This is a genomic window from Flavobacterium sp. TR2 (assembly GCF_025252405.1).
Classification (GTDB): Bacteria; Bacteroidota; Bacteroidia; order Flavobacteriales; family Flavobacteriaceae; genus Flavobacterium.
The window spans coordinates 748,802-806,472 of sequence record NZ_CP104307.1 but is presented as its reverse complement, the minus strand read 5'-3'; the positions used below and the strand labels follow the sequence as shown (position 1 = coordinate 806,472).

Below are 57,671 nucleotides of genomic sequence, written 5' to 3'. Positions count from 1 at the left end.
GGTTGGAACTAGCTCTCAAGTGCAATTGATAAGCACGCCAGCCAATTTACCGATAGGTAAATATACGGTTAACTATCATAGGAGCAATCCTTCGGCTACAAATTTAACAACAACAATGGTTGTGACAACGGCCGGATCTGGAAGCTTTACGGCAAGTGGATTTACCAACACAGGAAATAGCAATATTGTACTTAATTCCTTAACATCTGTTGATTGTACGTCTTCAATAGGGCTATCAACGCAAATTGTAATAGCAGCTCAGCCAACAATAACTTTGGGAACCGTTAATGCAGTATGCGAAAGTGCTAGTGCACAAACAGCTAATTTGAGTTATAGCGGAACGACAAGTTCGCCGACAACTTACAGTATAACTTGGAATGCATCTCCGGCCAATAGTTTTTTGCCAGTTTCAAATGCTGCTTTACCTGCAACTCCAATTAGTATTGCAGTTCCTGCGGGAACGGCTGCAGGAACATATACAGGCTTATTAACCGTTACCAACGCGGTTGGGTGTGTATCTGCTCCAACTAATTTTACCGTAACGGTCAATCCTTTGCCGACCATAACATTAGGCGCGACTACCGCAGTGTGTACAAGCTCAAGTGCGCAGACCACACCTCTGCCTTATAGTGCAGTTACAAACTCTCCAACAACTTACAGTATAACTTGGAATGCTAGTCCAACAAATAGTTTTTTACCGGTTTCAAATGTAACCTTGGCCGCGAGTCCGATTACTATTTCGATACCTGCCAATACAGCAGCGGGAACTTACACAGGAACATTAACAGTTAAAAATGCGGCTGGATGCACATCAGCAGCGAATAATTTTACTGTTGTGGTAAGTGGGCCTCCTACAATTACGCTTGGTACAGCATCATCAGTCTGTTTAAGCGCTTCAGCTCAAACTTCAAGTTTGAGTTATAGTGCGACAACGAACTCCCCAACAACTTACAGTATTACATGGAATGCCAGTCCGACAAATACTTTCTTGCCAGTTTCAAATGCTACGCTAACATCTAGTCCGATCAGCATCGCAGTTCCTGCGGGAACAGCCGCGGGCACGTATACGGGCACATTAACGGTAAAAAATGCAAACGGCTGTGTGTCTGCGCCAAGCAATTTTACCGTAACCGTCAATCCATTGCCAACCATAACATTGGGAACTGCGGGACCAGTTTGTTTTAGCCCCTCAGCTCAAACGGCCAGTTTAAGCTATAGCGCTCCAACAAATTTGCCTACAAGTTACAGCATTGTTTGGAATGCAAGTCCGACCAATAATTTTGCAGCGGTTACAGATGCGGTTTTAGGAGCAAGCCCGATTAGCATTGCGGTTCCTGCGGGCACGGCTGCGGGCACGTATACGGGAACTTTAACGGTGAAAAACGGAAACGGCTGCGTTTCTGCTCCGAGCAATTTTACCATAACGGTCAATCCATTGCCATCGATAACGTTGGGAACTGCGAGTGCGGTTTGTTTGAGCGCCTCAGCTCAAACCGCAAGTTTAAGCTATAGCGCTCCAACAAATCTGCCAACTTCTTACAGCATTGTTTGGAATGCAAGTCCGACCAATAATTTTGCAGCGGTTACAGATGCGGCTTTAGGAGCAAGCCCAATCAGCATTGCGGTTCCTGCGGGAACGGCCGCGGGCACGTATACGGGAACTTTAACGGTGAAAAACGGAAACGGCTGCGTTTCTGTTCCGAGCAATTTTACTATAACAGTCAATCCATTGCCATCGATAACATTGGGAACTGCGGGAGCGGTTTGTTTTAGCGCTTCGGCTCAAACCGCAAGTTTAAGCTATAGCGCTCCAACTAATTTGCCTACAAGTTACAGCATTGTTTGGAATGCAAGTCCGACCAATAATTTTGCAGCGGTTACAGATGCGGCTTTAGGAGCAAGCCCGATCAGCATTGCGGTTCCTGCGGGCACGGCCACGGGCACGTATACGGGAACTTTAACAGTGAAAAACGGAAATGGCTGCGTGTCTGCTCCGAACAATTTTACTATAACAGTCAATCCATTGCCATCGATAACATTGGGAACTGCGGGTGCGGTTTGTTTTAGCGCTTCGGCGCAGACGGCAAGCTTAAGCTATAGCGCTCCAACAAATTTACCTACAAGTTACAGCATAGTTTGGAATGCAAGTCCGACCAATAATTTTGCAGCGGTCACAGATGCGGCTTTAGGAGCAAGTCCGATTAGCATTGCGGTTCCTGCGGGCACGGCTGTTGGAACCTATACAGGAACTTTAACAGTTAAAAATGCAGTTGGATGCGTGTCTACAGCAAACAATTTTACCGTAACAGTCAATCCATTGCCATCGATAACATTGGGAACTGCGGGTGCGGTTTGTTTTAGCGCTTCGGCTCAAACCGCAAGTTTAAGCTATAGCGCTCCAACTAATTTGCCTACAAGTTACAGCATTGTTTGGAATTCAAGTCCGACCAATAATTTTGCAGCGGTTACAGATGCGGCTTTAGGAGCAAGTCCGATCAGCATTGCGGTTCCTGCGGGCACGGCCGCGGGCACGTATACGGGCACATTAACGGTGAAAAATGCAAACGGCTGCGTTTCTGCGCCAAGCAATTTTGCCATAACGGTCAATCCGTTGCCATCGATAGCATTGGGAACTGCGGGTGCGGTTTGTTTTAGCGCTTCGGCTCAAACGGCCAGCTTAAGCTATAGCGCTCCAACAAATCTGCCAACTTCCTACAGTATAATTTGGAATTCAAGTCCGACCAATAATTTTGCAGCGGTTACAGATGCGGCTTTAGGAGCAAGTCCGATTAGCATTGCGGTTCCTGCGGGAACGGCTGCGGGCACGTATACGGGAACCTTAACGGTGAAAAACGGAAACGGCTGCGTGTCCGCTCCGAGCAATTTTACCATAACGGTTAATGAAGTTCCCACCATCACAACATCAGGAAATCTGACTTCAATTTGTCAAAGTTCATCATTACAAATGGCTTCTTTGCCTTATACTGCAACGACAGGTTCTCCAATAAGGTATTCAATAGATTGGGCAACACTAAATGATCAAGGCATCACTGATTTTTCTTTTGATTCTGGAGCAGGAAATATCAACAACATTTTTATTCCAGCGAATACTGCAGCTGGAACTTATAGCGGAGTAATGACAATTTTTACTGCAGCTGGATGTTTGGCAACTCAAACAATTTCATTAACCATTAATAGTGTTCCGACTATAAGCACAGCGGGAGTTTTTACCCCAGTTTGTCCAAGTCCATCTGCACAAAATACTACTTTAAGCTATAATTCGACTACTGGTTCGCCAATTAGCTATGCTATTGATTGGGTTGCTTTGACAGATCAAGGAACCACACCATTTCCTTTTAGTTCCGGGTCTGGAGATATTATAAATGTGAATGTTCCTGCAAACACCGCTTCGGGAACTTACAACGGTATAATGACTATTACAACTTCAGGCGGATGCCAAGCCAGCCAGAGCGTTTCTTTAACAGTAAATCCAATAGTAGCAGCACCGACAGCTTCTGTTACTCAATTGCCAACTTGTGTAAATAATACAGGCGTGATTACGGTTACTTCGCCTGCGTCTGGAACTGGATATACGTACAGTATAGACGGCATAGATTTTAGCAATACTTCAGGAGTGTTTGCAGGTTTGTCTTCTGGGGTGTACAATGTTCAAGTGAAAAGCATTTCGTCAGGCTGTGAATCAGATTCGACACCAGTCACAATAAATGCTTTTGTTACGAAAGCATGGAATGGAAGCGCTGATGCCAATTGGGGAAATCCTGCAAATTGGACACCGCCAGGCGTTCCTATTGCTACTGATTGCATAGATATTCCCGATACGGCAGTTGATCCAATTATTTCGGGAACTAATGCTAATTTTTTTGTCAGCAGATTAACCATTGAAAATAATGGTTCTCTAATCGTAGAAGGAACGAATACAATTACCGTTACCAATGAAGTAAATGTATTGGGTAATGGTACTTTTATATTTGAAAACAATTCGAGTTTAGTGCAAATTTCAGATGTAGCGAATACAGGAAATATTATTTACAATAGAAATACGACACCGGTAAGACGTTACGATGTTACCTACTGGTCTTCGCCAGTAACTCGTGATCCTGCGTTTACCTTACATGATTTATCTCCCAATACATTATTTGATAAATTTCATAAATACAATCCATCAACGGGTTGGGTTTTAATTAATAATGGAGCAGGAGAAATGGTAAAAGGGAATGGATACAGTATTCGCGCTCCGCAATTTTATGATTTAAATAATCCCTTGATTTATGGGGGACAATTTAAAGGGACGCCAAATAATGGTTTGATTACGGGACCGCCTATGGTTGCTGAAAAATTAGTTCTTTTGGGAAATCCATATCCTTCAGCAGTTTATGCAGATCAGTTTATTCATGATAATGCAGATCGACTTTATGGGACATTGTATTTTTGGACACATAATACTCCTCCTTCCAAAATTCCGGGCACTAATACCTTTGCTTATACGAGCAGTGATTTTGCTTATTATAATTTATCTGGAGAGATCGAAGTAGGACAAATGGATGGAACAGGAGCAACATCCCCAGGAAATCAGGCGGCACCGTTAGGCTATATTGCCGCTGGACAGGGCTTTTTTGCAAAAGCGATAACAGGACAAAGCGTTGTTTTTACAAATTCGATGCGTGTTGCGAACCGCAACAGTCAGTTTTACAAATCGGCAGCCGCTTCTACCGATATAGAAAAACATCGCTTATGGCTGAACTTAACGAATACAGAAGGAGCCTTCAAACAATTGCTTATCGGCTATGTAACAGGCGCCACTAATTCATGGGACAATAGTTACGATGCAATAACGTTGAATGCAAACCCTTATGTTGATTTTTATAGCATTAATGAAGGCAAAAAATTGGTCATTCAAGGGAGAGCGGTGCCTTTTGTTGTGTCCGATACGATTCCGTTAGGTTATAAATCTACAATTCCAGAAGGGCGCTTTACCATTGCGATAGATCATACTGATGGAAGTTTAAGCACTCAGGATATTTACTTGCAGGACAAAGTGACCCATACGATTCATAATCTTAAAACTGGGGGGTATACATTTACATCGGCGCCGGGAACTTTTCTAAATCGTTTTGTATTGCGTTATACTAGTCAGGATGGAGGCAAACCGTTGGGTAATCAAGATTTTGAGAATCAGGATCAGCAGATCGTTGTTTCTGTTAAGGATAAAAACATCAAACTGCAATCTATTTCGGAGCAGGACAATCTTAAAGAAGCCACGATTTATGATATGGAAGGCAAACAGCTATATCTTAAAAAACAAATCGGAAGTAAGGAATGGCTCATCACAAACTTTCAATCGGGGCCACAAATCTTATTGGTCAAAATGACTTTGGACAGCGGAAAAACAGTCACAAAGAAGATCATATTTAGATAAAATAAAAAAGCGGTTGGATTTCTAAAAATCCAACCGCTTTTTTATTAAAGGGAACGCTGCAGGTACTGATGCGTATCTTTAAGAGCCTTTTCATTTTTATAGTCAATCCACTTCTGGCCTTGGATTTTTCGCATCATAATATCAAAATGGCGCATAATAAAAACATTATATGCCGCTTTAGACAAGTTGACAATGTTTTTTGGAAAAGAGCGTAGGCTCATCGAAAATCCAGGCGTTAGATATTTCATATAGTGCCAATATCCTTCGGGCATATAAAGCATTTCGCCATGTTTTAGATTAGTGATGTAACCTTCAACATTTTTGAGCGCAGGAAATTTTTCATAATCGGGATTGTCAAAATCGATGTCTTCTCTTGAAATTAACGCGTGAGGCACTTTATACATAAATTTTGATTGATTGGGAGGAAAAATCATGCATTGTTTTTCGCCATGAAAATGAAAATGGAGAATGTTTGAGTAATCAATGTCATAATGCATAAAAACTCTCGAATTTTCACCTCCAAAGAACAGCATCGGCATTTGTTTTACCAATTTTAAGCCAATATCGGGCCATAAGAAGTCATTTTTTAAGGAAGGAACCTCTTTCATTAGATTGTAAAGAAAAATGCGGTAGTTGGTAGGCTTTTCTTCTAATAAGTCGATATAATCACTCATTTTCATTGTGGTGTGCGCCTCGTTAAAACCGTCTTCATGATTTACAGGTCTGTCGTCGTACAAAGGAACGATAGAATCTCCTGCTATTTCTTTTATATAAGATAATTTCCATTTGTTGTAAGCTGGCCAGTCTTCGGTCAATTCTTCGATAACAACAGGAATTTGTTTTTTTACATATTGGGAAACAAAATCGTCTTTTGAGATTTTTTTTACCCTTTCAATTTGCTTTAACTTCATTTTTCAAATAAAAAAAATTGCTTATAACTCTCTGCTATAAGCAATTTAAAAATATTTCTTGAGATTTGAGATCTCTTTTGACTAAAATTTTTGATTCGATCGATGCCCAAAAGAGGCATTAAAAAGATATGTCTTTAAATTTTGCTGCAGCATTTTTTTAAATTAATCGGCTGCATATTTGTTGTTCCAATACAGCATCATCATCAAAGTAACAATTACAGAAGAAGCAATTCCTTCAAATAAAAGACAAATGCAATAAGTTGGCACAGATGGATTTCCTCCGAACATAAATGTTTCAGATAAAGTTCTTACGTAAGCATCTCCACCTCGGGCGTAGCTATACACCAAGAGCCCCAAAATGCTTAGCGCCACACCAACCACAGAAGTCGTCATTGCAGATATTGCATTAGAAACAAAATTGGTTTCTCCCTCATGAAGATTCATCTGCATTGTCCTGTTAACACCGTAGAATATAAAGAAAACGTTGAGTGTTCTCAAATAAAACAAATCTGCTAAACCTAGTACATTCATTAATAAAAAATAAATGCCAATTCCGAGGAATATCAAAAACCCGTTGGTAATTTCTTTAGGTAATTTCATAGTGGTTATTTTTTAGAAGTTAATAGTAAATATTTGAAAAACAGTGTTCTATCAAATTTACTAAAAAAATAACTACGATGATTTAAAAACAGTAAAAACTATGCAGTCTGGTTTTTTGATGAAGAATGTATAAAAGCCAAAGAATCGGTCTGATCTTGATGAAGCTGCGCTTTTAAAGCATCTACCGAACTAAATTTTTGTTCTTCACGTATGTAATGAAGCAAAGAAACTTCAATATTCTGATCGTAAATGTCTTTGCTGAAATCAAACAGATGCACTTCGATGGTTTGCTTATCGCCATTAACAGTTGGGTTAAAACCAATATTCATCATGCCAAAAACGGTTTCGCCATTTATAGTGGCTTTGACAACATAGACGCCAATTTTTGGTATTAGTTTATAATCTTCTTCAATATGAATATTAGCAGTAGGAAAACCAATAGTTCGCCCGAGCTGTTTTCCTTTTACAATAGTTCCGTTCAAGAAATAGCTGTAGCCTAAATATTCATTGGCCAAATCCATCTGGCCTTCGTTTAAAGCTTTCCTGATTTTGGTTGAACTTACCGAAACATCTTGGATTTCTTCGGCAGAAATTTGTTCAACTTCAAACCCATACTCAATTCCAAAAGCGATTAAATCGTCAATATTTGCAGTTCTATTGCGGCCAAAACGATGGTCATGGCCAATAATGATTTTTTGAATCTGAAATTTTTCTACTAAAATGGTTCGAACAAATTCTTCCGCAGTCAGTCTCGAAAAACTTTCGTTAAAAGGATGGACAACAAGGTTTTCTATACCTGTCGCTTCCAAAAGTTTTATCTTTTCATCAATGGTATTGAGTAGCCTAATTTCAGATTTCTCTTGAAGAACCATTCGCGGATGCGGGAAAAAGGTAAGAACCAGACTTTCATACTTTCCGTTTTCAGTTTGCTGCGTAATTCGCTCGAGAATTTTTTTATGACCAATATGCACGCCGTCAAAGGTGCCAAGAGTTAAAATTGTTTTCTTGGTTGACTGAAAATCGTTTATAGAATGAAAGAGCTTCAAAACAAATTATTTAAGATGCTGCAAATTTATACTATTCTCTTTTAAATTTAATACTATGCCAAATCGATTTTTAACAGATACTATATCTTTTTGTAAAAATGAGTCGACTCGTCGATTAAAAAACAATAATTGTCGTATAGATAATATGATTTCAAATTAATTGAAGTAATTTTGATATTATATTTTAAGAGTATGAAAAAACAGCTACTTTATATATTTTTAATTTTTTGTTCTGCAAATATCAATGCACAAGATGCTCTATGGCAGAAAGTAACTTCTTCATCGCTTATGCGAAAAGCGGATGGCGCAAGTTCCAATAAATTATACTATAAATTAAATGCAAATCTCCTAAGCTCTAAATTGGCTTCGGTTACAAATAAAACAGCAAAAATTGCAGCATCAGAAATCACCATTCCAAATGCTGACGGAGTTTTGGAGCGTTTTTCAGTTTGGGAATCTTCTAATTTTGATCCAGAATTACAGGCAAAATACCCAGAAATCAGATCTTATGAAGGGCGTGGAATAGATGATAAAAATGCTAAAATACATTTTAGCGTTGCTCCAATCGGAATTCAGACGATGGTTTTTAGAGCAGCAAAACCAACAGAATATATAGAGCAAAATCCTGATAATAAATTGGAGTATGTTTTGTTCAAAGCGCAAGACAATGCAGAGTCAAGAAAGTTCTTAGATTGCAAGACAACTGGTCTTGTTTCTGAAAATAAAAATGCGGCTACAGCAAAAATAGCGTCTAATGCCAAACAATTTAAAACACTTCGATTGGCATTATCCTGCACGGGAGAATATGCCGCTTATTTTGGCGGAACAAAGGCAGGAGCTTTAGCCGGAATGAATGCAACTTTAACTCGAGTAAATGGTATTTTTAATAGAGATCTTGCTGTAAAGTTAATCCTAATAGCCAATAATCAGGCTGTTATTTATACAGATGCTGCTACAGATCCTTATTCTGCTGCATCAGTTGGCGCTGCAGACGGAGGACCTTGGGCAAAAGAAGTGCAGACCACCTTAACCAATGTTATAGGTGAGGCCAATTATGACATAGGCCATTTGTTTGGCGCTTCTGGCGGAGGAGGAAACGCAGGCTGTATTGGCTGCATATGCGAAAGTCCAACATCTAGTGATCCAATTGGAAAAGGCAGTGCATTTACATCTCCAGCTGATGCAAAACCAGAAGGAGATAATTTTGATATCGATTTTGTTGCACACGAAATGGGGCATCAGCTTGGTGGCACACATACTTTTTCTTTTCAAAATGAAGGTTATGGAACGTGTTATGAGCCTGGAAGCGGTTCGACCATTATGGGTTATGCAGGCGTGACAAAAGGTTATAACATTCAAGATCATTCAGATGACTACTTTTCTTATGCAAGCATAAATCAGATCCAGAGCAATCTAGCAGGAAAAACCTGTCCGGTGACATCTCCTATAGCTGATAATAATCCGCCTGTGATAAATGCAGGTTCAGATTATACAATACCAATTAGCACGCCATTTGTTTTGACAGGAACTGGTTCTGATCCTGAAGGCAATTCTATAACCTACACTTGGGAACAATATGATAGTGCAACAACAGCTTTTGCGGGCAATAGTTTCGCATCTGCAGCAAAACCAGATGGGCCCATGTTTAGGTCCTTCTCGCCAACAGCTTCGCCCGTTCGTTATATGCCAGCTTTGAGTTCGGTATTAAATAATCAATTGACGACAACTTGGGAGTCTGTTTCTTCTATTGCAAAGACTATGAATTTTACGCTTACAGGAAGAGACAATGCAGCTGAAGGAAAGGCGCAGACCAACACAGATGCAATGATTGTGACAGTAACCGCAGCAGCAGGGCCATTTGCCGTAACGTCGCAAACAGAAGATAATCTTGGTTGGGCAAAAGGATCTGTACAAACGATTAATTGGAATGTAAATAACACAAACACGCTTCCAGGATCATCAAACGTAAATATAAAATTGTCGCTTGACGGAGGAACAACATTTCCTATTGTTTTAGCTGCTAATACTCCAAACGACGGTTCAGAATCTATAGTAGTTCCGTCAGAAATTGAAGTTTCTACAAATTGTAGACTTTTAATAGAGCCAGTTGGCAATATTTATTATGCTTTAAATTCTAAACCATTTGCTTTAGGATATACGGTTTCAACATCTTGTGCGTCTTATAGCTTTGGCGGAGGATACTCTACTGGCGATAATGTAAATGTTAATAAAACGGTTTCAGTGCCTGCTTCTACTGGATCAGTTTCAGATGTCAATGTTTCGGTAAATGTAACTCACGCAAGATTTTCAGACTTGACTATGCAAATTATAAGTCCAAAAGGAACAACAGTGACTTTGTTTAACAAAAACTGCGGCAGTACAAATTCAACTTTTGCTTTGCAGTTTGATGACAGCGGAACTGCTTTAAATTGCAGCACAACGACTAGCCAAATTGTTATTCCTTCAACAGCTCTAAGTGCTTTTAATGGAGAAAATCCTGAGGGAGCATGGACCTTTAGGGTTCTTGATGATACTGTGGGAGCTTTGGGGACAATAAATGCTGCGTCGGTAAATATTTGCGCTAAAACGTACACATTAGGAAATAAAGATTTTGAGAATGTTGCTTTTGTCGCGTACCCAAACCCAAACAAAGGGACTTTTACCGTACAGTTTGATAGAGATTCGATAAGCGAGATTAAAGTCTACGTGAATGATATTAATGGTAAATATGTTTACGATAGAGCTTTTCAAGGTTCAGGATATTTTATTCAAGATATCCAATTGCCAGATGTGCCTTCAGGTCTGTATTTTGTAACAGTTACTGATGGCAATAGAAAAGAGGTGACAAAAATATTGGTGAATTAGTTTTGATACGCAAAGCTTAATGTGCCATTGCGATACAAATTATGCTAATCTTAGCACCAGGTATTTTTAGCAGAGCTCTCGAACACGCTTCGAGTGTTGCGCCTGTTGTAAGCACATCGTCAACAATTAAAAAATGTTTGTTGTGTTCAGATTCGCTGAATTCAACGTCAAAAATGTTTTCGATATTTTCAGATCTTCCCAAAAGGTTTTTCTTGGACTGAGTTTTGGTATATAATTTTCGGATTAATACATTTTCTATAAAAGGAATTTCAAAACCCGACGCGATTTCTTTTCCAAAAGCAGTAACCTGATTATAACCCCGTTCCTTAAATTTTCTTTTGTGCAGCGGAACAGGAATTACAGCATCAAAAGGAATTTTCAATTGAAGCCCTTTTAGATCTTCTGCATACCAGCTTCCAAGTACGGTTCCGATTTCCTGATGGCCTTTGTATTTTAAATTGTGGATGAGTTCCTGAACGATTCCTTTTTTATTAAAATACAGCAATGCGGCCGCAAACTGTATGTCAATCTTACCGTAGAATTTTTTTACCGCTTCGTTTTTTGGATCGACATGATATTGAGTCAAAGGCAATTCGTGTCGGCAGAGGGTGCAGAAAACGGTTTCATTTTGAAGCAAAAGTTTATGGCATCCGCAGCAAACTTTAGGAAAAAACAAATTTATCAGGTAATTAATCACAAAAAGAGAGATTTTATTTACAAAAGTAACAAAATCAGCCCTTCAATCTTTATAATTTTTCTTTTTTATAAAGCTAGTTTTTATATTTTTGCATCACTATGGCAAAACAAGAAGATATATTTAAGAATGTGGTTTCGCACGCAAAAGAGTACGGATTTATTTTTCCGTCAAGCGAAGTTTACGATGGTTTAAGTGCTGTATATGATTACGCACAAAACGGTGTCGAATTAAAAAAGAATATCCGTGAATATTGGTGGAAATCAATGGTTCAGATGAATGAAAATATTGTCGGCCTTGATGCTGCAATATTGATGCATCCAACAACTTGGAAAGCTTCTGGTCACGTTGATGCTTTCAATGATCCATTAATTGATAATAAAGATTCTAAAAAGAGATATAGAGCAGACGTTTTGGTTGAAGATTTTGCTGAAAAAATTCACCAGAAAGCTCAAAAAGAAATCGAAAAAGCAAAAGCTCGTTTCGGCGATGCATTCAACGAACAAGAGTTTGTTACTACAAATGCTCGTGTAGTTGAATATTTGGCTAAAGAAAAAGAGATCAGAGAGCGTTTAGGGCGTTCTTTGGGAGCTGGAGATTTGGCTGATGTTAAAGCTTTGATCGAAGAACTTGAAATTGCTGATCCTGAAACTGGTTCTAAAAACTGGACTGAAGTAAAACAATTTAACTTGATGTTCGGAACAAAATTAGGTGCATCTGCAGAAAATGCGATGGATTTATATTTGCGTCCAGAAACGGCTCAAGGTATTTTTGTCAACTTCTTGAATGTTCAGAAATCGGGACGTATGAAAGTTCCTTTTGGAATTGCGCAGACAGGTAAAGCGTTTAGAAATGAAATTGTTGCAAGACAATTTATTTTCCGTATGCGTGAGTTCGAACAAATGGAAATGCAATTCTTTGTGCGTCCAGGAGAAGAAATGAAATCATACGAGTACTGGAAAGAAACTCGTCTGAAATGGCACTTATCTTTAGGATTAGGAAAAGAAAATTACCGTTTTCATGATCACGAAAAATTAGCGCACTACGCAAACGCAGCGGCTGATATCGAATTTAACTTCCCATTCGGATTTAAAGAATTGGAAGGAATTCACTCTCGTACAGATTTTGACTTAAAAGCGCACGAAGAATATTCTGGAAGAAAATTGCAATATTTTGATCCTGAATTAAACGAAAACTATGTTCCTTATGTAGTAGAGACTTCTGTTGGTTTAGATCGTATGTTCTTGGCCGTTTTCGCAACTTCATTAAAAGAAGAAACATTAGAAGATGGTTCGACAAGAACAGTTTTAAAATTGCCAGCAGTTTTAGCGCCAACTAAAGCAGCGGTTCTTCCGTTGGTTAAAAAAGATGGTCTGCCAGAAGTTTCAAGAAAAATCATTGAAGATTTGAAATGGGATTTCAATGTGGCTTATGATGAGAAAGATGCTGTAGGACGCCGTTACAGAAGACAAGATGCTTTAGGGACGCCGTTCTGTATTACAGTAGATCACCAGACGCTTGAAGACGATACGGTAACTATTCGTCATAGAGATACAATGAAACAAGACCGTGTAAAAATTGCCGAATTAAGAGGTATTATCGAAAACGAAGTTTCGATGAAAAACTGGTTAATGAAAATGTAATCTTTACAGTCTACTATACAAATCCCAAATTCTCCCGAAGCTTCGCGAGAGTTTGGGATTTTTATTTTTCCAAACAAGTATTTTATCGGCTTTTTTTGCATTTCGTCCTTATGTATCAACATTTTAGGTTAATGTGTTAACAATGAGGCGTCTAAAATATTTAAATATGTAATTTTAAATTTGTATTACCGCAAAAAGCAATTTTTTTCTTTACATAGCAGTTAAAAGTATTTTTTTGATTATGATTGCGATGTGAGAAAACCAACAAGACCCGAAATTGAAAAAGTATTCGTATATTATAATTGATGATGATGCTGAGAGTATTTTGAAAACCAAAACAGCCGCTTCAGGTTTTTCAGAATTATCTTTTGCGGCGTCGGCATCAAATTTTCAGGACGGTTTAAACTTGGTTTTAGAACATAAACCGGCTTTGATTTTTCTCGAAATCGAACCCAGGGATTTGTCCAGTCATTTGTCTCTGACTTTTATTAGTGAATTGCATCGCTATTTTCAGGACATTCCAAAAATTATTATTACCACAGATAAAAAGGACAGCGCTTTTGATGCCATTCAATACGGTGTGTTTGATTATCTTTTGAAACCCGTTGCGCATATTGACCTCTTAAAAACAGTTTTGAAGCTTAAAAAGGCCAATTTAGAGTCAAAATCATCCGATTTGACCGAAGAGCAGCCTTCTATTGTAATCGATAATGCCAACAGCGTAACGATTCCTCAAAATATCCAAAAACCATTGACCATCTGCATAAAATCGTATGGAGATTATCGTTATTTGAATGCGGAGGATATTTGTTATTTTCAAGCCGATAATAACTCAACCGATATTTATTTGAATACGGGCGAAATGATTACGGCGTTTAAAACTTTAAAGCATTTTGAAAGCGTTTTGACGTATCCTTTTATTCGCATTCATAATAGTTATGTGATCAATCGAAACTATATTTCGCGAATTCATAGCGGAAACTCAATCTGTTACATAAAAAACTCCACAAAAAAGATTCCTTTTTCTAAAACCTACCGAGCAAATGTAGAGCAGATTATTGCCGATTTTGCAGCGGGTAATTATCTAGAAGTCTAAAAACTAGATAATTACACTGATTTGCTACCCATTGACTATCAATTGGGTATGATTGACCACAAACTCAATTTTTTGTATAAATTTTTTTTCATCCTGGTGTTAGTTTTACACTCTCGATTCGCAAGTAAACGGCGGGTCATCTCCAAAAATTAAAACAAATTAAAACCCTCAGGTCATGAAAAAAACAGCTTTAACAATCGGATTATTTTCTTTAGTAGTAGTAGCAACTTCTTTTGCATCAACAGAAGTTCCAGCATATTTAGCAACAAACGATACTATTAAAACATTACCTATCGATGGAGGAGTAAAATCAGATATGGGAAGAAAACATGATTATACAAATCTTGGCGGATTTAGCTCTGATACTCAATTCTCTACTTTAAATCGAAAAATTGATTAAATTTAGAAAAAACAAAATATAAGAGAGGCTATCAATTATTGGTAGCCTTTTTTTGTATTTATACTTTTGCTATTTTTGGTGAAAATCAGAAATCTATTGAAAAAATATAGCCAAATAGTATTGCTTCTATTCTTAATCTTATTTGGTTGTACCAAGAAAGACAACTTATATAAAAATTCAAATTCTTCTAAAGACAGTTTGTCTATTTATCTATCGCAGGCAAACGACATTAATAGGCCTTATGCCTTAAAGCAACAGGATGCAAAAAAGGCATTGTCAATTATTTTAACTGAAAAAGACGACTCATTAAACAAAGTAAATTTATTTAAGGTTGCAAACAGGTATTTTAATATGAATGATTTAGAATCGTATGGGCGCATCTCTAAATTAGTCATCACAAGATCAATCAACAGCAATGATTCAATAAATTTAGCAAAGGCTTATACCTATCTGGGAGATTATTATAGCAGAAAGTCAATTTCAGACAGTGCTTTCTTAGTTTATTTTAAGGCAGAAAAAATGTATAAGCAGATTAATGATAAAAATAATTTGGCTAAAACGTATTTAAGTAAAGCTGATCTTCAATTTAAAGAAAGTGATTTGTTTGAAAGCGAGATTACCATTTTTAAAGCTTTAAAAATACTTAAAGATCAGAAAAATGTAAGCGACCTGCTATATCAATCGTACAATTTGTTAGGCATATTATACAATGAGCGTGAGGAATATAATAAAGCTTTAGAGTTTCACAATAAAGCATTAAATATTCTGCAAGACCAATCAATCCCATCTGATCTCCAGCTTAAAGCAACATCATTGAATAATATCGGTTTTGTTTATTTAACCATGAAGAACTACCAAAATGCAAAAATTAATTTTTCTAATGGTCTTCAGCAAAAAGATTTATTTAAGGAAAGCACACCATTGTATGCCATGTTGTTAGACAATCTTGCCTATTCAAAATTTAAATTAAACGACTTTGAAGATCTTCCCAATCAATTTTATCGATCCTTAAAAATTAGAGACAGCTTAGATTTGACATCAGGAATAATCTTGAATAAAGTGCATTTGTCTGAATTTTATGCCGTCAAAAAAGATACTGTCAAGGCAATTCAACTTTCTAAAGAAGCTTTGTATCTTTCTAGAACATCCAATAAATTAAGAAATACACTCGAAGTTTTAAAGCAATTGGCTGTCGTTGACCACAAAAATGCTTCAGAATACTCGAGAGAATATATTCAATTGAATGATAAATTGCTGAAAGCAGAGCGAAGAATGGGGGAAAAATTCTCCCGCATTGAATATGAAACCAACGAAATTAAAGATCAAAATTCTAGTCTCCAAGAAAAAAATAAAACCTTGGTTTATGTATTTAGTATTTGTACATTGCTCGGATTGTTTTTTTATGTTTATAAAACACAACAGGCCAAAAACCGAGAACTTCTTTTTAAGCAGCAGCAGCAGATTGCAAACGAAGATATTTACAATTTGATGATTTCACAGCAGAACGAAATTGAACTTACGCGAATAAAAGAAAAGAAAAAAGTTGCTCAGGAATTGCACGATGGGGTTTTAGGACGAATGTTTGGCATTCGAATAAGTTTGGACAGTTTGGATAAGCTGGACGAATCTGAAGCTATTTCTAAGAGAAAAAAATATCTTGCCGAATTGAAAAATGTTGAACAGGATATTCGAGAAATTTCACATGACTTAAATAGAGAAAAATCGGAATTAATTAATAATTTTGTCTCGATTCTGAATAAACTATTTGAGGATCAGAAGAATACGTATAGTTCGAAGTTGATTGCTGTTTTTGATCCCGCGATTAAATGGGATTTAATAAGTAATATCGTTAAAATCAATTTGTACAGAATTGTTCAGGAAGGACTCCAAAATTGTAATAAGTATGCCGAAGCTGATATTATTAGAGTGGAGTTTAAAAATGAAAATGATGATTTGGTTCTAACTATCGAAGATGACGGAATTGGATTTAACAGCTATAAAACTAAAAACGGAATTGGTCTGCACAATATAGAGTATAGAGCAAATGAGTGTAAGGGTACAGTTACCATAAAATCTGCCAAAGGAGAAGGAACCATTCTCACCATAAAAGTCCCAATAGAGCCAAATAACAACCTGCATAATAATGACATTTGATTTAACAGCTTCAGTTCCACAATTAGTTAAAAAGAATATCTTGATAGTAGATGACCATCCGTTTATTATTGAAGGATATAAGAATGCTATAACCCGCTATAATCCAAAACAATACGAGTTTTTAATTTCGCAGGCGCACGATTGTAAATCAGGTTATGATATAATAGAAAACAACAACACGCCAAACTTTGATATTGCTTTTTTGGATATCAGTATGCCTCCTTACGAAGAAAAAGAGATTTTTTCGGGTGTAGATCTTGCTAAGCTGCTTTTGAAAAAAATGCCTTCATGCAAGATTGTGCTTTTGACGATGTATACCGAATTGCTGAAAATAAAAACAATTATCAGAACCATTCAGCCCAACGGATTGATTATTAAAAACGATCTTACTTTTGATGAACTCCTTTTGGCTTTTGATAAAGTAATGAAAAATGAAAAATATTACAGCCAATCAGTTGTAAAAATGCTTAATCAATCTACGCACAATGCCATTGAAATTGATCAATACGATAAACAGATATTAGTTAATTTGGCAAAAGGAACTCCAATTCATGAGATGCTGCAAAATATTCCGATTTCTTTAAATGCAATCGAAAAACGAAAGAAACATTTAATGGAATTGCTAAAGGTAAAAAGCGGTTCTGATCAAGATTTAGTCAAAGAAGCAAAAAGCAAAGGGCTTTTTTAGAGGTAAAACTCCAATTAAAAAATTCCAAATTCCAAAACAATAATCAGTCTTGGAATTTGGAATTTTTTTATATCATGATTTCACTCAATTATTCTGTCAAGGCATCCCATCCGCGTGCTTTTAAAGCGATTTTTGTGTTAGCGCGGGTTACAAGATGGATTCCTTCATTTTCTTCCGTCATATGCCCGATAACAGAGAAATTAGGGTTTCCTTTTATTTTATCAAAATCATTAATGTCAATTGTAAATAAAAGTTCGTAGTCTTCACCGCCGTTTATGGCAACCGTTGTACTATCGATATTAAATTCTTCGCAAGTAGAAATAAACTGAGGATCTAAAGGCAGTTTATCTTCGTACAAATTACACCCTACTTTTGATTGTTTGCAGATATGAATAATTTCAGAAGACAATCCGTCTGAAATATCGATCATTGCAGTTGGTTTTATATCTAAAGCATGAAGTAAAGTGCGAACATCTTTTCGGGCTTCAGGTTTCAATTGGCGTTCTACCAAATAAGTATAAGGATCCAAATCGGGCTGATTGTTTGGGTTAACTTGGAAAACTTGCTTTTCGCGTTCCAAAACCTGCAATCCCATATAAGCAGCGCCAAGATCTCCAGTTACAACCAATAAATCTGTTTTTTGGGCTCCGCTTCTGTAAACCAACTCATTTTCGTCAGCTTCACCAATTGCAGTTATGCTAATGATTAATCCTTTTTGAGATGAGGTAGTGTCTCCTCCAATAACATCTACTTTGTATTCTTTTGCGGCAAGCGTAATTCCTGCAAACAATTCTTCTAAAGCCTCAAGCGGAAAACGATTCGAAACGGCAACCGAAACTGTAATTTGAGTCGGTTTTGCATTCATGGCGCAAATGTCAGAAACGTTTACCACAACCGCTTTGTATCCTAAATGCTTCAATGGCATATAAGCCAAGTCAAAATGAACTCCTTCAATTAATAAATCGGTAGAAACTACTACTTTTTTGTCTTTAAAATCAAGAACAGCAGCATCATCGCCAATACTTTTTAGAGTCGATTCTTGAGTAACATCAAAGTTTTTGGTTAAATGGTCAATTAAGCCAAATTCGCCCAATTGCGCTATACTAGTTCTCTGCTGATTTTTATCTTCAATCATTTCTGTTAAGTTCCAAAGTTATTAAGGCGCAAAGGTACAAAGGTTTTTTCTTTTTAAGTAACAAAGTAATAAAGGCTCAGAGGTGCAAAGGTTTTTTATGCACGAATTGCCTGTAGAGGCGCACCGCAGTGCGTCTAACGCCCTGTATATCCTCATTGTTTTGTACATCCTTTGTGTAGACGCACAGCAGTGCGTCTCTATGTTTGTCTGCGCAGCTAAGTTTTTTTCCAGCAGATTTAAATCAATTGCCTCCTGCTTTAGCTGGAGGTCAGTTTAATGTATATATAAAAGGCTTTAGCCGAACATTAAAATTTTGGCTAAAGCCTTTTTGGATAATCATTTTTCTCCCCAGCTAAAGCTGGAGGCAATTCAAAAAAGCAAATTAATGCAGTATCTCTATGATGCATTTCTACGTCAGCAAAAAATATTTTTTAAATTATTTTTTGCTGCTGACAAACTGTTGTCACCGGCCCATTCTACTTTTGAAGTATTAAAAATATTTAAACTTTAAAACCATGAAAACATTAGCTGCACAAGTTATTACGCAAGAAGATTTATTGAAACATTGGCAAGGTCACAGAGCTTTGACACGTCGTGTAATTGAAGCTTTTCCAGAAAAAGATTTCTTCGAATTTTCTATTGGAGGAATGCGACCTTTTGCAAAATTAGTTGATGAACTTTTGGCAATTGCTGTTCCTGCATTGAAAGGAATTGTAAATCGAGACGCTCAGCCATACAAAGAGGGTGAGGAAAAATTGATTTTTAAAGCACAGTATCTTGAAAAATGGGACGAGGCTACAGAAGAAATCAATAAATACTGGGAACAGTTATCGATTGAAGATTTTAATGAGACATTTAATTTATTTGGCCAGTACGAATTTCCTATTATCCATAATATTTTGTATTTTATTGATAATGAAGTGCATCATCGTGGGCAAGGTTACGTATATCTACGAGCTTTAAATATTGAGCCGCCGTTTTTCTGGGAGAGAGATTAATAATTTTTCACTAACTTAATATCACATTTTAAAACAAAGGCTATGAGTTTAAAAAGGATAATGTCCAATTTTGCAGATTATAATTTATGGGTAAACCAGCAATTCATAAATTGGCTTTCGCCAAAAGCTGATGAATTGCTTTATGCAGAAGTTCAATCGAGTTTCTCTACGATCATGAAAACACTAGATCATATCTGGTCTACAGAAGAATATTGGTTTTCTGTAATTTCTGAAAATGATATGACAGAAAAGAAGCCCGAAAACGAATTGTCTAAAGAAGAAATATTTACAGGATTGCTCCATTCGTCTACGAGATTGAAACACCTTATCAATTCATTGTCAGAGGAAGATTTGATGAAAGAAGTTAAAATTACAAATCCGTGGTTTGAGTGCGAACTGCCAATTTCTGAGTATCTGATTCAGGTTATCAATCATGGAACTTACCATAGAGGGCAAATTGTAACAATGGGGCGAAATATCGGAATCACAGATGCTTCAAACACCGATTACAATTTTTACAATGTGGTAAAACAGAAATAAATGAAAAAAACTCCTGTAGATAATTCTATCAGGAGTTTTTTCTATAAAAGCCTTTGTTTGTTGATTTCCAATAATTTCAGAACATTGGTTTTTAATGCGTCAGGTTCCAAAATCTCCGCGTAGTCACCAAACATAAGAAACCATCTCGGAAATGCATTATTAATATCTCTTGACATAAACGTCATTTCGATTTTTTCGCCAACATCTTTTTGCGAAATAAAACCATGATATTTTCTCTCTGTTGCTAAATATCTGGCAATTTTACGGTCAACTAAAAGACGGACTTTTGTTGTCGGGCAGGTTTCAGTTTTAGTTAAATAGGTTTCCAGAGCATCGTGTTCGATAGTAAAATCAACATCTGTTTTTTTAATTCCTTGAATTCTGTCGGTCCTAAACTGACGATAATCTTTTCTAAGATGGCAATAACCCAAGAAATACCAATTATTATTGTCGTGAAAAACGCCGACAGGTTCTAAATTTCGTTGCGTAGTTTCGTCTTTGTCAAAAGTTTTGTAGGTCAGAAGGATTTGTTTTTTCTCTGCAATACCTTCAAAAAGAACGGCCAAAGTATTTGGCGAATTATCATTAAACATCGGTTCTGCATCCTGCATTACGATTCTCGATTCGATGTTCGAAAGATAATCTTTGTCGTTGCTTCTTAAAACCGATTTAAGTTTGTACATCGCCGAAGCATAATGTGTTCCCAAGGATGGATCGGTAAATTTTTGCATTAATTTTTCGGCCGCAATAAAACTGCTGACTTCTTCGCGAGTGAACATCACGGGCGGAAGGCGATAGCCGTCCATCAGGGCGTAACCAACGCCAGCTTCGCTATAAATAGGAACGCCAGATGCTTCGAGAGTTCTAATGTCTCGATAGATTGTTCTCAAACTGCATTCAAAACGATTGGCTAATTCTTGCGCTTTTACAATCTTCTTAGATTGCAATTGAATGAGAATGGCAACAATTCGGTCAAATCGTTTTGGAGTTTCGTCGAGCATTTTCTTCTAGGTTCAAAGGTTTAGTGGCTCAAAGTTACAAAGGTTAAATGTTTAAAGAAATAAAAAAGCTGTTCCAAATTGAAACAGCTTTTATGTATAATCTTGGATACGTATTAAAATCTAAACAATAATCCGAATTTTGGTTGGTCAAAGATGTTTTCAAATAAATTGATGTTTAATTGAAAAGTGTCAGATGATGGGCCATTTTCTGGAGAAACACTGTTGTATGATAATAAATTAGCAAGAGTAAAAGTAACGGCAATGTTTTTAGTTACGAAATAATTTAAACCAACATTGATATTGGCTGTTAGACTATTGCTATTATCTGTACCAGTAATTGGACTTTCGTATTTATTTCTGCCGTATCCCAAACCTACTTCTCCGTAAGCTTTGAATCGTTTTTTATCGAGTTCCAATACATAATATCTTGCGAAACCACCTATTCCAAAAATGTTAGTTTTTTCATCGGTTGCTTCAACTTTATTACTAGAATAGCTCAATTGTCCTCCAACGGCAAATTTATCATTAAGAAAATATCCAAATTTGGGATTAAAAGCATAATAGTCGCGATCTCCACCAGTAGTGATCTGGATAGAACCTTCTATAAACATATCTCCATGTTGAAAAGTAATACCTTTTGCAGAATTCATTTCTGAATCAACTTGGTCTTGCTGTGCATTTGCAAAGTAAAATGTAAATAACGCTAGAATAACAGATAATTTGGTTTTCATAATCTTTTATTTTTTAAAGTTGTAAGATTAAAAATACAATTTTATCTTAAAATTAACTTTGAATTTATCTGAAAGCGTTAAAAAACAAGTGATTAAGTTAATATTTTTATAATTTGTAAGTTTTTAATTACGATATTTTTTCACCCTCAGATATGTCGCTCTGCTGGAGCCGTTTTTGTGTTTTATACAATTTTTTGGATTGTGATAAAAGCCCCAGCGGGGTGAAATATTTATAGAATCCCGATTACGAAAAAAAAGAGCCCCAGCGGGAGCGACATATTTATTGTAAAAAAATCATATGTCGCTCCGCTGGAGCTTAAATATTGTAGATGTCTATTCTGTTCTATAAATATTGGGCTTCTCCGAAGCTAGTCTAAAAATAAAACCCAACAACTTTCGTCATTGGGTTTAGTATATATTCTTGTTTTTTTCTTCTTTTATCTAAAGAAAACTTAGTCATTCAATTTCAAAACAGCCATAAATGCTTCTTGCGGAATCTCAACGTTTCCTACCTGACGCATACGTTTTTTACCTTTTTTCTGTTTTTCAAGAAGTTTACGCTTACGCGAAATATCTCCACCGTAACATTTTGCGGTAACGTCTTTACGAAGTGCTTTAATCGTTTCACGAGCAATAATTTTAGCTCCAATTGCCGCCTGAATAGGAATATCAAACTGCTGTCTTGGAATTAGCTCACGTAATTTTTCGGTCATTTTTTTACCAATGTTGTAAGCGTTGTCCTCGTGAATTAATGCTGAAAGCGCATCGACAGTTTGAGCATTCAAAAGAACGTCAAGTTTAACCAGTTTTGAAGTACGCATTCCAATTGGAGAATAATCGAAAGAAGCATAACCTTTAGAAACAGTTTTTAAACGATCGTAGAAATCAAATACGATTTCCGCCAATGGCATATCAAAGTTCAACTCAACTCGTTCTGTTGTTAAGTAAGTTTGGTTGGTAATCAAACCACGTTTTTCGATACATAAACTCATAACGTTTCCAACGAAATCAGCTTTTGTAATGATCGTAGCTTTAATAAATGGCTCTTCAACTCTGTCAAGTTTTGAAGGCTCTGGCAAGTCTGAAGGATTGTTTACAACGATTGGCGTTTCTGGATGTTTCTTCGTGTAAGCCAAATACGAAACGTTAGGAACTGTCGTAATTACAGTCATATCAAACTCTCGTTCCAAACGTTCTTGGATAATTTCCATGTGAAGCATTCCTAAGAATCCGCAACGGAAACCAAATCCTAATGCCGCAGAACTTTCAGGAGTAAAAACTAATGAAGCGTCGTTCAATTGTAGTTTTTCCATCGAAGAGCGCAAATCTTCGTAATCTTCTGTATCAACGGGATAAATACCGGCAAAAACCATTGGTTTTACATCCTCAAAACCAGCAACCATATTTGTTGTCGGAACTTTTGCGTCTGTAATGGTATCACCAACTTTTACTTCGCGAGCTTCTTTAATTCCAGAAATCAAATACCCAACGTCTCCTGCCGAAACTACATTTTTAGGAACCTGATTAAGTTTTAAAGTTCCAATTTCGTCAGCAAAATATTCGTTGTCTGTAGCCATGAATTTAATTTTCTGGCCTTTTTTGATTTCACCATTCACAACTCTAAAGATTACCTCAATTCCGCGGAACGGATTGTAAACCGAGTCAAAAATTAAAGCTTGCAAAGGCTCTTCTGGATTTCCTTTTGGAGCAGGAATTTTTTCGATAATGGCAGCAAGAATGTTCTCTACACCAAAACCAGTTTTTCCTGAAGCATGAATAATATCTTCCAATTTACATCCTAATAAATCGATAATATCATCGCTAACTTCTTCAGGATTCGCACTTGGCAAATCGACTTTATTCAAAACCGGAATGATTTCTAAGTCATTTTCTAGTGCTAGATATAAGTTTGAAATCGTTTGTGCTTGAATACTCTGTGCGGCATCAACAATCAATAAAGCTCCTTCGCAGGCAGCGATAGATCTCGAAACTTCGTATGAAAAGTCAACGTGTCCAGGAGTATCAATTAAGTTTAAGATATATTCTTCACCTTTGTATTTGTATTCCATCTGGATGGCATGACTCTTAATGGTAATTCCACGCTCACGCTCCAAGTCCATGTTGTCAAGCAATTGCGCTTTTTCTTCACGAGCTGTAACGGTTTGTGTAGCACTTAGTAATCGGTCAGCCAATGTACTTTTACCGTGGTCAATGTGTGCAATAATGCAAAAATTACGTATCTTCTTCATTTGTATATATCAGTTCTCTAAAACGAGTTTTAAGTATTTTTGGGTGTAAAAACAGACTAAAGCAATTGCTTTAAAGGATGTTATTAAGGCGCAAAGATAGCGCAAAGTTTTGGATTCTGGAATGCTGATCTTCGATAGTTGAAAGATGTGAATTAAAATTGGGGCTAAAATTCGAAATTAAACCCTTTTTCAGTTAATTTTTTGTACATCTGGTCATCAAATTTATAAAGTTTTGCTGCTCTGTGCGAAACGTCTTTTTGTTTTTCTTCTAATGCCGTGAGGAGTTTCATGTGCAGAATTTTTCTTCTGAAATTCGATTTGTCCAATTCGATTCCTAGAATCTCTTCGTATAAATGCATCAATTGCAGCAGAGTAAATTTTTCTGGCAGGAGATTAAAGCCTATCGGAGCTTGGCGAACTCGGTTTCTAAGCTGTAAAAGGCTGAAATTTAAAATTTCATTATGGTCAAAAATCAGCTCGGGAATTTCATTGATTTTATACCATTTTGCTTCAATCACCCGTAAACTGGCTTTAATATTATAATCTTCACGATTGACCAAAGTATAATAGCCAATAGTCACAACACGTCTTTCTGGAACACGCTTTGGATCTGTAAATGCCTTGAGCTGTTCCAGATAAATATTTTCGAGTCCTGTAAGTTCCTGTAAAATACGCTGTGCGGCATCATCGGCACTTTCTTCCAGCTGAAGCCACCCGCCTAGAAGACCCCATTTGCCTTTGCTTTCGCCTTGTGCGTGCTGAACCAAGAGCACTTCTAGACTCTCTTTATTAAATCCGAAAAAAACACAGTCAATCGTGATTCCGTCTACAGCTGGTTTATGATGATTGGTAGTTATTTCAGTCAATTTATTATGGTCGTGTTGTTGTTATATATTGAAAATCAGAATTCAAAATTGAACCCTTTTTCAGTTAATTTTTCATAGATTTCTGGATCAAACTTATACAATTGCGCAGCGCGATGAGAAACGTCCTGCTGTTTTTCGTCTAAAGCAACCAATAGTTTCATGTGCAGAATTTTTCTTCTAAAGTTGGGTTTGTCCATTTCGATCCCTAAAATTTCTCCGTACAAATGCATTAACTGCAACAAGGTGAATTTTTCTGGCAGTAGATTAAAGCCGATAGGCGTTTGGCGAACTTTATTTCTAAGATGTTTTATGCTGTAATCTAAAATTTCATTATGATCGTAAATCAGATCGGGAATTTCATTGATTTTGTACCATTGCGCATCTGAAGCGGTAAAACCTGCTTTAATGTTATAATCTTCTCTTTTGACAAGAGCGTAATACCCAATTGTGATAACGCGTCGAAGCGGAAAACGATCTGGATCTCCAAATGCTTTCAGCTGTTCCAGATAAATATTATCCAGTCCAGTAAGTTCGTTCAATAAACGATGGGCAGCATTATCTGTACTTTCTTTTTTATAAATCCATCCCCCAGGAAGCCCCCATTTTCCTTTGCTGATACCCTCGGCGTGCTGCACCAAAAGCACTTCAAGGCTGCCTTTATCAAAACCAAAAATGACGCAGTCAATCGTAACGGCATTCATCGGACTGTTTTCATTTTTTAGAGCAGTTTTGTCGTCTACATTTTCAACCATATATGAGATAAATTTTGACAAATTAAATAAATAAAATCATTATTAGCCTTTTTGAAAGGCTTATATTTTTCTTAACTAAACAAATTTTTGATAATCAGATGCTTAAAAATGGATCAGAAAAAGCCCTGTTTGAGAGCTGTTTTTAAGTGTCTGATTGTCAATTTTATAAAACACTGATTTTTTTATAATTTTCATTTTAATTCTAATCATGATTTTACAGTATTGCTAAAAATGGGTTAGGATTTCTCAGAATCGCAGAAAAATATACCTAATATTTTGTTAATATATAAAATTGTTTTACACTTGTGGTCAAGTTTACCATAAGTAAAAAAGAACAAAACTACCCTTTGCCGGAAAATATACTATTTATTACACCGCTTAACCGCAAAGCAAAAGGACAAATTGAATTGGTGATAATTGGTGTAATTCGTGGCAAAAAAAATAGCCACAGATTAAAAGGATTAAAAAAGATTAAAATAAAAATCTGCTTAATTCTGCGAGAAAAAAAATAAACAAATAGAAACAGAGGTTTTTGTTTTGAATAAAAGAAATTAGAAAGAAACTAGTTTCCCACACATAGAAAGCTATGTGAATTTAAACAAGTGAAACGCCTTTTTAAAATTCCAATAAGCTATGTTTCTATGTGTTTAAAAATATAGTCACAGTTTTAAAATCTATATAATCTTTTAATCAGTGGCGAAAAAAATATAATACCAAAAACATGAAAAACTATCTAATTCTTCCGGCTGTACTGTTTTCAATAGCAGTTGGCTATAGTCAAAAAACGAAAAACGCTTACGAATTGGCTTCGCCAAACGGACAAAATAAAATCAAATTTGAGCTGGTAAAAAATGCTCCTAAATATGCCGTTTCTCACGGAAAGACTGAAGTGATTTCTCCGTCAGATATGGGATTTGTATTGAAAGGAAATGAAGATTTAAGTTCAAACTTTGAAATTAAAGGAGCCAAAACTTCAACGTTTGACGAAACTTGGGAACAAGTTTGGGGAGAAAAGAAAAACATCAGAAATCACTACAATCAATTGGTAGTTGATTTGCAGCAAAAAACAGGAAACAAAAGAAAATTGCAGATTCAGTTTCGTGCTTTTGATGATGGAGTCGCTTTCAGATATGTTTATCCGAAACAAAATGTGAAAGACAGTATTTTTATCATGGATGAAAAAACGACTTTCAATCTTAAAGAAGATGGAAAAGCTTGGTGGATTCCAGCCAATAGAGAAAACCGTGACGAATATTTGTTTAAAGATGCTCCTGTAAGTACGCTAGATACCGTGTTAACTCCATTAACAATCGAAAGCAAAAGCGGATTGGCTCTAAGTTTCCACGAAGCAAACTTGTATGATTTTGCAAGTATGACTTTGGTAAACACAAAAGGAACAGAATTAAAATCAGATTTAGTGCCTTGGGCTGATGGCGTAAAAGTTCGCGTGAAAGATTCGTTTACTTCATCATGGAGAACCATTCAAATTGGAGAAAATCCAGGCGAATTAATCACTTCTTATCTGGTTTTAAACCTAAACGAACCAAACAAATTAAAAAATACCAACAGCTATTTCAAACCATACAAATATTTAGGAATATGGTGGGGAATGCATATTGGAAAATATACTTTCTGGGAAAGCGACAAACAAGGCGCAACAACCAAAAATGCCGAAACGTATATCGATTTTACAGCAAAAGAAGGTTTTCACCATTTATTGATCGAAGGATGGAATAAAGGCTGGACGCCGGGTTGGTACGAAAACCGTATGCATATGTTCAGCTTCACAAAAAGCGCTGATAATTTTGACTTAGAAAAAGTGGTTGAATACGGAAAGAAAAAGAATATCGAATTAATAGGATACCACGAAACAGGTTCGAACTTAATTAACTACTTAAAAGAAGTCGACGAAGGTTTTGCTTTGTACAAAAAACTAGGCATCCATACGGTAAAAATCGGCCATGTAGGTTCTAAATTGAATATGAAGCAAATGCACTTCGGACAGTTTGGAGTAAATTATTTCAGATACATTTTAGAAAAAGCGGCACAATACGATTTGGCAGTTTTATACCACGAATCAATAAAAGATACGGGAGAAAGGAGAACTTTTCCAAACATGGTTTCCAGAGAAGCAGCACGCGGACAAGAGTATAACGCTTGGAGCGAAGGAAACCCGCCAAATCATTTAAGCATTATTCCGTTTACAAGATTGCTTTCTGGTCCAATGGATTTCACGCCTGGAATTTTTGATGTTGAGGTAAAACAAGGTTACCCAGGAAAAAGAATTCAAGGAACCGTGGGTCAGCAATTGGCATTGTACGTTACGATTTATTCACCAATTCAAATGTTGGCCGATCTTCCAGAAAACTATGAAGGAAAACCAGCTTTGCAATTCCTAAAAGACGTTCCGACAGATTGGGAAGACACTAAAATCTTAGAAGGAAAAATTAGCGAATATATCACAACAGCAAGAAAAGACAGAAATAGCGCCGACTGGTATTTGGGAACTCTCACCAATGAAAAACCTAGAAATGTAGAAGTTTCATTATCTTTCTTAGATCCAAAAGCGACTTACGAAGCGCAGATTTATGTAGATGCTGAAGGAACAGATCAAACACATAATCCAGAAGCTGTGGCAATTTCTAAGAAAACAGTAAAAGCTTCAGATAAACTGCAATTGAAATTAGGCGGTGCTGGAGGTGGCGCAGTGAGATTTAAAAAAATATAATTATTAATTTTCGATAGAGACGTACTGCGTCTTTAATAGATGTTAATCCTTAGTTTTATATGTTTAAAATAATTTCACACAACGGACGAAACTATAATTTGAGATAAAACCACAAACATAAAAGAATATTAACTGGATTTGAAGACTGCGTGAGGAATCAATCTTTGAATTCAAAACAACTAACTATCCATGAAAAACAAAATGATATTCCTTTCATCAGCTTTGGTTTTTGCATTTTTGACTTCTTGTAAAAATGATGCGCAAACATTAGCTTCAAATTCGGTACAGACCGAAGAATACGTTGGAAAAGAAATAAGCACAGATCATGATGCCGAAATCGACAAATTGATTGCGCAAATGACATTAGAAGAAAAAATCGGAATGCTTCACGGTAACAGTATGTTTGCCAACGCAGGCGTAAAGCGTTTAGGAATTCCAGAATTAAAAATGGCCGATGGCCCGCTGGGAGTTCGTGAAGAAATTTCAAGAGACAATTGGGCTCCGGCTGGTTGGACAAATGACTTTGCAACCTATTATCCCGCAGGAGGCGCTTTGGCAGCAACCTGGAATGCCGAAATGGCGCATACTTTCGGAACCAGTTTAGGAGAAGAGTTGCGCGCAAGAGACAAAGATATGCTGCTTTCGCCAGCGATCAATATGGTAAGAACACCGCTTGGAGGAAGAACTTACGAGTATATGTCGGAAGATCCGTTTTTGAATAAAAAAATCGCTGTGCCTTTAATCGTTGGTCTACAGGAAAAAGATGTAATGGCTTGTGTAAAACATTATGCGGCAAACAATCAGGAAACAAATCGCGATTTTGTAGATGTGCAAATTGATGAGCGTGCACTTCGCGAAATTTATCTTCCAGCTTTTGAGGCTTCGGTAAAAGAAGCAAAAGCATACAGCATCATGGGCGCTTACAACAAATTTAGAGGAGAATATTTGTGTGAAAACGATTATATGCTGAATAAAATCCTTCGTGACGAATGGGGATTCAAAGGTGTAGTAGTTTCTGACTGGGCTGCGGTGCATTCGACAGCAAAATCTTTGAAAAATGGTTTGGATATCGAAATGGGAACGCCAAAACCTTTCAATGAATTTTTCTTAGCAGACAAATTAATTGCAGCAGTTAAATCTGGCGAAGTTTCAGAAAAAGAAATTGACTTGCACGTAAAACGCATTTTGAGAGTTTTGTTTCAAGTGAAAGCAATGGGCGGAGGCGAGCGTGCAAAAGGAAGCATCGCAACCGAAGCGCATTATCAAGATGCTTACAAAATTGCCGCTGAGGCAATCGTATTGCTGAAAAACGAAAACAATGCATTACCTTTAAAATTAGATGGGGTAAAATCTATCGCAGTAATTGGAAACAATGCAACAAAGAAAAATGCTTTGGGCGGATTTGGAGCCGGAGTGAAAACCAAAAGAGAAGTTACGCCTCTTGATGGTCTTAAAAACAGATTGCCTTCATCAGTAAAAATCAATTATGCTGAAGGATATTTAGAACGCTACGATAAGAAAAACAGAGGGAATTTAGGAAACATTACGGCTAATGGTCCAGTAACAATCGACCAATTAGATCCTGCAAAAGTTCAAGAAGCAGTAGAAGCCGCTAAAAACTCAGATGTTGCCATTGTTTTTGCGGGTTCAAATCGCGATTACGAAACAGAAGCTTCAGACCGTAGAGATTTGCACTTGCCTTTTGGACAAGAAGAATTAATCAAAAAAGTAATTGAAGCTAATCCAAAAACTATTGTTGTGATCGTAGCGGGTGCTCCATTTGATATTAATGAAGTAAGCAAAAAATCTTCTGCTTTAGTTTGGAGCTGGTTCAACGGTTCTGAAGGCGGAAATGCTTTGGCCGATGTGATTTTAGGAAAAGTAAATCCGTCAGGAAAACTGCCGTGGACAATGCCTGTAGCTTTAAAAGATTCTCCTGCGCACGCAACAAACAGCTTCCCTGGAGACAAAACAGTTAATTACGCAGAAGGAATTTTGATCGGATACCGTTGGTTTGACACCAAAAATGTTGCGCCATTATATCCTTTCGGTTACGGATTGTCATACACGACTTTTGCTTTTGGAAATGCAAAATCTAACAAAGATTCTTATGCTCAAAATGATGTCATCGAAGTTTCAGTTGAGGTTAAAAACACAGGAAAAACAGATGGAAAAGAAGTAGTTCAGTTATACGCTTCAAAATCTGATTCTAAAATTGCTCGTGCAGCACAAGAGCTAAAAGGTTTTAAAAAAGTAGCTGTTAAAGCTGGAGGTTCTGAAAAAGTAACGATTAAAATTCCTGTAAAAGAATTAGCATATTACGATGTAGCTTCCAAAAAATGGACAGTTGAGCCAGGAAAATATACTTTGAATATAGGAAACTCTTCTAGAAATTTAAAATTCAAAATTGATGTAACAATCAAATAAACCAGTTAATGCTATAAAATAACCAAACTCTCAACGCCAGCCCATAAAAGCTGGCGTTGATGTTAACAGCGATTTCGAAATTGCAGGCACAGACAAAGTTTTTCATTCCGCGAAAGCGATCATAAAAGACAGCAACCTAATTGTTTCAAGCGATAAAGTTCAAAATCCAGTATCAGTGCGTTACGGTTGGGCAGACGACGACACGGCAATAAACCTTTTCAATAAAGAAAAATTCCCTGCTTCGCCTTTCAGAACCGATAATTGGGAGATGCTGACGGCTAATGAAAAATACAAAGCGAGTAAGTAGTTTTCCAGTGATTAATACTTAGTCTCTAGTAAAGAGTTAGATATTCCACAACGATATATGTTCCGCTAGGAACATTTCATCGGCAGCAACGGATGAAATCCGTTGATGAAAAAATGAACGCCACAATAATGTTCCATAGGAACATCTGATTGATTACAAGTTTTTGTCCTAACAGTCTCAAAGTCTCGGGATAAAACCTGTTAGGTATCACTAGATTTTTTTATTAGTTTAGATAAAAATAAATACCTAACAGTTTCGAAGCTTCGGGACTCTTAGGATAAGATAACCAGCTATGATAAAAAAAACATTTTTCATCTTACTTCTCGCATCATGCAGCACAAACATTTCGGCGCAATCCAAAAATGTTTTATGGTACAAACAGCCCGCAGAATTCTTTGAAGAAAGCTTAGTTTTAGGAAACGGAAAAATGGGAGCGACCGTTTTTGGAGGCGCCAATTCAGATAAAATTTATCTGAACGATATTACGCTTTGGTCGGGCGAACCCGTAAATGCCAATATGAGCCCCGAAGCATACAAAAATGTTGCGGCAGTTCGTGAAGCTTTAAAAAACGAAAACTACAAACTGGCAGAAGAATTAAATAAAAAAATTGAGGGAAAAAATTCCGAATCTTACGCGCCTTTAGGAACATTAGAAATCAATAATTCAGAGAAAGGAAAAGCCGTAAACTACCACCGAGAACTTGATTTTTCGAATGCCGTATCAAAAGTAAGCTACGAAATGGCAGGCATAAAATATACTCGGGAATATTTTGTGTCTGCTCCAGATAAAGTCATGATTATCAAATTGACAGCCGATCAAAAAGGAGCTTTGAATTTTGATATTAATCTAAAAAGCCTTTTAAAATCAAATGTTGAAGTACGAAACAATATTTTGGTTCTGACGGGTTCTGCGCCAATTCATGAAAACGCAGGATATAATGTTGTGCCAAAATATTTGAGTTTAAAAGAAAGAGGAACAAGATTTACAGGATTAGTCCAAATTAAAAAAACAGACGGAATAATTACAAGTTCGAGAGAAACCCTGACTTTAAAAGATGCCACAGAAGCCATAATCTATGTTTCTGTTGCGACAAGTTTTAACGGTTTTGATAAAAATCCAGCATCCGAAGGATTAGACGAGGTTTCAATTGCCTTGCAAAATCTGAATAAAGCTTACGCAACACCATTCGACAAATTAAAAGAATCTCACATTGCCGATTATCAAAAATTCTTCAGTCGCGTCAATTTGGATTTAGGCAAAACAACTGCTCCAGATTTGCCAACCGACGAACGCTTACTGCGCTACGCTGACGGAAAAGAAGATAAAAATCTCGAAATTCTATACTTCAATTACGGACGCTATTTGTTAATAAGCTCTTCAAGGACTTTGGGAGTTCCCGCCAATTTGCAAGGACTTTGGAATCCGTATGTAAATCCGCCTTGGAGCAGTAATTATACTATGAATATCAATCTGGAAGAAAATTATTGGCTGGCAGAAAACACCAATCTTTCCGAAATGCATTCTTCGCTTTTGAGTTTCATTAAAAACCTTTCGGTAACAGGAAAGGTAACAGCCAAAACTTTTTATGGAGTAGATAAAGGCTGGGCTGCTGCACACAATTCAGATATTTGGGCAATGACCAATCCGGTTGGGCAGTTTGGAAAAGAAGATCCAATGTGGGCGTGCTGGCCAATGGCGCAAGCATGGCTGAGTACGCATATATGGGAGCATTACACGTTTACGCAAGATCTGGCTTATTTGAAAAAAGAAGGCTATCCGCTAATGAAAGGCGCGGCAGAATTTTGCTTGGGCTGGCTCGTAACCGATAAGAACGGAAACTTAATTACTTCGCCATCAACATCACCAGAAAATCAATATAAATTGGCGGATGGTTTTGTAGGAGCAACATTGTACGGAGGAACAGCTGATCTAGCCATGATTCGCGAATGTTTTGATAAAACGATAAAAGCTTCAAAAGTATTAAATACAGATGCCGATTTGAGAAAAAAATTGGAAACGGCGCTTTCAAAATTGCATCCCTACCAAATTGGCAAAAAAGGAAACCTGCAGGAATGGTATTTTGATTGGGATGATAATGAACCAAAACACCGCCATCAATCGCACTTGTTTGGACTTTTTCCTGGCGATCATATTACGCCATTAAAGACTCCAGACTTAGCCGAAGCTTCAAAGAAAACATTGGAAATAAAAGGCGACGAAACGACAGGATGGTCAAAAGGCTGGAGAATCAATCTTTGGGCTAGGCTTTGGGACGGAAACCGTGCTTACAAAATGTTTCGTGAATTGTTGCGCTATGTCGATCCTGACGGAAAGAAAACAGAAAAACCAAGAAGAGGAGGAGGAACCTATCCGAATTTATTCGATGCGCATCCGCCATTTCAAATTGACGGTAATTTTGGTGGTGCAGCAGCCGTTGCCGAAATGTTAGTGCAGTCAGACGAAAACGAAATTCGATTATTGCCCGCTTTGCCAGATGCTTGGGAAGAAGGTTCTGTAAAAGGAATTTGTGCAAGGGGCGGATTTGAAATTGAAATGACTTGGAACAATAAAAATCTAACTCACGCCGTAATCTCTTCTAAAACAGGAGGAAAAACAACTCTGATTTTCGGGGGCGATAAAAAAGAAATCGTTTTGAAAAAAGGAGAAAGCATAGAAATCAATTTATAGATTAGACATTTGTAATATAAAGCTCCAGCGGAGCGGCATAAAAATCATCACAATCAAATATGTCACTCCGCTGGAGCTCTTTTTCTTTGCCTAATCGGATTTCTATAAACATTTCGCCCCGTTGGGGCTTATTACATTCGGACTATTTAATTTCTATAAATATATTGCCTCGCTGAGGCTTTTTCAGGACAACTCAAACGGTATGACTATTATTTTTCTGCCTGCTCTTTTTCTTCTTCTGGTTGCTCAGAATGTTCTTTCTTGAACGTTTCGTACCATTTTTCAATCGATGGGTAAACAAAAGCGGCAACTTTTTTTACCGGATTGTAAAAAATAGATTTGTCCAGTGTTTCTTTTTTAGCAAAAGTGTTGTTGAAATTTATTTTCTCAAACAAAGCAATAAAAATGCTCAGGATCAGAATGGTTTTTAAAACCCTGAAAAATCCGCCTCCAAGTTTATTCATCCAGCCTAGCATGGCAAAATCGGCAATTCCCGTTAAAATTTTGGCTAAGAAATACACTCCAATTACTACTAGAATAAACGTCAGGATAAAAGCCGTAATTTGAATATTGGTCGGATTCCAAGAAACGTGTTTTGAAATCATTCCTGTCATTAAGGAAGAAAATTTAATGGCAAGATAAATTCCTAACAGCAGCGAAATAAAAGAAGCAACTTCTACAAATAATCCGTTTTTAATGCCTTTATATAAACTATAGCCTAAAAGCGCGGCCACAATAATATCAAAAAAACTCATGTTTGGTTTTGTGTTTAATGAGGCGCAAAGATATGTTTTTTTTAAGGTTCGGGGGTGGAGAGAGGCAAAGGTTCAAAGGTTTTTTGTAGAGCTCTTTTGGTATGCGTTTATTTTTTTAGGTGCAATGTATTGAACTCTGTATCTTTGCAAATCAAAATTTAGAGTTCAGATTGCGATTCTGCTACTTCAGAATTGGATTTTCAAGTAATCTAACATCTAAAATCAACAATCTAAAATCATACAATGTCTAGAGATACACAATTAAAAGAGCGATGGGAAAAGCTCGTTGATATGCTTTCCAATCAGTTTTCGCAGGGCGAAGACCTTGATTTGGATGCCATAATTTACCTAATCGGCGTTCAGGAATTTGGAAAAGTGCACCGCCAGTTTAAGAAAGACGAAAAACTAAACCTAATGCACATTGCCATTTGCCGATTGCTGGAGCCATACGGTTTTTACGAATTTGAATACTTTGACGAAGAAGGCTGGCCGCATTACAAAATAAAAGAGCAGCTGCCATCGTTAAAAGCAGGTGAACAGTCGGTTTTAATGAAAGAAGCCATTGTGAATTATTTTTTAGAAAGAAAACTTATTGATTAGATTTTTTTAGTGTTCAGTGCTGTAAACTGTGACTAAGTAGGGGGACTGATCACTAAAAAATCTGTAAACTGAATACTAAAAGCCTAACCATTAAAAAAGAATGTGCCGCTACGCCATGACATCTTATAAGCCTCATTATGCTTGTTTTAATTGCCGAAAAGCATTTAAAAGAAGATTGATGGTTGATATAAAAAAAGGAGAAACGTCTGTTTTTGAAGCCAAATGCCCGCAATGCGGAGAATTAATGGCAAATATGGGACTGGATTTTGAATCGCCTAAAAAAGATGATATCAAAAAATGGGAACATATTAAAAATCTGTTTTCTGTTGGCATTACATTTCATTCTTGCGGCTGCAGCGGTCCAGGCTATATTCCGAATTCAAAAGAAAAATTGATCGAATATTTTGAAGGGATCAAAAAAGGCTATCTTAAAAATATGGACTTTTGGCGCAACAGGGTTGAACCTTCTTCGAAACAAGAGAAAGAACGGGATTTGAATAAAAACTGGCCTGAATTAAGCCGTATTTCTTCTAATTATAAAAAGGAAATAGTAAGCAATCAGGAAGGTTTAGATTATTGGCATCTAAAGATTAAACAAGTTGAAGAAAAGTTAAATCTGATAAAATAATTTACAGAAAACCTAAAACTGCGACTGTGACTGCACACTTTAAACTAAAAACACTAAATTTGTACTCTCAATTATCGAAGGAAAATGATAGATAAGATTAAACAGCATATAGAGGAAGCAAAAGCCTTTAATGAGAAAAATAAAGAATCGTTAGAACAATTCCGTATTAAATATTTAGGCAGTAAAGGGTTATTGAAAGAACTTTTTAATGAGTTTAAGAATATTCCAGTTGACCAGAAAAAAGATTTTGGACAAGTAATCAATACTTTAAAAGCTGTTGCTGAAGAAAAAGTAAGAGTTATTCAGGAAGAACTTGAAAGCAAAGAAGAATCTAAAGGAGTTTTTGGCGATTTAACACGTTCGGCAGAACCAGTAGTCATTGGTTCGCGCCATCCTATTTCTATCGTTAAAAATCAGATTATAGATATTTTTGCCAATATCGGGTTCAATGTTTCTGAAGGGCCAGAAATCGAAGACGACTGGCATAACTTTACAGCATTAAACTTGCCAGAATATCACCCAGCTCGTGATATGCAGGATACGTTTTTCATCCAAACCAACCCAGATGTGCTGTTGCGTACGCATACATCATCTGTTCAGGTGCGTTACATGGAAAATCATAAACCGCCAATTCGTACCATTTCTCCGGGACGCGTTTTCCGTAACGAAGCAATTTCATCACGTTCGCACTGTATTTTCCATCAAGTGGAAGGGTTATACATTGATAAAGATGTGTCTTTTGCCGATTTGAAACAAACGTTGCTTTATTTCACAAAAGAAATGTTCGGAAAATCTAAGATTCGTCTTCGTCCGTCATATTTTCCATTTACAGAACCAAGTGCTGAAATTGATATTTATTGGGGACTAAAAACAGAAACTGATTACCGTATCACAAAAGGAACAGGGTGGTTAGAAATTGGAGGTTGCGGAATGGTAGATCCAAACGTATTGAAAAACTGCGATATCAATCCAGATGAATACAATGGTTTTGCCTTCGGAATGGGAGTAGAGCGTATTGCAATGCTTTTATACCAAATTGGAGATATTCGTATGTTCTATGAAAATGATGTTCGTTTCTTAGAGCAGTTCAAAGCAAATATTTAATTTTTAGTCGAAAGTCGAAAGTCGAAAGTTGAAAGTCTCCTAAATGACTTTGCAGTTTTGGACTTTCGACTTTCGGCTTTATGACTTTTGACTAATATGAAAAAAGATATAATAATTCCAGAAGTTGAAAACGTATTTCTTGCCGCTGTGCAGGAATGGAGCGATGATTTTATGGAAAAAGTGTGGTACGCTTATTTGGTTAATGACAGTGATTTTAACTTAGACAGCGTAATGGTGGTTTCAAAGGCTTTCGGGACCATTGATGGGGAAATGAAAAAGACTTCAATTCTGCGCCATGCTTTTGTTGAAGTTCCTTCAGTTTCTGTTGTAAAGATCGAATTGGTGGAAAAAAGCCTTTTAGCGCTAAATAATGAGTTCATGGTAACATTCTTCATCGGAAATACACTGTACGATAAGAAGTTTATTTTTAAAGCTAATTCGCTTGACGAAAACAATACGGAAGAAGTGCCGATTTTGTTTGTTGAAGGGATTATGGTGAAGTAGAGTTTTAAAGAGGCAAGAAGGAAGACTTTTAGGAATAGAAGAAAGAAGTAAGAGGGAAGACTTTTGGGAGTAGAAGCAAGAAGCAAGAGGAAAGACTTTTGGGAATAGAAGAAAGAGAAAGAGCCAAGGCTGAAATTCAGTTTGGCTCTTTTTTATTTTTAAGATAAGTCTTGTTTCTTGTTTCTTGCTTCTTTTTACTAATATTAATCCAAAGACTCAGTCAATTTTTTGAAAACCGTTTTGGCGTCTTTTCCTTCGTATAAAACAGCGTAAACAGCGTCTATAATTGGGGTTTTCGCTCCGTAGCCTTGATTTAGCTTGTAAGCGCTTTTTGTTGCGTAATAACCCTCGGCAACCATGCTCATTTCCATCATGGCACTTTTTACGGTATATCCTTTTCCGATCATGTTTCCGAACATTCTATTTCTCGAAAAAACGGAATATCCTGTAACCAATAAATCGCCTAAATACGCCGAATCGTTAATGTTACGTTTCATTTTGTGCACTTTTCTGATGAATTTCTTCATTTCGCGAATCGCATTACTCATTAAAACCGATTGGAAGTTGTCGCCATAGCCTAAACCATGTGCAATTCCGGCTGCGATAGAATAAATATTTTTTAGCATTGCAGCATATTCAGTTCCGATAATATCGTCTGAAATTTTGGCTTTGATGTAATTTCCTGAAAGCGATTTAGCAACAGTTTTAGCTTTATCAGGATCACCGCAGGCAATTGTTAGGTAAGAAAGTCTTTCTAAGGCAACTTCTTCTGCATGGCAAGGTCCTGTAATTACGCCAATATTGTAATAAGGAATGTCGTATTGAATGTGGAAATGTTCGCCGACGATTAAACTCGTTTCAGGAACAATACCTTTAATGGCAGAAAAAATGATTTTATCTGATAAAGAAACCGTCATGTTTTTCAATTCGGCATCTAGGAAGGCTGATGGAATTGCAAAAATGATATAATCTGCATATTCAATTGCTTCGTTTATATTGCTTGTCAGTTTAAGTTTATTGGTGTCAAACTCAACAGAACTTAAATAGTTAGGATTGTGTTTGTATTTCTGAAGATGTTCAATTGCAGATTCATTACGCATATACCACGCAATCTCCGAAAGGTTCACACATAACATTTTGGCAATTGCCGTTGCCCAGCTTCCTCCTCCAATTACTGCAAATTTTAACTTTTCGCTCATTATTTTATTAATTTGAAACAAAAGTACTTAATAATGTGCTAATAAAGCAAAAACTGCTTTAAGAAATTTGGCAAACCTCTTTAATTGCAATGACCGTCAAGAAGTTTATGGGTAAAAAAAAATTTTTAAAGCCGAACAATAAAAACATCTGATGTGCGTTATAACAATTTATAAATTAGAATTTTAATGAATTTAAAAAAAATTGAGTTAGTTAGTTTTGTTTTAGTATTTTGAAAAGGCGTTCCTAAACTTGTTAAGAACGCCTTTTCTATTAAATTTCAAATAAAAAAGTCCAAATTCCAATCTTAGAGTTATTGGAATTTGGATTTTTTAAAATTTGGATTTTATACTTTAGTAGCTAAGCTCAACAATAGATTTTACTTTGTCTAAAGTTACCAATTGATTTTCTCCTAAACCTTTCCAGCCTCTTTCGTCAAAACGTTTTACGATAAAATCTGCCGTGTTCGAATAGTCTTCTGTGTATTGGGAAAGTTTAGTATCCATTCCCATTGTGTGGAAAAATTCGACCGTTTTGTTGATCGCTTCTTTTGCTACTTCTTCATCAGAACCTGTCAGATTAAAGATTCTTCTTCCGTATTGCGCCAGTTTTGCTTTTTTAGTTTCAAACATGACATGGTACAGACTTGGTCCAATTATCGCCAAAGTTCTAGCATGATCAATTTCAAAAAGTGCGGTCAATTCATGGCCGATCATGTGCGTCGCCCAGTCGCTAGGAACTCCTTTTTGGATTAAGCCGTTTAAAGCCATCGTACAGCTCCACATAAAATTGGAAGCCAAAGTATAATCGGTTGGATTTTTTACAACGCCAGGGCCAACTTCAATTAAAGTCTGTAAAATTCCTTCAGCAATTCTATCCTGTAGAAAAGCATCGGTAGGATACGTTAAATATTGTTCCATAACGTGCGTGTAGGCATCTACAACACCATTTTCGATTTGTCTTTTTGGTAATGAAGAAATTACGGTCGGGTCACAAATCGAGAATTTCGGAAATAAAGCGCTTCCGCCAGAAGATAATTTTTCTTGAGTTGCTTCAATCGTTACTACATATCCAGAATTCATTTCGCTTCCTGTTGCTGGCAACGTTAAAACTGTTCCGAAAGGCATTGCATTTTCTTTAATCAAAATTCTTTTTTGAAGAATATCAATTGGATTTCCTTCAAAGTTAACTGCGCCCGAAATAAATTTTACGCCGTCAATTACAGATCCGCCCCCAACGGCAAGAATAAAATCGATTTTTTCTGCTTTTATAACATCGACCGCTTTCATCAGAGTTTCAAATCTCGGATTTGGTTCAATTCCGCCAAATTCTACAATTTCAAAACCTTTCAAATTATGGATTACTTGATCGTAAATTCCGTTTTTAAAAATACTTCCGCCACCGTAAGCCAAAAGGATTTTAGCGTCTTTTGGGACTAAAGCAGAAAGTTTTTCGATTTGTCCTTTTCCGAAAACTAAGTTCGTCGGATTGTATAACTCAAAGTTTAGCATTTTTTTTTAAGGTTCTAAGATGCTAAGTCGCTGAGGTTCTAAGTTTTTTTTTGAAACATCGACTCTCAGAAACTTAACATTGTGATTTATTAATTTTTATTTTGTAATTAGTGAATATGAGATTGAGTTTTTTAGGTTTTTAGAAAAACTTAGAACCGTAGTACCTCAGTCACTTAGCACTGTTACTTCAGCTCCTGTAATAATTTTGCGGCTACCAATTTAGATGAAGCTGGGTTTTGACCTGTAATCAAAAGCCCATCTGCTACTGCGTAAGGCTGCCAGTTTTCTCCTTTAGAGAAGATTGCTCCATTTGATGATAAAGCATCTTCCAGTAAAAACGGAACTACTTTTGTTAATCCAACCGCCTCTTCTTCGGCATTTGTAAAACCGGTTACTTTTTTGCCTTTTACTAAATATTCACCTTTTACTTTTACATTTTTCAATACTGCTGGCGCATGGCAAACAAAAGCTACAGGTTTGTTATGAGTATAGAAAGCCTCAATTAAAGCGATAGAGCTTTTGTCTTCGACCAAATCCCAAAGCGGACCGTGGCCCCCTGGATAAAATACAGCGTCGTAATCTTTTTGATTAACGGTCGAAAGCTTTAAAGTGTGTTTTAATTTTTCCTGTAAAGTCTTGTCGGCATCAAAACGTTTTGTGTCCTCAGTTGCCGAAGCCGGATCAGAGCTTTTTGGGTCAATTGGCGGCTGTCCTCCAAGCGGAGAAGCAATTGTGATTTCTACTCCCTGATCTAATAATTCGTAATATGGTGCAGCAAATTCTTCTGACCAGAATCCTGTTTTTTCTCCTGTATTGCCCAGTTTATCATTGCTGGTTACAACAAATAATACTTTTTTCATACTTTTCTTGTTTGATTTTTGAGCTTCAGCTGAAATGCTTACTGCTGTAAATGCAGTTATTGCGAATAGTGCTATTTTCTTCATAATATTAAATTTTGAACAAATTTACGGCGAATGTGATATCAGTAAAAATAAAATAAACTATGTTTGTTATAAATAAATTTATGTCATGGTAAATCTAGAATGGTACAGAACTTTTAAGGCAGTTTACAAAAACGGTAATTTTTCAGTGGCTGCGAAGGAATTATTTATGAGCCAGCCTGCGGTTAGTCAGCAGATATCGATGTTGGAAGCTCATGTTGGCAATAAATTATTTAACCGAAAATCAAAAGGCGTTGAACCAACAGAATACGCTAAGTTACTGAATAATTTGATTATAGACGCTCTTGACAGGCTCGAAAGTGTCGAAACCAGTTTTAGAGCGAAAGCAGAAGACGCCAATCGATTAATCTCTGTCGGAATCTCAAAGCATCTTTTTGAATGTGTTGGCAATCTCTTAATTTCAAAGTTTGATTTGATCGATTTTACTTTTGCAGAAAACGATGAACTTTTTGCTTTAGTAGATGCTAAAAAACTCGATTTTGCTATTACGACCAAAAGATTTGACACTTTTGATACGACGTATGAAATTGTCGGAAAGATTAAATTGATATTGGTTGCCCCAACAGCTTTGGATATTACAGAATTCCGTCAGCGGCTAAAGGCAGATAATTATACCGAAATAGAACAATGGCTTAATGCACAAAAATGGTACAGCCACGACGCACGCATTCCGCACATAAAGATGTTCTGGCTCCATGCCTTCAATAAAAAAAGACCTTCGATGGTTCCCAATTACATTATTCCATCAGAATCTGAAATGCTGAGACTTTTGGCCAAAAATGAAGGAGTTGCCGCCACTTGGAACTGTAACGCGAGGAATTTTATTAAAGACAATAAACTTCAATTATTATGGAATAGTTTTCATGTGCCAGAAGAATTTGTGTATTTGTTAGCTCCAAAAAATAATAACCTGAAATCATTTTTTGATATTATTGAAAAAGAACTAAAGTTGTTTTTTGGTAATAGATTATGATTTTAATCATTCGTTTATGTTTCTTAAAAGTGTAATTTTGAGCAGTAAACCACTAAAATTTTCAAAAATGAAGAGATTTTCAAGAATATTATTAGTTGCCTCTGTTTTATTTATTGGTTATTCTTGCAGTAAAGATGATGCTAAAGATGTAGTTGATTGTTTAGGGGAAGCAATTTTTGTTAAACTACATAATTCAACTGATGCCACAAATCCTAAATTAATGAATTACTCGGCTGAGTATACAGGAACAGGAACTTTAGTTTCTGTGAAATGGAACTTTGGAGACGGTACTTCTGCTACAGGAGCCACAGTTACGCACACGTATGCTGCTGCTGGCGAGTATACTGCTACAGCTGAAGTAACAGTTAAAAAAGATGGTTCGGAATGTACTTCGAGTCCAAAACGAACTGTTACGATAAACTAGGGAAGAAAACTAGAGATCATTTTTGTGAGCCAATTTTATAGTTTAAGCTTTTGCATTAGATTATAAAATTGGCTCTCATTCGTTATATTTGTTTGATAGTTTAGGATTATGGAAAAATTACAAAATATTAGAATTGCTGTAGATGCTATTGTTTTTGGCTACAAAAATAATGGTTTGTATGTGCTATTAATTGAACAGCAATTTGGGACTTCCGAAAAATATTGGGCATTGCCGGGTGGTTTAGTTCAAAATGACGAATCTTTAAACGATGCTGTTATTCGCGAATTGCACGAAGAAACAAACGTGCAGCTCACTTTTATGGAGCAATTGTACACTTTTGGAGATGATATTCATAGAGATTCCAGAAACCGTGTTATTTCAGTCGCTTATTATGCTTTGGTTGATGCTTCGAACTTAGAAATTAAAGCAGCGACGGATGCTGAAAGAGTGCAATGGTTTAAGATAGATGAAATTCCGCCTTTGGCATTCGACCATAATTTAATCTTGGAAAAAGGAATAGAAAGGCTTAAAGCCAAATTGACATACGAACCGATTGGTTTCGATTTACTTCCAGAAGAATTCTTGTTTTCAGATCTTGAAAACCTTTACTGCACTATTTTAGAAAAAGAAATCGATCGTCGAAATTTCAGAAAAAAAATACTGAGTTATGGTATTTTAGAAGAAACTGAAAAATTTTCACCCATTAAAACAGGCCGTCCAGCAAAACTTTTTAAGTTCAATAAGTTGAAATATAATGAGTTAATTCAAAAAGGATTTCACTTCGAAATAAAGTTTGCGTAATTTTTACACAAAATAAATTGTTTATCCAAAATTAAATTCTACATTTGCGTATAATTAACGCAAACTAAAAAGCTATGATACTAAATCTCGACCCAAAATTCGCTCCATTTCAAAATCAGGAAGAAATCAAATTTCAAAGTTTTACATTTTCTGGAGGTGAGCCACACATTAAAATTGCGCCAGATTTTGATGCTAATAGAAAAGTAACCGTTACACATAGATTGAATTCATTCAACGATTTAGGTTTATTGTGCGTTACCATTGATGCGTTGCGCAGAATGGATGTTAAGATTATCGATCTTTTTATTCCGTACTTTCCAGCTGCAAGACAAGATCGTGTTATGATTCCAGGCGAACCGTTGTCTGTAAAAGTATATGCTGATATTATTAATGCAATGCAATTGAATAAGGTTTTTGTTTTTGATGCGCATTCAGAAGTAACTCCTGCTTTGTTGAATAATAGTACCGTAATTCCGAATTATACTTTTATAAAAGCAGTTTTAGAAAACATCGGAAATAATGTAAAACTAATTTCTCCAGATGGAGGCGCTTTGAAGAAAATCTACAAAGTTTCTGAATTTCTAGGCGGAGTTGAAGTTGTAGAATGCAGCAAAAGCCGTGATGTAAAAACTGGGAAACTGTCTGGTTTTAAAGTTTACGAAGACGATTTACAAGGAATGGATTGTTTAATTGTCGACGATATATGCGATGGAGGAGGAACTTTCGTAGGATTGGCAGAAGAATTAAAAAAGAAAAATGCCGGAAAATTATACTTAGCTGTAAGCCACGGAATTTTCAATAAAGGTTTTGAAGTTTTAAACTGCTTCGACGGAATTTTTACTACAAACTCTTTTAAAGATTTTGAAGGTGAAAGCGTTAAGGTGATTAAGCTTGAAACTTTAGTTTAAATGTTTCAAGTTTCAGGTTTCAAGTTTCAGGTTTCAGGTTCTATGTGTTACGTAAACCTGAAACAAAAAAATGCTAACTATTCCAAGTTAAAATCAGTTTTCAAGTTCAGCGAAAACCTGAAACCTGAAACTTGAAACAAACAAAAAAAACAAACAAAATGAAATACAATATAGATAACATAGCTCCAGAAAGTAAGTTTTTATTTTTCTGGGGACATCAGCCAAGCAAAGATGGAACGATCACTAAAACTTGCTTTAGCCAATGGTGGTTAAGTTCTTTTAAAGTTAATGGCGTGATTTACAAGACGGCAGAACACTGGATGATGGCAAAAAAAGCCGAATTGTTTAAGGATCAGGAAATTTTAGAAAAAATCATACAATGCAATTCGCCTGCCGAAGCCAAAAAATTAGGCCGTAAAGTGAGAAATTACGATGATAAAATCTGGTTAGAAAACCGATTTGAAATCGTAAAGGAAGGAAACTTTCACAAATTCAGTCAAAATCCAGATTTGAAAACCTTTCTTTTAAATACAAATGACAGGATTGTTGTAGAAGCGAGCCCTGTAGATCCAATTTGGGGAATCGGAATGGCAAGCGATCACACCGATGCTTTAAATCCTAAAAAATGGAAGGGATTGAATCTTTTGGGTTTTGCTTTGATGGAAGTTAGGGATGAATTAAAATAAGCTTTGAAAGATGAAAGTAGAACTTCTAAAAGCAGATATAACAGAAATTGAAGTTGATGCGATTGTCAATGCCGCTAATACTTCGTTATTAGGCGGAGGCGGAGTTGATGGAGCGATCCACAGAAAAGGAGGGAAAGCAATTTTAGAGGAATGTATTCAAATTCGTAACAAGCAAGGTGGCTGTAAAACTGGCGAAGCGGTTATAACAACAGCAGGAAATCTACCTTCAAGATATGTTATTCATACAGTCGGCCCAGTTTGGAATGGAGACAAAGAAGAAAAATCTAGGTTATTAGCTGATTGTTATACGAATAGTTTAAATCTAGCCATTCAAAATGGAATTAAATCTATTGCTTTTCCAAATATAAGTACTGGAATTTATCATTTTCCAAAAGATAAGGCAGCTGAAATAGCTGTAAAAACAATAAAAGATTTTGAAAAATCAGCTGAAATAGAAAAAGTAATATTTGTCTGTTTCGATGATGAAAATTACAAGATTTACAAAAGCCTTTTGTAGATGTTCCATCGGAACATTTCATCGGTAGAAAAAAATATTAAGATGAATGAACAAATAGCAAAGAGCGTCAGCAAGTTTTTAAGTCTGGTGCTCAGACATTCGCCAGAAAAAATCGGATTAAAATTAGACGAAAACGGTTGGGCTGATGTCAATGAATTAATAGAAAAATGTACTAAAAAAGGGAATCGTCTTGACGCTGAACTTTTGGATTACGTAGTAGATAATAACGATAAAAAGCGTTTTGCTTATAATGACGATAAAACCAAAATTCGTGCAAGTCAGGGACATTCGATTTCTGTTGAATTGAATTTAGCTGAAACAGAACCTTCAGAGTATTTATACCACGGAACCGTTGGAAAGTTTATGGAAAACATTCAAAAAGAAGGTTTGAAGAAAATGAGCCGTCAGCACGTACATCTTTCCAAAGACAAAGAAACCGCAACAAAAGTAGGAAGCAGAAGAGGAGTCCCTCAGATTTTAACCGTTAGAAGCGGCGCAATGCACAGAGACGGATTCAAATTTTATTTGTCTGAAAACAATGTTTGGCTTACAGATGAAGTTCCGGCAAAGTATATCGAATTTAAATCTTAAATGATCAAACACAACAAATTATGATTTTAGAAGCAGCAATAGGAGATGCGTACGGTGCGGGTTTTGAATTTAGAGATTTAGATTTTATTTCTAAAAACAACAATCTGACTCAGTATGATAAACACGGGATGTACACAGAGATTTATAAAAAATATACTGATGATACTCAAATGGCAATTGCGATTTCAGAATTGCTGCTTGAAGATGATAATTGGAATGAAATAAAAGTAGCAGATAAGTTTGTAGAAGTATTTCACAGAGATAAAAGACGCGGTTATTCAGATAGAGTGTATAACGCTTTGGATGCTAGCAAAAACGGTTCAGATTTTATTAAAATAATTGATAATGGCAGCAGCGGAAATGGTTCTGCGATGAGAGCATATTCGATTGGACATTTAAAAGATATCAAGCAAATACTTGAGTTTTGTGAGATTCAGGCCAAGACTTCCCATAACACAGTTGAAGGAATAAGCTGTGCTAAACGTATAGCGTTGGCTGTTCATTATTTTAAATATGATTTGGGTGACGGTTCTACTCTGATAGCTTTTCTAAATGAAACTTTAAAGGAGAATGAAAACTATAGAATTACTTCTCCAATCGATATGCACGGTTATCCAACAACACAAGCTGTAATTAAAATGGTTTCTGAAGCTGTTTCGATGAAAGATTGCTTAAAAACCGGTATAGGTTATGGTGGAGATACCGATACTGTTGCAGCATTGTCTATGGCAATTTTAAGTCAGAAGCAAAATTGTGAGAAGATATTACCATCATTTCTTTATGAAGAGTTAGAGAACGATAAATTTGGAAAAGATTTTCTAATAAAACTGGATGAAGCTCTTGATAAAAAGTTTAGCTAATCATGAAAAGAACCTTAGTTTTTGGAGATATCCACGGCGGATTAAAAGCATTAATTCAGTTATTAGGAAGAACAGATTATTCAGAAAACGATCGATTTGTTTTTCTTGGAGATTATGTTGATGGCTGGAGCGAATCTAAGCTGCTGATTGATTTTCTTATCGATTTCTCCCAAAAACAGGAGTGCATTTTTATAAAAGGAAACCATGATGCTTGGTGTCAGGAATGGTTAGAAAAGGATGTCATAAACGATATTTGGTTTTTGCACGGAGGAAAATCGACGATAGAAAGTTATAAGGGAATTGATTCTTCCGATAAAGAAAAACATCTTAAATTCTTCAACGGAATGAAAGATTACTTTGTAGACGAAAAGAACAATTTGTTTATTCATGCCGGTTTTTCATCTATGCACGGTCCAGAGAAAGAACATTATAAAACCAATTATTCTTGGGACAGAACGTTGTGGGAAATGGCTTTAACAATGGATAAGCGAATCAAAAAAGATTCACTTTCTTACCCAAAGCGATTACTGCTTTTTAATGAAATTTATATCGGTCATACGCCAACGCTTCATTACGATGTCGAAATCCCGATGCAAGGCTGCAATGTCTGGAATATTGATACCGGAGCAGGTTTTTACGGTAAATTGACTTGTTTGGATATTGAAACGAAAACCTTTTGGCAAAGTGATGCTGTACAGACATTTTATCCAAACGAAAAAGGAAGAAATAAGTAAAATGGAAAATAAAATAGAATCAGGTTTATTTGGATTAGCAGTTGGAGATGCTTTGGGAGTCCCAGTTGAATTTAAATCCAGAGAAAATTTAAAAAAGAATCCAGTTGTGGATATGATGGGTTTCATGTCTTGGAATCAGCCACCTGGAACATTTAGTGATGATAGTTCATTAGCATTTTGTACTGCAGAAAGTTTGTGTAAAGGATATGATATAGAAGACATGGCTAAGACTTTTGTAAAATGGATGCAGGAAGGATATTGGGGTGCTCACCATACGGTGTTTGATATTGGAGGAACTACAAGATATTCTTTAATGAGAGTTGTAAAAGGAGAGTCAGCTAGAAATTCGGGTAATTTTTTTGAGGAAGATAACGGAAATGGTTCTTTAATGCGTATTCTTCCATTAGTTTTCTATCTTCAAAACGAAAAGGATATTGAAGTCATTTATAAAAAAGTTAAAGAAGTTTCGTCAATAACACACGCACATTTCAGATCAGTATTCGCCTGTTTTATTTATGTTGTGTATTGTTTGGAGATTTTAAAAGATAAAGATAAATTCGAAGCTTATAAAGAAATGCAAAATGTTCTTTCTAAGTTTTTAGAAGATAAAAAGTATAATCCTGTCGAAATTCAGCTTTTTGAAAAGATATTGAAGAATGATATTTGGATGTACCCAGAAAATGAAATTCGCGCATCCGGTTATGTTCTACATAGTTTAGAAGCGAGCTTTTGGTGTTTTTTAAATTCTGATTCTTACGAAGAAACTGTTTTGAAAGCCGTTAATTTAGGTGAAGACACTGATACAACAGGAGCAATCGCAGGCGGATTGGCAGGAATTTATTACGGAATCGAGAATATTCCGCAAAAATGGATTGACAATTTAGTTCGATCCAATGATATTAAAGATTTAGCAAAACGATTATCACAAAAAATATAAATAGAAAATATATGAACCCACTATTATTAACCGACGGTTACAAAGTTGACCACAGAAGACAATACCCAGACGGAACAACCTTAGTATATTCTAACTGGACGCCTCGTAAATCAAGAATTGAAGGATTGGATGAGGTTGTATTTTTCGGATTGCAATATTTCATCAAAAAATATATTATTCACGACTTTGAAGAGTATTTCTTTAAAAAATCAAAAGAAGAAGTTGTAGCAAAATACGCTCGAAGAATCAATAATTATTTGGGAGAAAATCAAGTCGGAACGAAACACATCGAAGATTTGTACGATTTGGGTTATATTCCGATGGTCTTTAAAGCATTGCCAGAAGGAGCAAGCGTGCCGTTGAGAGTTCCAATGTTTACGATGTACAATACGATTCCAGAGTTTTTCTGGCTGACCAATTATTTCGAAACCTTACTTTCTGCTGTAATCTGGCTTCCTTGCAACTCAGCAACAATTGCAAAAGAGTATAGAAAAGTTTTAGATAAATATGCAGATCTGACTTCATCTGTTCCAGAATTTGTAGATTGGCAGGCACACGATTTCTCAATGAGGGGGATGGGCGGAATAGAAGCGGCTCTAACTTCAGCATCTGGACACTTATTGAGTTTCACAGGTTCTGATACTATCCCAGCGATAGATTTCTTAGAAGAATATTACAAAGCCAATTCAGATCAAGAATTAGTGGCGGGTTCAGTAGCGGCAACGGAGCACTCTGTAATGTGTATGGGAACAACAGAAGGGGAGTACGAAACTTTTAAAAGACTAATTACAGAAGTATATCCAAAAGGAATTGTTTCTATTGTTTCTGATACTTGGGATTTATGGAAAGTTTTAACCGATTATTTGCCAAGATTGAGAGAAGATATTGTTTCAAGAGAAGGTAAAGTTGTAATTCGTCCTGACAGCGGTGATCCCGTTGATATTATCTGCGGAAACCCGAACGGAAAAACAGAACAGGAGAAAAAAGGCGTTATCGAATTGCTTTGGGATGTTTTTGGCGGTACGACAAATGCCAAAGGATTCAAAGAATTGGTTCCGCAAATCGGAGCTATTTACGGAGACAGTATTACCGTAGCAAGGGCCACTCAAATCTGCGAAAGATTAAAAGAAAAAGGATTTGCTTCTACAAATGTTGTTCTTGGAATAGGATCTTTCACCTATCAATACAATACCAGAGATACTTTCGGATTTGCGATGAAAGCAACCTACGGAGAAGTAAACGGAGAAGGAAGAGCGATCTTCAAAGATCCGATTACAGATGACGGAACGAAAAAATCTGCCAAAGGATTGATGAAAATCGAGTTAATCGATGGCAAGTATCACTTAAGTGATAATGTTTCTTGGGAAGAAGAAAAACAAGGTGAATTGAAGGAAGTTTTTAGAGATGGAAAACTTTTGGTTGATCAATCGCTGAGTGAAATCAGAACAAGAGTGAAAAGTGAAGTGAGCATCGAAGCTTAATGATAAAAACGGAAGCCTGAATGAAAGTTCAGGCTTTTTTTATGATTTGAGTTTTTTGCGTTTTGTTTTGTCATTTCGACGAAGGAGAAATCTTCGTAAGAAACTCTACAAAGATTGGCGATTTACTATATGGAGCTACTTGCGAAGATTTCTCCTTCGTCGAAATGACAAGATTGTGTAGAATTATTCTTTCTATAATAACAAGAAACCTCCAGTTAAAACTGGAGGCTATTCAATTCTTTTCTTTGTGAAGAGAACTTTGTCAAAGTTCAAAACTTTGACAAAGTTTTAATTTATGAATCAATTGCCTCCAGTTTTAACTGGAGGTTCAAAAATATCGCGATCTTCATCGGCTTTAGCCAAATTTCGACAGTTAGGCTAAAGCCATTTACTGCTTAAAATAAAAAACCTCCAGTTAAAACTGGGAATTCAAAAGGATATTTTAGGGGCAATATTTTATTTTAAATTCTTTGGACTCTTCATTTGAATTAAATTTTATCAAGTTAAAACCTTCTTTGCAATCAATTTTCTTTTCTCGAATCAATTTTCCAATTAAAAATTCAAAAAGAATATAGGATCGATGTTCTTCATTAATAAAATTTAAATATTCTTTTTTGAAGGGGATTTTTTCCTCAGTAATAATATGAATTAAAGTATTTTGTAATTCGTCGAGATGGCGTTCTGAATTTAACTGAAAGTGTCTTTCTATTTTAATTCCTTTATGAGTAAATGAAATTAGATTTTCAACGCCATTCCCATACATGGGCCCATATCTGTAATTTTTTGTTTTTTCTCCCGAGAAAGAATTTCCGTAAATGACTAAATTTTCTAATTCAGAATATTTGTATTCAATTCCATTTATTGCTAAGAAGTCTTCGCTAAATGCAATTGTTCCATCAAAATGACCATTAAGATTTTCAAATTCTGTTAATCTTAAGAATAATGTTGCAGCATGAAATAAGAAAAGAATAGCTAAAGGGTAATAAAAATACGAAGAGAAACGATAATCAAAAAAATGTTCAATAAATAACATACTCAAACCATACAGCATTGCTGTTCCAAGAGAAAAGTAAGATAATTTCTCTGATCGGCTTAAATTGAAGAATCTAGGTTTTTTGGGAATAAAAACCGTAGCAGAAAAAAGCATCTACTTTTTATAAAAATTATTATGATCAATATATTCCCAAACCTTTGGTGGCAGTAAAGGCTGAATATTTTTTCCCTCTTTAATGCTGTTTCGAATAAAAGTGGAAGAAATCTCCACAATTGGCGCATCGATGACATGAATTTTTGGATGCGATTTTAATTCGACATTCTCAGGTTCGTCAGAAATTCTTGGATATACATAAATATCATGATTTTCAAGAATCACTTCGTAGTTTCTCCATTTGTGAAGCGTTTTCAAATTGTCTTCGCCCATAATTAAAGAAAACTCATGAGTTGGATATTTTTCCTTTAAATGTTCCAAAGTAATTACAGTATAACTCGGCTGAGGCAATTTAAATTCAATATCTGAAGGTTTTATCTTCTGGTAATCTTCTGTGGCTAGGTAAACCATTTGAAGGCGCTGCTGGTCGTCTAATAAAGTCGCTTTCTTTTTTAACGGATTATGTGGCGTAACAACCATCCAAATCTGATCTAAATCTGCAAACTCAGCCATATGATTGGCAATGATCAAATGACCGACATGAATGGGATTGTATGTTCCGAAGTAAAGACCTATTTTCATTTTTTATAGTTTCACAGAGAGGCGCTAAGATAGCACAAAGATTCGCAAAGTTTAAAAAACCTTTTGCGAATCTCCGTGTTTGTCTTCGTGAATCTTTGCGTAATAAAATTACTTATTTACAAAATCTTTTACGAGCTGATAAGCCTCTTCTTTGGCTGTATCTAAATCGTAATTTTTAATAATGGTATCAAATTGAGGAGCAGTTGCCAATTCAACTGAAGCTTTAGCAATACGCATATTGATTTTATCGTCACTTTCTGTAGAACGCTGTTTTAGGCGGCGTTTTAATTCATCAACACTTGGTGGTTTTACGAAAACAGCTAAAGTCTGTTCTGGAAATTTATGCTTAATGCGGAGCCCGCCAGCAACATCAATGTCAAAAATCACGTTTTTTCCCATAGCCCAGATTCTTTCGATCTCCGATTTTAAAGTTCCGTAAAAGTTATCGCGGTAAACTTCTTCCCATTCTAGGAATTCTTCTGCTTTAATGTGTTTTTTGAATTGCTCCAGCGAAATAAAATAATAATCTTTTCCGTGGACTTCTTCTCCGCGTGGATCGCGTGAAGCTGCAGAGATTGAAAATTCTAAATTTAAATCTTCTTTCCCAAGTAAATGCTTTACGATAGTTGTTTTTCCTGAGCCTGACGGTGCCGAAAAAACAATTAATTTTCCTTTGTTCATTGTGTGTGCTTTAGGCTTTAAGCAATATGCTCTAAGCTTTTATTTATGCTCTAAACTTTCGGCGGTAGGCCTTAAGCTTTAATTTGATTTTGTTTTTAGCTTATTGCCTATAGCTTAAAGCTTGTGGCGTTTTTTATAAAACATTCAAAACCTGCTCTTTAATCTTTTCCAATTCATCTTTCATCATCACGACCAATTTCTGCATTTGAGCATGGTTCGATTTTGAACCCATTGTATTGATCTCACGACCCATTTCTTGAGTGATGAAACCAAGTTTTCTTCCGTTGGCTTCAGTACCATTCAAAGTTTCTATAAAGTAGTCTAAATGATTTCCTAAACGTACTTTTTCTTCTGTGATATCTAATTTTTCTAAATAATAGATTAATTCCTGTTCAAAACGGTTTTCGTCTACATTAACCTGTAATTCTGAAATTGCTGTCTGCAAACGATCTTTGATGGCTTGTATGCGTTCTGGGTCTAGTGCCAGAGTATCGTTCATGTACTGACGGATATTTCCAATTCGGAAATTAAACTCTTTTTCAAGAGCTTCTCCTTCATCTTTTCTGAAGCTTAAGATGTTTTGAAGCGCTTCGTCAATAATAACCTGAATCTGATCCCAGTCATCTTCATCAATCTCTTCGCGTTCTGTTTTTAATGTGTCTGGCATACGAACGGCCATTTTCATCAATTCAGTTTCATCTGCGTCAGGATTTACTTCTTTTAACTGCGCAATATAATATTTTACAACAGGCACGTTTACTTTTGTCGAAGTCTGTTCTGCGGTATTTTCTACGTAAATCGCAAAATCAATTTTACCTCTTTCTAGTTTAGTCGAAATAAGAGTTCGCAATCCAAGTTCCATTTCACGGTAAACTGATGGCATTCTTACATTCAAATCTAAACCTTTACTGTTTAGGGATTTTACTTCAACGGTAATTTTTTTTGTAGGCAATTGCAAAGAAGCTTTGCCAAACCCTGTCATAGATTGTATCATATAATTGAGTATAAAGGCGCAAAGATAAATAAAAGTTTGCTCTATTCGGTTGGAAATTAGTGTTCAGTCAGAGTTTTCACTTTAACAGGAAAAAAAAATAATCTTTTAGCTCAAAGCATTTATCACTTCGGCTACATTTTTTTGACTGTTGCCAATGTATATTTTGCCATCAATGATGAAAACGGGACGGCTTAAGAAAGTGTAATGTTCTAAAATGTATTTCTTAAAATCGGCTTCAGTTAAAGCTTGATCTTTAAGTCCCATAGATTTGTATAGCTGTGCTTTTCGGCTAAATAGTGCTTCGTAGCTTCCAGCAAGTTTGTGCATTTCTTCCAATTGTTCTTTTGTAATAGGATCTTGTCTAATGTCTTGAAAGACAAGATTGTTTTCGGGTAAACTTTTGATGATTTTTCGGCAAGTGTCGCAAGACGATAAATAATATATTTTGTTCATTTTTTTATGAATTTATTAGAATGCAAAGAAAATCCATTTGAAACTTAAAAATGACTAATTTTAGAAAAAAAATAAAATTATGAGTTCAGTTTTTGATGTACAAAAAACAATTAGAGAAGTTCTTTTGAAAATCTTAGATAGTCATTCATTAGAACAATTAAACAAAGTCCCAGAAGGCTTCAGCAATAATATTATTTGGAATCTTGGGCATTGCATTTCTTCGCAGCAGGTTTTGGTTTATAAGTTATCAGGTCTTCCAACAATGGTTTCGGAAGAATTCATTAACAAATATAAAAAAGGAACCAAGCCGGAAGGAGACGTTTCTCAAGCTGAGGTTGATGAAATTAGGACGTTGCTTTCAACAACTCTAGAAAAAACAAAAAACGATTTTGAAAGCGGTCTGTTTGTTAATTATCATGAATACACAACAAGTATCGGATTTACGCTTCGCCATATCCAAGGAGCCTTAGATTTTAATAATTTTCATGAAGGGCTTCATACTGGAGTTGTAATGTCACTAAGAAAATTAGTTTAAATAAAAAAATTCCCGCTTTAAGCGGGAATTTTTTTTATTCGATTATGGTTTCAATGGTAACCTTCATTGCTCCTGCACCTTTATTTTTGGTAATATCCATAAAAGCTCTTTTAGACAAATCGATTTCACGGGTTTTTACAAACGGACCTCGATCGGTAATTTTTACGATAACAAATTTGCCATTGGCTTCATTGGTTACTTTTACTCTCGTTCCAAAAGGAAGTTTTTTGTGAGCTGCTGTATAGCTGTTGTTGTTGAATCTACTTCCGTTAGCGGTTCTTTTACCGTTAAAACGATCAGCATAGTAGGAGGCATGAGCGTTTTTCTTGTATGGTCTAAGTTTTAAACCTTTGTCTGTGAAAACAGAATCTGGCAACGGAATAAGAACTGGTTTTACATTTTTAACAGTGTCTTGAATGATTTTAGGTTCTGTTGTAGGTTTGGTCTGGCTTATCACATAAGTAAAGCCGCTAATTAGAGTTAAAGCGATTGTGGCGAATAAAATATTTTTTTTATTTCTCATGGGTTATTTTTTTTCAGACTTGGGGGGAGTTTGTACAAATAATATGCCGAGATAAAAAAAGCCCTGTAGGAGGGCTTTAATTGAGGTTTTTTAGAACCAAAGGTTCCAAGGAATTCTACTTAAAATAAGCAATAATCCTAATCCGTAAAAAATAGCAAAAGTTTTAAATTTAGCTTCGCTATTAACTAGTTTTTTATGTTTAGACCATCCGATAGTAATTAGGATGATTGCAATAATATTAATTAAGGGGTGCTCCAATGATGTTAATCTTAGTTCTGCATTAGACATTTGTCCTAAAACTGCAAAACCCTTTGGGGAAAAGAAATATAAAATTAAGCCAATCAATAGTTGAGTGTGTGTGCCAATTAAAGCAAATAATGCGATTTTACGATCCTTACCAGTAAATTCTTTTTTTGAAGTTACTCCAATGATGGCATTAATAACCGCAACGACTAAAAGAAGTAATGCAAGGTATGCCCAACCAGAGTGGAATTTTTGTAGAAAATTATACATAAACTGTGTTTTTTGTTCAAAACAAATATAACAAAAAAGGCTATAAAAAAACGGCATTAAACTTAAAAGTCAATGCCGTTTTTCATTATTTATTTAGATTCTAAATTTTAGAAATCGTAACGTAAACTAAAGTTCCAAGTTCTACCGAATCCGAAGAAAACCTGGTTAACATTTGCTACTCCTTGGTAAAGCATTCCATTAGAAGCATATGTTCCTTTAGATCCTACTGGCTGTCCAGATGCTACTGGTAAGTAATCATCTGCAAACGTGTTAGTTCTAGACTCAGCAATGTAGATCTTATCAAATAAGTTGTTGATGTTCAATCTGAAGTTAACAGATTTGTCTTTGTCTTTACCTACTAACATTTTGTATGAGAAACCTGCGTCAAATAATCCGTAAGAAGGTAATTGTAAAGCACCTTTGTTGTTTGGATCTGAGAAGTTGATTGGGCTTAATCCAGCGTACAATTTATCGTTGTAGTTGTAGTTAGCGTCAACAGTTACTCTTGTTAAAACTTCGTAAGAAGCTCCTAAAGAAGCTGTTAATTGAGCAGCATCTCCAACTTTTACTTTGTCCATGTATACAGGAGTTGCTGTATATCCAGCTACTGGAGTGTTGTCTGCTTGGTAGTAAGCGTTAACAGTTGCGTTTCCTTTGTATTCCCAAATACCGTAAGAGAACATACCGTTAACTCTAAATTTATCAGTAATGTTAGAAGAAAGTTCTAATTCAGCTCCAGAGTGTACCTCGTTAAGACCAACGTATTCTGTATATGTACTAGCGTCAGTTGGCAATGCGTTACCTTTTAAGTATCTGTCATTCCAAGTTGTGTTGTACAAGTTAAGAGTTGCGTTTAAGAATCTTGAACGGAAACCGTATCCAGCCTCAAATCCGATAATTTTTTCGTTAGTAAGGTTAGGGTTTACAGTAGATCTGTTGTTTGGATAAACTGAGTTAAAGAATGGTTGTCTTGAGTAGTATCCAGCATTAACATAAACATTGTGTTTTTCGTTAATGTTGTAGTTAGCTCCTCCTTTTACGTTACCGCCTAAGATGTTTTTGTAATCTGTAGATGCCAATGGATCTGTTGGTAAGTAAACGAAATCATCTTCTCTTTTGAATCCTTGTTGAGAAATAGCTCCCTGAACAAATGCAGTTAAGTTATCTTTAGAGTACTCTAATTGAGTAAAGGCTCCATACCATCTTACTTTTCCAGTACTGTTAAATGCAATTTTTTCGTAATCTCTATTGTCGAAAACATTCCATTGAACATTTGTAGAGTAAGTTTGTGTTAAGTGTCTTCCAGCTGGTTTTAAGCTAGCAATGTTGTTGTCAAAAAACTCATCACCACCTAATCTGTCGTTAACTACTGTAAAGTGGTATCCAGTGTAAGTTCTAGCATCGATACCAAAATCTAATGTTAAAGTGCTAGATAATTTTTTGTTTAAGTTAATCAAAGCTCCAAACCAGTCATGTGAGTTGATTGATGAAGTTTGCGAAATACCTGAAGTAGTATTGTAAACATAAGGAGATGTAGCAGTTCCAGAACCTGTTCTACCAGTTGATGAACTGTTTTGGTAAACACCACCAATTTGTGTTCTTGTTCTGTTTGCTCCATTAAAGAAAACACTTCCTGTACCATTGTTCCAAGCTTGGATTTTGTTGTAATCAACTGATCCGTCAGGCAATAAGAAAGCAGAAGCGTTGTATAAGTTTCCTCCAATACCTCCAGTTGCGCTAGCACCTGCTCCACGACCCATAGAAGCGTAAAGAACAGAAGAAAGTTTTGTAGTTTCGTTGATTTTATAATCCCAGTTAAGAGAAGCTACCGGTTTGTGGTAGTAGTTTTTTCTGATGTTATAAGCTTCACCATTTAAAGTTCCTGCGTCAGCGTTATATCTGATGTTTGGATCAGTAAGAGAACCATATTTTTGGTAAGTAGCAATTGTAGATACAGTAGATCTTTGGTTGTGCCATTGTGGCGCTCCTGTAACTGTCAATTGGAAATCGTGTTTGTCGTTTTTAGTTGTATATCCTAAAGCAACGAAGTAGTTTGAACCTTCAAATGGAGTACCGTTTACGTATCCGTCTCCCATTGTTTGAGATAATAAAA

General features: G+C 36.0%; 52 protein-coding genes (2 of these 52 running past the window's edge). 30 read left to right on the top strand and 22 right to left on the bottom strand.

Annotation, left to right across the window (positions count from 1 at the left end):
* Positions 1-5,437, top strand: the 3' portion of a protein-coding gene (locus tag N4T20_RS03960) for a T9SS sorting signal type C domain-containing protein (RefSeq protein WP_260671809.1). 845 nt of this gene lie to the left of the window's left edge; 5,437 of the gene's 6,282 nt are visible here — the last part of the coding sequence; its start codon lies off the left edge, out of view; it ends in the stop codon at positions 5,435-5,437.
* A gap of 44 nt (positions 5,438-5,481) precedes the next feature.
* On the opposite strand, the gene N4T20_RS03955 is transcribed toward N4T20_RS03960, so the two are convergent.
* The 3 genes from N4T20_RS03955 to N4T20_RS03945 all read right to left on the bottom strand — a co-directional run bounded on the left by N4T20_RS03955 (position 5,482) and on the right by N4T20_RS03945 (position 7,994).
* Positions 5,482-6,348 carry a cupin-like domain-containing protein gene (locus N4T20_RS03955; protein WP_260671808.1) on the bottom strand — a complete coding sequence of 289 codons (867 nt, stop codon included), beginning with the start codon at positions 6,346-6,348 and terminating at the stop codon, positions 5,482-5,484.
* 162 nt (positions 6,349-6,510) lie between these two features.
* Positions 6,511-6,948 carry a hypothetical protein gene (locus N4T20_RS03950; RefSeq protein WP_260671807.1) on the bottom strand — a complete coding sequence of 146 codons (438 nt, stop codon included), beginning with the start codon at positions 6,946-6,948 and terminating at the stop codon, positions 6,511-6,513.
* Between the two features lie 98 nt (positions 6,949-7,046).
* Positions 7,047-7,994, bottom strand: coding sequence for a bifunctional riboflavin kinase/FAD synthetase (locus tag N4T20_RS03945; protein ID WP_260671806.1), 948 nt, complete (start codon positions 7,992-7,994; stop codon positions 7,047-7,049).
* A 192-nt stretch (positions 7,995-8,186) separates the two neighbouring features.
* Here N4T20_RS03945 and N4T20_RS03940 point away from each other — a divergent pair, with 192 nt between their 5' ends.
* On the top strand, positions 8,187-10,859 hold the full coding sequence (locus tag N4T20_RS03940; RefSeq protein ID WP_260671805.1) for a reprolysin-like metallopeptidase: 2,673 nt from the start codon (positions 8,187-8,189) through the stop codon (positions 10,857-10,859).
* Positions 10,860-10,875: 16 nt separating this feature from the next.
* Here the strand turns inward: N4T20_RS03940 and N4T20_RS03935 are convergent, their stop codons facing one another.
* Positions 10,876-11,556: a ComF family protein gene (locus N4T20_RS03935; RefSeq protein WP_260671804.1), complete on the bottom strand. Its 681-nt coding sequence runs from the start codon at positions 11,554-11,556 to the stop codon at positions 10,876-10,878.
* 98 nt (positions 11,557-11,654) lie between these two features.
* On the opposite strand from N4T20_RS03935, the gene N4T20_RS03930 reads away from it, so the two are divergent.
* The 5 genes from N4T20_RS03930 (at position 11,655) to N4T20_RS03910 (ending at position 17,534) form a co-directional block, all read left to right on the top strand.
* Positions 11,655-13,196, top strand: coding sequence for a glycine--tRNA ligase (locus N4T20_RS03930; protein ID WP_260671803.1), 1,542 nt, complete (start codon positions 11,655-11,657; stop codon positions 13,194-13,196).
* Positions 13,197-13,473: 277 nt separating this feature from the next.
* On the top strand, positions 13,474-14,292 hold the full coding sequence (locus N4T20_RS03925) for a LytR/AlgR family response regulator transcription factor (RefSeq protein WP_260671802.1): 819 nt from the start codon (positions 13,474-13,476) through the stop codon (positions 14,290-14,292).
* 175 nt (positions 14,293-14,467) lie between these two features.
* Entirely contained in the window at positions 14,468-14,692 is a 225-nt protein-coding gene (locus N4T20_RS03920; protein WP_260671801.1) for a hypothetical protein, read from the top strand.
* 96 nt (positions 14,693-14,788) lie between these two features.
* Entirely contained in the window at positions 14,789-16,846 is a 2,058-nt protein-coding gene (locus tag N4T20_RS03915) for a tetratricopeptide repeat-containing sensor histidine kinase (protein WP_260671800.1), read from the top strand.
* Positions 16,836-17,534 (top strand): response regulator transcription factor, encoded by a 699-nt coding sequence (locus tag N4T20_RS03910; RefSeq protein WP_260671799.1) that lies wholly within the window; start codon positions 16,836-16,838, stop codon positions 17,532-17,534. The genes N4T20_RS03915 and N4T20_RS03910 overlap by 11 nt, the downstream gene beginning before the upstream one ends.
* An 88-nt stretch (positions 17,535-17,622) precedes the next feature.
* Here the strand turns inward: N4T20_RS03910 and thiL are convergent, their stop codons facing one another.
* Positions 17,623-18,669 (bottom strand): thiamine-phosphate kinase, encoded by a 1,047-nt coding sequence (thiL, locus tag N4T20_RS03905; RefSeq protein WP_260671798.1) that lies wholly within the window; start codon positions 18,667-18,669, stop codon positions 17,623-17,625.
* Positions 18,670-18,982: 313 nt separating this feature from the next.
* On the opposite strand from thiL, the gene N4T20_RS03900 reads away from it, so the two are divergent.
* The 3 genes from N4T20_RS03900 to N4T20_RS03890 are packed head-to-tail and all read left to right on the top strand — an operon-like array spanning position 18,983 to position 20,207.
* A complete protein-coding gene (locus N4T20_RS03900; protein WP_260671797.1) occupies positions 18,983-19,180 on the top strand; it encodes a hypothetical protein in 198 nt (65 codons plus the stop codon).
* Between the two features lie 4 nt (positions 19,181-19,184).
* Entirely contained in the window at positions 19,185-19,667 is a 483-nt protein-coding gene (locus N4T20_RS03895) for a DinB family protein (RefSeq protein ID WP_260671796.1), read from the top strand.
* A 42-nt stretch (positions 19,668-19,709) separates the two neighbouring features.
* Positions 19,710-20,207, top strand: coding sequence for a DinB family protein (locus tag N4T20_RS03890; RefSeq protein WP_260671795.1), 498 nt, complete (start codon positions 19,710-19,712; stop codon positions 20,205-20,207).
* 41 nt (positions 20,208-20,248) lie between these two features.
* Here N4T20_RS03890 and N4T20_RS03885 read toward each other — a convergent pair whose 3' ends face one another.
* The 5 genes from N4T20_RS03885 to N4T20_RS03865 form a co-directional block, all read right to left on the bottom strand.
* Entirely contained in the window at positions 20,249-21,208 is a 960-nt protein-coding gene (locus tag N4T20_RS03885; RefSeq protein WP_260671794.1) for a helix-turn-helix transcriptional regulator, read from the bottom strand.
* A 113-nt stretch (positions 21,209-21,321) separates the two neighbouring features.
* The gene (locus N4T20_RS03880) at positions 21,322-21,939 is read right to left on the bottom strand and encodes a porin family protein (protein WP_260671793.1); all 618 of its coding nucleotides are present in this window, start codon (positions 21,937-21,939) and stop codon (positions 21,322-21,324) included.
* Between the two features lie 452 nt (positions 21,940-22,391).
* Positions 22,392-24,188, bottom strand: a complete 1,797-nt coding sequence (lepA, locus tag N4T20_RS03875; protein ID WP_091494300.1) for a translation elongation factor 4 — start codon at positions 24,186-24,188, stop codon at positions 22,392-22,394.
* Positions 24,189-24,352: 164 nt separating this feature from the next.
* Positions 24,353-25,054 carry an NrtR DNA-binding winged helix domain-containing protein gene (locus N4T20_RS03870; RefSeq protein ID WP_260671792.1) on the bottom strand — a complete coding sequence of 234 codons (702 nt, stop codon included), beginning with the start codon at positions 25,052-25,054 and terminating at the stop codon, positions 24,353-24,355.
* A gap of 35 nt (positions 25,055-25,089) precedes the next feature.
* Positions 25,090-25,806, bottom strand: coding sequence for an NUDIX hydrolase (locus N4T20_RS03865; RefSeq protein WP_260671791.1), 717 nt, complete (start codon positions 25,804-25,806; stop codon positions 25,090-25,092).
* Between the two features lie 721 nt (positions 25,807-26,527).
* Here N4T20_RS03865 and N4T20_RS03860 point away from each other — a divergent pair.
* The 4 genes from N4T20_RS03860 (at position 26,528) to N4T20_RS03845 (ending at position 33,957) form a co-directional block, all read left to right on the top strand.
* Positions 26,528-28,534, top strand: a complete 2,007-nt coding sequence (locus N4T20_RS03860) for a glycoside hydrolase family 97 protein (RefSeq protein ID WP_260671790.1) — start codon at positions 26,528-26,530, stop codon at positions 28,532-28,534.
* A gap of 189 nt (positions 28,535-28,723) precedes the next feature.
* Positions 28,724-30,961 (top strand): glycoside hydrolase family 3 C-terminal domain-containing protein, encoded by a 2,238-nt coding sequence (locus N4T20_RS03855; RefSeq protein ID WP_260671789.1) that lies wholly within the window; start codon positions 28,724-28,726, stop codon positions 30,959-30,961.
* A gap of 175 nt (positions 30,962-31,136) precedes the next feature.
* The gene (locus N4T20_RS03850; RefSeq protein ID WP_260671788.1) at positions 31,137-31,268 is read left to right on the top strand and encodes a hypothetical protein; all 132 of its coding nucleotides are present in this window, start codon (positions 31,137-31,139) and stop codon (positions 31,266-31,268) included.
* A 292-nt stretch (positions 31,269-31,560) separates the two neighbouring features.
* Positions 31,561-33,957 carry a glycoside hydrolase family 95 protein gene (locus tag N4T20_RS03845; RefSeq protein WP_260671787.1) on the top strand — a complete coding sequence of 799 codons (2,397 nt, stop codon included), beginning with the start codon at positions 31,561-31,563 and terminating at the stop codon, positions 33,955-33,957.
* 209 nt (positions 33,958-34,166) lie between these two features.
* Here N4T20_RS03845 and N4T20_RS03840 read toward each other — a convergent pair whose 3' ends face one another.
* Positions 34,167-34,712, bottom strand: coding sequence for a CvpA family protein (locus N4T20_RS03840; protein ID WP_260671786.1), 546 nt, complete (start codon positions 34,710-34,712; stop codon positions 34,167-34,169).
* 243 nt (positions 34,713-34,955) lie between these two features.
* Between N4T20_RS03840 and N4T20_RS03835 the strand changes: the two genes are divergently transcribed.
* The 4 genes from N4T20_RS03835 to N4T20_RS03820 all read left to right on the top strand — a co-directional run bounded on the left by N4T20_RS03835 (position 34,956) and on the right by N4T20_RS03820 (position 37,548).
* Positions 34,956-35,312: a hypothetical protein gene (locus N4T20_RS03835; protein ID WP_260671785.1), complete on the top strand. Its 357-nt coding sequence runs from the start codon at positions 34,956-34,958 to the stop codon at positions 35,310-35,312.
* Positions 35,313-35,490: 178 nt separating this feature from the next.
* The gene (locus N4T20_RS03830; RefSeq protein ID WP_260671784.1) at positions 35,491-35,940 is read left to right on the top strand and encodes a hypothetical protein; all 450 of its coding nucleotides are present in this window, start codon (positions 35,491-35,493) and stop codon (positions 35,938-35,940) included.
* 84 nt (positions 35,941-36,024) lie between these two features.
* Positions 36,025-37,044, top strand: a complete 1,020-nt coding sequence (pheS, locus tag N4T20_RS03825) for a phenylalanine--tRNA ligase subunit alpha (protein ID WP_260671783.1) — start codon at positions 36,025-36,027, stop codon at positions 37,042-37,044.
* Between the two features lie 96 nt (positions 37,045-37,140).
* Entirely contained in the window at positions 37,141-37,548 is a 408-nt protein-coding gene (locus N4T20_RS03820) for a hypothetical protein (protein WP_111365565.1), read from the top strand.
* Between the two features lie 203 nt (positions 37,549-37,751).
* Here the strand turns inward: N4T20_RS03820 and N4T20_RS03815 are convergent, their stop codons facing one another.
* The 3 genes from N4T20_RS03815 to N4T20_RS03805 form a co-directional block, all read right to left on the bottom strand.
* Entirely contained in the window at positions 37,752-38,747 is a 996-nt protein-coding gene (locus tag N4T20_RS03815; protein ID WP_260671782.1) for an NAD(P)H-dependent glycerol-3-phosphate dehydrogenase, read from the bottom strand.
* A gap of 351 nt (positions 38,748-39,098) precedes the next feature.
* Complete coding sequence (locus N4T20_RS03810) at positions 39,099-40,256, bottom strand: iron-containing alcohol dehydrogenase (RefSeq protein ID WP_260671781.1); 1,158 nt, start codon at positions 40,254-40,256, stop codon at positions 39,099-39,101.
* A 182-nt stretch (positions 40,257-40,438) separates the two neighbouring features.
* Positions 40,439-41,200 carry a type 1 glutamine amidotransferase domain-containing protein gene (locus tag N4T20_RS03805; RefSeq protein ID WP_260671780.1) on the bottom strand — a complete coding sequence of 254 codons (762 nt, stop codon included), beginning with the start codon at positions 41,198-41,200 and terminating at the stop codon, positions 40,439-40,441.
* Between the two features lie 85 nt (positions 41,201-41,285).
* Here N4T20_RS03805 and N4T20_RS03800 point away from each other — a divergent pair, with 85 nt between their 5' ends.
* From N4T20_RS03800 to N4T20_RS03750, 11 genes are all read left to right on the top strand, one after another.
* The gene (locus N4T20_RS03800; protein ID WP_260671779.1) at positions 41,286-42,191 is read left to right on the top strand and encodes a LysR family transcriptional regulator; all 906 of its coding nucleotides are present in this window, start codon (positions 41,286-41,288) and stop codon (positions 42,189-42,191) included.
* Positions 42,192-42,258: 67 nt separating this feature from the next.
* The gene (locus N4T20_RS03795) at positions 42,259-42,615 is read left to right on the top strand and encodes a PKD domain-containing protein (RefSeq protein WP_260671778.1); all 357 of its coding nucleotides are present in this window, start codon (positions 42,259-42,261) and stop codon (positions 42,613-42,615) included.
* 108 nt (positions 42,616-42,723) lie between these two features.
* A complete protein-coding gene (locus N4T20_RS03790) occupies positions 42,724-43,416 on the top strand; it encodes an NUDIX hydrolase (RefSeq protein ID WP_260671777.1) in 693 nt (230 codons plus the stop codon).
* A gap of 74 nt (positions 43,417-43,490) precedes the next feature.
* Positions 43,491-44,324 carry a ribose-phosphate diphosphokinase gene (gene prs / locus N4T20_RS03785; RefSeq protein ID WP_260671776.1) on the top strand — a complete coding sequence of 278 codons (834 nt, stop codon included), beginning with the start codon at positions 43,491-43,493 and terminating at the stop codon, positions 44,322-44,324.
* Positions 44,325-44,482: 158 nt separating this feature from the next.
* On the top strand, positions 44,483-45,010 hold the full coding sequence (locus N4T20_RS03780) for an NADAR family protein (protein WP_260671775.1): 528 nt from the start codon (positions 44,483-44,485) through the stop codon (positions 45,008-45,010).
* Between the two features lie 10 nt (positions 45,011-45,020).
* Complete coding sequence (locus tag N4T20_RS03775) at positions 45,021-45,527, top strand: O-acetyl-ADP-ribose deacetylase (protein WP_260671774.1); 507 nt, start codon at positions 45,021-45,023, stop codon at positions 45,525-45,527.
* A gap of 42 nt (positions 45,528-45,569) precedes the next feature.
* Positions 45,570-46,118, top strand: a complete 549-nt coding sequence (locus tag N4T20_RS03770) for an RNA 2'-phosphotransferase (RefSeq protein WP_260671773.1) — start codon at positions 45,570-45,572, stop codon at positions 46,116-46,118.
* A gap of 20 nt (positions 46,119-46,138) precedes the next feature.
* The gene (locus N4T20_RS03765) at positions 46,139-46,978 is read left to right on the top strand and encodes an ADP-ribosylglycohydrolase family protein (RefSeq protein WP_260671772.1); all 840 of its coding nucleotides are present in this window, start codon (positions 46,139-46,141) and stop codon (positions 46,976-46,978) included.
* A gap of 2 nt (positions 46,979-46,980) precedes the next feature.
* Positions 46,981-47,712, top strand: coding sequence for a metallophosphoesterase family protein (locus tag N4T20_RS03760; RefSeq protein ID WP_260671771.1), 732 nt, complete (start codon positions 46,981-46,983; stop codon positions 47,710-47,712).
* Position 47,713: 1 nt separating this feature from the next.
* A complete protein-coding gene (locus tag N4T20_RS03755; protein ID WP_260671770.1) occupies positions 47,714-48,649 on the top strand; it encodes an ADP-ribosylglycohydrolase family protein in 936 nt (311 codons plus the stop codon).
* Positions 48,650-48,660: 11 nt separating this feature from the next.
* On the top strand, positions 48,661-50,130 hold the full coding sequence (locus N4T20_RS03750; RefSeq protein ID WP_260671769.1) for a nicotinate phosphoribosyltransferase: 1,470 nt from the start codon (positions 48,661-48,663) through the stop codon (positions 50,128-50,130).
* 442 nt (positions 50,131-50,572) lie between these two features.
* On the opposite strand, the gene N4T20_RS03745 is transcribed toward N4T20_RS03750, so the two are convergent.
* The 5 genes from N4T20_RS03745 to N4T20_RS03725 form a co-directional block, all read right to left on the bottom strand.
* Positions 50,573-51,277 carry a hypothetical protein gene (locus N4T20_RS03745; RefSeq protein ID WP_260671768.1) on the bottom strand — a complete coding sequence of 235 codons (705 nt, stop codon included), beginning with the start codon at positions 51,275-51,277 and terminating at the stop codon, positions 50,573-50,575.
* Positions 51,278-51,859: a nicotinate (nicotinamide) nucleotide adenylyltransferase gene (nadD, locus tag N4T20_RS03740; protein ID WP_260671767.1), complete on the bottom strand. Its 582-nt coding sequence runs from the start codon at positions 51,857-51,859 to the stop codon at positions 51,278-51,280.
* A gap of 108 nt (positions 51,860-51,967) precedes the next feature.
* The gene (gene gmk, locus N4T20_RS03735; protein ID WP_260671766.1) at positions 51,968-52,540 is read right to left on the bottom strand and encodes a guanylate kinase; all 573 of its coding nucleotides are present in this window, start codon (positions 52,538-52,540) and stop codon (positions 51,968-51,970) included.
* Positions 52,541-52,673: 133 nt separating this feature from the next.
* Complete coding sequence (locus N4T20_RS03730) at positions 52,674-53,534, bottom strand: YicC/YloC family endoribonuclease (RefSeq protein WP_260671765.1); 861 nt, start codon at positions 53,532-53,534, stop codon at positions 52,674-52,676.
* 105 nt (positions 53,535-53,639) lie between these two features.
* A complete protein-coding gene (locus N4T20_RS03725; RefSeq protein ID WP_260671764.1) occupies positions 53,640-53,987 on the bottom strand; it encodes an arsenate reductase family protein in 348 nt (115 codons plus the stop codon).
* A 79-nt stretch (positions 53,988-54,066) separates the two neighbouring features.
* Here N4T20_RS03725 and N4T20_RS03720 point away from each other — a divergent pair, with 79 nt between their 5' ends.
* Positions 54,067-54,522: a DinB family protein gene (locus N4T20_RS03720; protein ID WP_260671763.1), complete on the top strand. Its 456-nt coding sequence runs from the start codon at positions 54,067-54,069 to the stop codon at positions 54,520-54,522.
* A 34-nt stretch (positions 54,523-54,556) separates the two neighbouring features.
* On the opposite strand, the gene N4T20_RS03715 is transcribed toward N4T20_RS03720, so the two are convergent.
* The 3 genes from N4T20_RS03715 to N4T20_RS03705 form a co-directional block, all read right to left on the bottom strand.
* A complete protein-coding gene (locus N4T20_RS03715) occupies positions 54,557-55,045 on the bottom strand; it encodes a septal ring lytic transglycosylase RlpA family protein (RefSeq protein WP_260671762.1) in 489 nt (162 codons plus the stop codon).
* 90 nt (positions 55,046-55,135) lie between these two features.
* On the bottom strand, positions 55,136-55,558 hold the full coding sequence (locus N4T20_RS03710; RefSeq protein ID WP_260671761.1) for a hypothetical protein: 423 nt from the start codon (positions 55,556-55,558) through the stop codon (positions 55,136-55,138).
* 107 nt (positions 55,559-55,665) lie between these two features.
* Positions 55,666-57,671: the 3' portion of a TonB-dependent receptor gene (locus tag N4T20_RS03705; protein WP_260671760.1), read on the bottom strand. Its footprint extends 823 nt past the window's final position; the window shows 2,006 of its 2,829 coding nt (coding positions 824-2,829); the start codon falls outside the window, past its right edge; it ends in the stop codon at positions 55,666-55,668.

Excerpts from the sequence above, each read along its gene's own strand:
- N4T20_RS03780 (WP_260671775.1), top strand. The coding sequence starts at position 44,483 with ATGAAATACAATATAGATAACATAGCTCCAGAAAGTAAGTTTTTATTT.
- N4T20_RS03840 (WP_260671786.1), bottom strand. The coding sequence starts at position 34,712 with ATGAGTTTTTTTGATATTATTGTGGCCGCGCTTTTAGGCTATAGTTTA.
- N4T20_RS03800 (WP_260671779.1), top strand. The coding sequence starts at position 41,286 with ATGGTAAATCTAGAATGGTACAGAACTTTTAAGGCAGTTTACAAAAAC.
- N4T20_RS03720 (WP_260671763.1), top strand. The coding sequence starts at position 54,067 with ATGAGTTCAGTTTTTGATGTACAAAAAACAATTAGAGAAGTTCTTTTG.
- N4T20_RS03770 (WP_260671773.1), top strand. The coding sequence starts at position 45,570 with ATGAATGAACAAATAGCAAAGAGCGTCAGCAAGTTTTTAAGTCTGGTG.
- N4T20_RS03890 (WP_260671795.1), top strand. The coding sequence starts at position 19,710 with ATGAGTTTAAAAAGGATAATGTCCAATTTTGCAGATTATAATTTATGG.
- N4T20_RS03940 (WP_260671805.1), top strand. The coding sequence starts at position 8,187 with ATGAAAAAACAGCTACTTTATATATTTTTAATTTTTTGTTCTGCAAAT.
- N4T20_RS03955 (WP_260671808.1), bottom strand. The coding sequence starts at position 6,348 with ATGAAGTTAAAGCAAATTGAAAGGGTAAAAAAAATCTCAAAAGACGAT.
- N4T20_RS03750 (WP_260671769.1), top strand. The coding sequence starts at position 48,661 with ATGAACCCACTATTATTAACCGACGGTTACAAAGTTGACCACAGAAGA.
- N4T20_RS03810 (WP_260671781.1), bottom strand. The coding sequence starts at position 40,256 with ATGCTAAACTTTGAGTTATACAATCCGACGAACTTAGTTTTCGGAAAA.
- N4T20_RS03865 (WP_260671791.1), bottom strand. The coding sequence starts at position 25,806 with ATGGTTGAAAATGTAGACGACAAAACTGCTCTAAAAAATGAAAACAGT.
- N4T20_RS03930 (WP_260671803.1), top strand. The coding sequence starts at position 11,655 with ATGGCAAAACAAGAAGATATATTTAAGAATGTGGTTTCGCACGCAAAA.
- N4T20_RS03820 (WP_111365565.1), top strand. The coding sequence starts at position 37,141 with ATGAAAAAAGATATAATAATTCCAGAAGTTGAAAACGTATTTCTTGCC.
- N4T20_RS03880 (WP_260671793.1), bottom strand. The coding sequence starts at position 21,939 with ATGAAAACCAAATTATCTGTTATTCTAGCGTTATTTACATTTTACTTT.
- N4T20_RS03775 (WP_260671774.1), top strand. The coding sequence starts at position 45,021 with ATGAAAGTAGAACTTCTAAAAGCAGATATAACAGAAATTGAAGTTGAT.
- N4T20_RS03855 (WP_260671789.1), top strand. The coding sequence starts at position 28,724 with ATGAAAAACAAAATGATATTCCTTTCATCAGCTTTGGTTTTTGCATTT.
- N4T20_RS03730 (WP_260671765.1), bottom strand. The coding sequence starts at position 53,534 with ATGATACAATCTATGACAGGGTTTGGCAAAGCTTCTTTGCAATTGCCT.
- nadD (WP_260671767.1), bottom strand. The coding sequence starts at position 51,859 with ATGAAAATAGGTCTTTACTTCGGAACATACAATCCCATTCATGTCGGT.
- N4T20_RS03760 (WP_260671771.1), top strand. The coding sequence starts at position 46,981 with ATGAAAAGAACCTTAGTTTTTGGAGATATCCACGGCGGATTAAAAGCA.
- N4T20_RS03755 (WP_260671770.1), top strand. The coding sequence starts at position 47,714 with ATGGAAAATAAAATAGAATCAGGTTTATTTGGATTAGCAGTTGGAGAT.
- N4T20_RS03885 (WP_260671794.1), bottom strand. The coding sequence starts at position 21,208 with ATGCTCGACGAAACTCCAAAACGATTTGACCGAATTGTTGCCATTCTC.
- N4T20_RS03920 (WP_260671801.1), top strand. The coding sequence starts at position 14,468 with ATGAAAAAAACAGCTTTAACAATCGGATTATTTTCTTTAGTAGTAGTA.
- N4T20_RS03860 (WP_260671790.1), top strand. The coding sequence starts at position 26,528 with ATGAAAAACTATCTAATTCTTCCGGCTGTACTGTTTTCAATAGCAGTT.
- N4T20_RS03745 (WP_260671768.1), bottom strand. The coding sequence starts at position 51,277 with ATGCTTTTTTCTGCTACGGTTTTTATTCCCAAAAAACCTAGATTCTTC.
- N4T20_RS03895 (WP_260671796.1), top strand. The coding sequence starts at position 19,185 with ATGAAAACATTAGCTGCACAAGTTATTACGCAAGAAGATTTATTGAAA.
- N4T20_RS03835 (WP_260671785.1), top strand. The coding sequence starts at position 34,956 with ATGTCTAGAGATACACAATTAAAAGAGCGATGGGAAAAGCTCGTTGAT.
- N4T20_RS03765 (WP_260671772.1), top strand. The coding sequence starts at position 46,139 with ATGATTTTAGAAGCAGCAATAGGAGATGCGTACGGTGCGGGTTTTGAA.
- N4T20_RS03845 (WP_260671787.1), top strand. The coding sequence starts at position 31,561 with ATGATAAAAAAAACATTTTTCATCTTACTTCTCGCATCATGCAGCACA.
- N4T20_RS03710 (WP_260671761.1), bottom strand. The coding sequence starts at position 55,558 with ATGTATAATTTTCTACAAAAATTCCACTCTGGTTGGGCATACCTTGCA.
- N4T20_RS03830 (WP_260671784.1), top strand. The coding sequence starts at position 35,491 with ATGGTTGATATAAAAAAAGGAGAAACGTCTGTTTTTGAAGCCAAATGC.
- N4T20_RS03805 (WP_260671780.1), bottom strand. The coding sequence starts at position 41,200 with ATGAAGAAAATAGCACTATTCGCAATAACTGCATTTACAGCAGTAAGC.
- pheS (WP_260671783.1), top strand. The coding sequence starts at position 36,025 with ATGATAGATAAGATTAAACAGCATATAGAGGAAGCAAAAGCCTTTAAT.
- prs (WP_260671776.1), top strand. The coding sequence starts at position 43,491 with ATGATACTAAATCTCGACCCAAAATTCGCTCCATTTCAAAATCAGGAA.
- lepA (WP_091494300.1), bottom strand. The coding sequence starts at position 24,188 with ATGAAGAAGATACGTAATTTTTGCATTATTGCACACATTGACCACGGT.
- N4T20_RS03795 (WP_260671778.1), top strand. The coding sequence starts at position 42,259 with ATGAAGAGATTTTCAAGAATATTATTAGTTGCCTCTGTTTTATTTATT.
- N4T20_RS03790 (WP_260671777.1), top strand. The coding sequence starts at position 42,724 with ATGGAAAAATTACAAAATATTAGAATTGCTGTAGATGCTATTGTTTTT.
- N4T20_RS03725 (WP_260671764.1), bottom strand. The coding sequence starts at position 53,987 with ATGAACAAAATATATTATTTATCGTCTTGCGACACTTGCCGAAAAATC.
- N4T20_RS03950 (WP_260671807.1), bottom strand. The coding sequence starts at position 6,948 with ATGAAATTACCTAAAGAAATTACCAACGGGTTTTTGATATTCCTCGGA.
- gmk (WP_260671766.1), bottom strand. The coding sequence starts at position 52,540 with ATGAACAAAGGAAAATTAATTGTTTTTTCGGCACCGTCAGGCTCAGGA.
- N4T20_RS03815 (WP_260671782.1), bottom strand. The coding sequence starts at position 38,747 with ATGAGCGAAAAGTTAAAATTTGCAGTAATTGGAGGAGGAAGCTGGGCA.
- N4T20_RS03910 (WP_260671799.1), top strand. The coding sequence starts at position 16,836 with ATGACATTTGATTTAACAGCTTCAGTTCCACAATTAGTTAAAAAGAAT.
- N4T20_RS03715 (WP_260671762.1), bottom strand. The coding sequence starts at position 55,045 with ATGAGAAATAAAAAAAATATTTTATTCGCCACAATCGCTTTAACTCTA.
- thiL (WP_260671798.1), bottom strand. The coding sequence starts at position 18,669 with ATGATTGAAGATAAAAATCAGCAGAGAACTAGTATAGCGCAATTGGGC.